Source organism: Gemmobacter caeruleus (assembly GCF_008271655.1).
GTDB lineage: Bacteria > Pseudomonadota > Alphaproteobacteria > Rhodobacterales > Rhodobacteraceae > Gemmobacter > Gemmobacter caeruleus.
The window spans coordinates 165,831-221,609 of the sequence record NZ_VKKX01000052.1; the positions used below are offsets into that span (position 1 = coordinate 165,831).

54 protein-coding genes and 1 riboswitch (2 of these 55 running past the window's edge) are annotated in these 55,779 nt (G+C 68.1%); of the genes, 30 read left to right on the plus strand and 24 right to left on the minus strand.

The annotated features are described in order from the left end of the window. Together FOA17_RS17655 and FOA17_RS17660 are read left to right on the plus strand one after the other, a co-directional pair. Positions 1-485, plus strand: partial view of a transglutaminase family protein gene (locus tag FOA17_RS17655; protein ID WP_149142824.1) — the 3' portion only. 349 nt of this gene lie to the left of the window's left edge; the window shows 485 of its 834 coding nt (coding positions 350-834); the start codon falls outside the window, past its left edge; it ends in the stop codon at positions 483-485. Between the two features lie 69 nt (positions 486-554). Continuing rightward, entirely contained in the window at positions 555-1,280 is a 726-nt protein-coding gene (locus tag FOA17_RS17660; protein ID WP_149142825.1) for a proteasome-type protease, read from the plus strand. Between the two features lie 64 nt (positions 1,281-1,344). On the opposite strand, the gene FOA17_RS17665 is transcribed toward FOA17_RS17660, so the two are convergent. Together FOA17_RS17665 and FOA17_RS17670 are read right to left on the minus strand one after the other, a co-directional pair. Continuing rightward, positions 1,345-2,286, minus strand: coding sequence for an alpha/beta hydrolase (locus FOA17_RS17665; protein WP_149142826.1), 942 nt, complete (start codon positions 2,284-2,286; stop codon positions 1,345-1,347). After that, positions 2,286-2,570: an SCP2 sterol-binding domain-containing protein gene (locus FOA17_RS17670; RefSeq protein WP_149142827.1), complete on the minus strand. Its 285-nt coding sequence runs from the start codon at positions 2,568-2,570 to the stop codon at positions 2,286-2,288. The genes FOA17_RS17665 and FOA17_RS17670 overlap by 1 nt, the downstream gene beginning before the upstream one ends. A 132-nt stretch (positions 2,571-2,702) precedes the next feature. Between FOA17_RS17670 and FOA17_RS17675 the strand changes: the two genes are divergently transcribed. From FOA17_RS17675 to FOA17_RS17695, 5 genes are all read left to right on the plus strand, one after another. After that, positions 2,703-3,227, plus strand: a complete 525-nt coding sequence (locus FOA17_RS17675; protein WP_238991883.1) for a tetratricopeptide repeat protein — start codon at positions 2,703-2,705, stop codon at positions 3,225-3,227. A gap of 7 nt (positions 3,228-3,234) precedes the next feature. Continuing rightward, complete coding sequence (locus FOA17_RS17680) at positions 3,235-6,156, plus strand: helicase-related protein (protein ID WP_149142829.1); 2,922 nt, start codon at positions 3,235-3,237, stop codon at positions 6,154-6,156. Next, the gene (locus FOA17_RS17685) at positions 6,157-6,522 is read left to right on the plus strand and encodes an RNA-binding S4 domain-containing protein (protein WP_238991873.1); all 366 of its coding nucleotides are present in this window, start codon (positions 6,157-6,159) and stop codon (positions 6,520-6,522) included. Between the two features lie 76 nt (positions 6,523-6,598). After that, positions 6,599-6,937 carry a ferredoxin FdxA gene (gene fdxA, locus FOA17_RS17690; RefSeq protein WP_149142830.1) on the plus strand — a complete coding sequence of 113 codons (339 nt, stop codon included), beginning with the start codon at positions 6,599-6,601 and terminating at the stop codon, positions 6,935-6,937. Positions 6,938-7,225: 288 nt separating this feature from the next. Further along, on the plus strand, positions 7,226-7,735 hold the full coding sequence (locus tag FOA17_RS17695) for a CarD family transcriptional regulator (RefSeq protein WP_149142831.1): 510 nt from the start codon (positions 7,226-7,228) through the stop codon (positions 7,733-7,735). Positions 7,736-7,790: 55 nt separating this feature from the next. On the opposite strand, the gene cobS is transcribed toward FOA17_RS17695, so the two are convergent. After that, positions 7,791-8,534 (minus strand): adenosylcobinamide-GDP ribazoletransferase, encoded by a 744-nt coding sequence (cobS, locus tag FOA17_RS17700; RefSeq protein ID WP_149142832.1) that lies wholly within the window; start codon positions 8,532-8,534, stop codon positions 7,791-7,793. Between the two features lie 79 nt (positions 8,535-8,613). Between cobS and cobT the strand changes: the two genes are divergently transcribed. Beyond that, positions 8,614-9,624 (plus strand): nicotinate-nucleotide--dimethylbenzimidazole phosphoribosyltransferase, encoded by a 1,011-nt coding sequence (cobT, locus tag FOA17_RS17705; RefSeq protein WP_149142833.1) that lies wholly within the window; start codon positions 8,614-8,616, stop codon positions 9,622-9,624. 27 nt (positions 9,625-9,651) lie between these two features. On the opposite strand, the gene FOA17_RS17710 is transcribed toward cobT, so the two are convergent. Then, positions 9,652-11,502 (minus strand): monovalent cation:proton antiporter-2 (CPA2) family protein, encoded by a 1,851-nt coding sequence (locus tag FOA17_RS17710; protein ID WP_149142834.1) that lies wholly within the window; start codon positions 11,500-11,502, stop codon positions 9,652-9,654. Positions 11,503-11,633: 131 nt separating this feature from the next. Beyond that, entirely contained in the window at positions 11,634-14,885 is a 3,252-nt protein-coding gene (locus tag FOA17_RS17715) for a hypothetical protein (RefSeq protein WP_149142835.1), read from the minus strand. 175 nt (positions 14,886-15,060) lie between these two features. Between FOA17_RS17715 and FOA17_RS17720 the strand changes: the two genes are divergently transcribed. The 5 genes from FOA17_RS17720 to speD all read left to right on the plus strand — a co-directional run bounded on the left by FOA17_RS17720 (position 15,061) and on the right by speD (position 19,805). After that, entirely contained in the window at positions 15,061-15,813 is a 753-nt protein-coding gene (locus FOA17_RS17720) for an SIMPL domain-containing protein (protein WP_238991874.1), read from the plus strand. Positions 15,814-15,899: 86 nt separating this feature from the next. Continuing rightward, complete coding sequence (locus FOA17_RS17725; RefSeq protein WP_149142836.1) at positions 15,900-17,639, plus strand: DUF4153 domain-containing protein; 1,740 nt, start codon at positions 15,900-15,902, stop codon at positions 17,637-17,639. Between the two features lie 64 nt (positions 17,640-17,703). Then, on the plus strand, positions 17,704-18,306 hold the full coding sequence (locus FOA17_RS17730; RefSeq protein ID WP_149142837.1) for a heme NO-binding domain-containing protein: 603 nt from the start codon (positions 17,704-17,706) through the stop codon (positions 18,304-18,306). After that, positions 18,306-19,337, plus strand: a complete 1,032-nt coding sequence (locus FOA17_RS17735) for a GGDEF domain-containing protein (protein ID WP_149142838.1) — start codon at positions 18,306-18,308, stop codon at positions 19,335-19,337. The genes FOA17_RS17730 and FOA17_RS17735 overlap by 1 nt, the downstream gene beginning before the upstream one ends. Positions 19,338-19,457: 120 nt before the next feature. Beyond that, positions 19,458-19,805, plus strand: a complete 348-nt coding sequence (speD, locus tag FOA17_RS17740; RefSeq protein WP_149142839.1) for an adenosylmethionine decarboxylase — start codon at positions 19,458-19,460, stop codon at positions 19,803-19,805. Here speD and FOA17_RS17745 read toward each other — a convergent pair. From FOA17_RS17745 to FOA17_RS17760, 5 genes are read right to left on the minus strand one after another with little or no spacing between them, the layout of a single operon-like run. Further along, positions 19,802-21,343, minus strand: coding sequence for a polyamine aminopropyltransferase (locus FOA17_RS17745; protein WP_149142840.1), 1,542 nt, complete (start codon positions 21,341-21,343; stop codon positions 19,802-19,804). The two genes, speD and FOA17_RS17745, sit on opposite strands and share 4 nt — an antisense overlap. Beyond that, entirely contained in the window at positions 21,340-21,567 is a 228-nt protein-coding gene (locus FOA17_RS17750; RefSeq protein ID WP_149142841.1) for a DUF350 domain-containing protein, read from the minus strand. Before FOA17_RS17750 ends, FOA17_RS17745 begins: the two co-directional genes overlap by 4 nt. 10 nt (positions 21,568-21,577) lie before the next feature. Continuing rightward, positions 21,578-21,748 carry a hypothetical protein gene (locus tag FOA17_RS19805; protein WP_162528309.1) on the minus strand — a complete coding sequence of 57 codons (171 nt, stop codon included), beginning with the start codon at positions 21,746-21,748 and terminating at the stop codon, positions 21,578-21,580. Beyond that, positions 21,749-23,044, minus strand: coding sequence for a DUF4178 domain-containing protein (locus FOA17_RS17755; RefSeq protein ID WP_149142842.1), 1,296 nt, complete (start codon positions 23,042-23,044; stop codon positions 21,749-21,751). Beyond that, positions 23,041-23,661, minus strand: a complete 621-nt coding sequence (locus tag FOA17_RS17760) for a DUF4178 domain-containing protein (protein WP_162528310.1) — start codon at positions 23,659-23,661, stop codon at positions 23,041-23,043. Before FOA17_RS17760 ends, FOA17_RS17755 begins: the two co-directional genes overlap by 4 nt. 108 nt (positions 23,662-23,769) lie before the next feature. Beyond that, a riboswitch (FMN riboswitch) is annotated at positions 23,770-23,903 on the plus strand. 73 nt (positions 23,904-23,976) lie between these two features. On the opposite strand from FOA17_RS17760, the gene FOA17_RS17765 reads away from it, so the two are divergent. Continuing rightward, the gene (locus tag FOA17_RS17765) at positions 23,977-24,450 is read left to right on the plus strand and encodes a 6,7-dimethyl-8-ribityllumazine synthase (protein WP_149142844.1); all 474 of its coding nucleotides are present in this window, start codon (positions 23,977-23,979) and stop codon (positions 24,448-24,450) included. Between the two features lie 3 nt (positions 24,451-24,453). Here FOA17_RS17765 and FOA17_RS17770 read toward each other — a convergent pair whose 3' ends face one another. From FOA17_RS17770 to FOA17_RS17805, 8 genes are all read right to left on the minus strand, one after another. Next, on the minus strand, positions 24,454-26,094 hold the full coding sequence (locus tag FOA17_RS17770; RefSeq protein ID WP_149142845.1) for a glycerol-3-phosphate dehydrogenase/oxidase: 1,641 nt from the start codon (positions 26,092-26,094) through the stop codon (positions 24,454-24,456). Further along, complete coding sequence (locus tag FOA17_RS17775) at positions 26,084-26,854, minus strand: DeoR/GlpR family DNA-binding transcription regulator (protein WP_149142846.1); 771 nt, start codon at positions 26,852-26,854, stop codon at positions 26,084-26,086. The genes FOA17_RS17770 and FOA17_RS17775 overlap by 11 nt, the downstream gene beginning before the upstream one ends. Further along, positions 26,851-28,374 carry an FGGY-family carbohydrate kinase gene (locus FOA17_RS17780; protein ID WP_149142847.1) on the minus strand — a complete coding sequence of 508 codons (1,524 nt, stop codon included), beginning with the start codon at positions 28,372-28,374 and terminating at the stop codon, positions 26,851-26,853. Before FOA17_RS17780 ends, FOA17_RS17775 begins: the two co-directional genes overlap by 4 nt. 78 nt (positions 28,375-28,452) lie before the next feature. Then, a complete protein-coding gene (locus FOA17_RS17785; protein ID WP_203232351.1) occupies positions 28,453-29,304 on the minus strand; it encodes a DeoR/GlpR family DNA-binding transcription regulator in 852 nt (283 codons plus the stop codon). Positions 29,305-29,435: 131 nt separating this feature from the next. Then, positions 29,436-30,383, minus strand: a complete 948-nt coding sequence (locus FOA17_RS17790) for a D-ribose ABC transporter substrate-binding protein (protein WP_162528311.1) — start codon at positions 30,381-30,383, stop codon at positions 29,436-29,438. A gap of 109 nt (positions 30,384-30,492) precedes the next feature. Beyond that, entirely contained in the window at positions 30,493-31,533 is a 1,041-nt protein-coding gene (locus FOA17_RS17795; RefSeq protein WP_149142848.1) for an ABC transporter permease, read from the minus strand. Positions 31,534-31,570: 37 nt separating this feature from the next. Continuing rightward, the gene (locus FOA17_RS17800) at positions 31,571-33,130 is read right to left on the minus strand and encodes a sugar ABC transporter ATP-binding protein (protein ID WP_149142849.1); all 1,560 of its coding nucleotides are present in this window, start codon (positions 33,128-33,130) and stop codon (positions 31,571-31,573) included. Further along, the gene (locus tag FOA17_RS17805) at positions 33,127-33,792 is read right to left on the minus strand and encodes a DUF2291 domain-containing protein (protein ID WP_149142850.1); all 666 of its coding nucleotides are present in this window, start codon (positions 33,790-33,792) and stop codon (positions 33,127-33,129) included. Before FOA17_RS17805 ends, FOA17_RS17800 begins: the two co-directional genes overlap by 4 nt. Positions 33,793-34,365: 573 nt before the next feature. On the opposite strand from FOA17_RS17805, the gene FOA17_RS17810 reads away from it, so the two are divergent. The 14 genes from FOA17_RS17810 to FOA17_RS17870 all read left to right on the plus strand — a co-directional run bounded on the left by FOA17_RS17810 (position 34,366) and on the right by FOA17_RS17870 (position 49,906). Then, on the plus strand, positions 34,366-35,949 hold the full coding sequence (locus FOA17_RS17810) for an FGGY-family carbohydrate kinase (RefSeq protein WP_149142851.1): 1,584 nt from the start codon (positions 34,366-34,368) through the stop codon (positions 35,947-35,949). Position 35,950: 1 nt separating this feature from the next. Further along, positions 35,951-37,462: a glycerol-3-phosphate dehydrogenase gene (locus tag FOA17_RS17815; protein ID WP_149142852.1), complete on the plus strand. Its 1,512-nt coding sequence runs from the start codon at positions 35,951-35,953 to the stop codon at positions 37,460-37,462. A 7-nt stretch (positions 37,463-37,469) separates the two neighbouring features. Next, complete coding sequence (locus FOA17_RS17820; RefSeq protein ID WP_149142853.1) at positions 37,470-38,402, plus strand: sugar phosphate isomerase/epimerase family protein; 933 nt, start codon at positions 37,470-37,472, stop codon at positions 38,400-38,402. A 35-nt stretch (positions 38,403-38,437) separates the two neighbouring features. Continuing rightward, positions 38,438-39,580 (plus strand): iron-containing alcohol dehydrogenase, encoded by a 1,143-nt coding sequence (locus FOA17_RS17825; protein ID WP_149142854.1) that lies wholly within the window; start codon positions 38,438-38,440, stop codon positions 39,578-39,580. 1 nt (position 39,581) lies between these two features. Then, positions 39,582-40,538 (plus strand): sugar-binding transcriptional regulator, encoded by a 957-nt coding sequence (locus FOA17_RS17830; protein ID WP_149142855.1) that lies wholly within the window; start codon positions 39,582-39,584, stop codon positions 40,536-40,538. A 122-nt stretch (positions 40,539-40,660) separates the two neighbouring features. Then, a complete protein-coding gene (locus tag FOA17_RS17835) occupies positions 40,661-41,425 on the plus strand; it encodes a DeoR/GlpR family DNA-binding transcription regulator (protein ID WP_149142856.1) in 765 nt (254 codons plus the stop codon). A 1-nt stretch (position 41,426) separates the two neighbouring features. Beyond that, positions 41,427-42,191 carry a triose-phosphate isomerase gene (locus tag FOA17_RS17840; protein WP_149142857.1) on the plus strand — a complete coding sequence of 255 codons (765 nt, stop codon included), beginning with the start codon at positions 41,427-41,429 and terminating at the stop codon, positions 42,189-42,191. An 11-nt stretch (positions 42,192-42,202) separates the two neighbouring features. After that, the gene (gene derI / locus FOA17_RS17845) at positions 42,203-42,664 is read left to right on the plus strand and encodes a D-erythrulose-4-phosphate isomerase (protein WP_149142858.1); all 462 of its coding nucleotides are present in this window, start codon (positions 42,203-42,205) and stop codon (positions 42,662-42,664) included. Between the two features lie 65 nt (positions 42,665-42,729). Continuing rightward, positions 42,730-43,731, plus strand: a complete 1,002-nt coding sequence (locus FOA17_RS17850) for a class 1 fructose-bisphosphatase (protein WP_149142859.1) — start codon at positions 42,730-42,732, stop codon at positions 43,729-43,731. 4 nt (positions 43,732-43,735) lie between these two features. Further along, positions 43,736-44,770: a class II fructose-bisphosphate aldolase gene (gene fba / locus FOA17_RS17855; RefSeq protein ID WP_149142860.1), complete on the plus strand. Its 1,035-nt coding sequence runs from the start codon at positions 43,736-43,738 to the stop codon at positions 44,768-44,770. A 622-nt stretch (positions 44,771-45,392) separates the two neighbouring features. Continuing rightward, entirely contained in the window at positions 45,393-47,237 is a 1,845-nt protein-coding gene (locus FOA17_RS17860; RefSeq protein ID WP_149142861.1) for a hypothetical protein, read from the plus strand. After that, positions 47,234-47,791 carry an RNA polymerase sigma factor gene (locus tag FOA17_RS17865; protein WP_149142862.1) on the plus strand — a complete coding sequence of 186 codons (558 nt, stop codon included), beginning with the start codon at positions 47,234-47,236 and terminating at the stop codon, positions 47,789-47,791. The genes FOA17_RS17860 and FOA17_RS17865 overlap by 4 nt, the downstream gene beginning before the upstream one ends. Further along, positions 47,788-48,402, plus strand: a complete 615-nt coding sequence (locus FOA17_RS19810; RefSeq protein ID WP_162528312.1) for a hypothetical protein — start codon at positions 47,788-47,790, stop codon at positions 48,400-48,402. Before FOA17_RS17865 ends, FOA17_RS19810 begins: the two co-directional genes overlap by 4 nt. Position 48,403: 1 nt before the next feature. After that, positions 48,404-49,906 carry a S8 family serine peptidase gene (locus FOA17_RS17870; RefSeq protein WP_162528313.1) on the plus strand — a complete coding sequence of 501 codons (1,503 nt, stop codon included), beginning with the start codon at positions 48,404-48,406 and terminating at the stop codon, positions 49,904-49,906. A 22-nt stretch (positions 49,907-49,928) separates the two neighbouring features. Here FOA17_RS17870 and FOA17_RS17875 read toward each other — a convergent pair whose 3' ends face one another. From FOA17_RS17875 to FOA17_RS17895, 5 genes are all read right to left on the minus strand, one after another. Then, positions 49,929-50,579 carry a sulfotransferase family 2 domain-containing protein gene (locus FOA17_RS17875; protein ID WP_149142864.1) on the minus strand — a complete coding sequence of 217 codons (651 nt, stop codon included), beginning with the start codon at positions 50,577-50,579 and terminating at the stop codon, positions 49,929-49,931. 167 nt (positions 50,580-50,746) lie between these two features. Next, complete coding sequence (locus tag FOA17_RS17880) at positions 50,747-51,691, minus strand: 2-hydroxyacid dehydrogenase (RefSeq protein WP_149142865.1); 945 nt, start codon at positions 51,689-51,691, stop codon at positions 50,747-50,749. Further along, the gene (locus FOA17_RS17885; protein ID WP_149142866.1) at positions 51,691-52,026 is read right to left on the minus strand and encodes a tRNA-binding protein; all 336 of its coding nucleotides are present in this window, start codon (positions 52,024-52,026) and stop codon (positions 51,691-51,693) included. The genes FOA17_RS17880 and FOA17_RS17885 overlap by 1 nt, the downstream gene beginning before the upstream one ends. Further along, positions 52,023-52,832, minus strand: a complete 810-nt coding sequence (gene proC / locus FOA17_RS17890) for a pyrroline-5-carboxylate reductase (protein ID WP_149142867.1) — start codon at positions 52,830-52,832, stop codon at positions 52,023-52,025. The genes FOA17_RS17885 and proC overlap by 4 nt, the downstream gene beginning before the upstream one ends. A gap of 68 nt (positions 52,833-52,900) precedes the next feature. Continuing rightward, complete coding sequence (locus FOA17_RS17895) at positions 52,901-53,632, minus strand: Crp/Fnr family transcriptional regulator (protein WP_149142868.1); 732 nt, start codon at positions 53,630-53,632, stop codon at positions 52,901-52,903. A gap of 94 nt (positions 53,633-53,726) precedes the next feature. Here FOA17_RS17895 and FOA17_RS17900 point away from each other — a divergent pair, with 94 nt between their 5' ends. Beyond that, positions 53,727-54,095 carry a hypothetical protein gene (locus tag FOA17_RS17900; protein WP_149142869.1) on the plus strand — a complete coding sequence of 123 codons (369 nt, stop codon included), beginning with the start codon at positions 53,727-53,729 and terminating at the stop codon, positions 54,093-54,095. 22 nt (positions 54,096-54,117) lie between these two features. Here FOA17_RS17900 and FOA17_RS17905 read toward each other — a convergent pair whose 3' ends face one another. Further along, positions 54,118-54,621, minus strand: a complete 504-nt coding sequence (locus FOA17_RS17905) for a type III secretion system chaperone family protein (RefSeq protein ID WP_149142870.1) — start codon at positions 54,619-54,621, stop codon at positions 54,118-54,120. A 226-nt stretch (positions 54,622-54,847) separates the two neighbouring features. Here FOA17_RS17905 and purD point away from each other — a divergent pair, with 226 nt between their 5' ends. Further along, positions 54,848-55,779, plus strand: partial view of a phosphoribosylamine--glycine ligase gene (gene purD / locus FOA17_RS17910; protein ID WP_149142871.1) — the 5' portion only. The gene runs 331 nt beyond the window's last position; 932 of the gene's 1,263 nt are visible here — the first part of the coding sequence; it begins with the start codon at positions 54,848-54,850; its stop codon lies beyond the right edge, outside the window.

The window sequence follows — 55,779 nt, forward strand, 5'->3', positions numbered from 1 at the left end:
TGTCTGCCGCCGCCGAGGGGGCGGAGGGGCCGCTGGACGCCGCGCATCGCCTGTCCGAGGCGGTGGCCGAGGCGATCGCCTATGAACCCGGCGCGACCGAGGCCCATACCACCGCCGCCGAGGCGCTGGCCAAGGGCGCCGGTGTCTGCCAGGACCACGCCCATGCCCTGATCGCGGTGGCGCGGGCGCGCGAGATCCCGGCACGCTATGTCTCGGGCTATCTCTGCGCCGATGCGGAGGGCGCGCCGCATGAGGCCGCCCATGCCTGGGCAGAGCTGTTCATCGCCGGGCTGGGCTGGATCGGCTTTGACCCGGCGAATCGATGCTGCCCGGATGCGCGCTATATCCGGCTGGGATCGGGTCTTGACGCGCAGGATGCCGCGCCCATCCGTGGTGTGGCGCGCGGGCCCGGCTCCGAGACGATGGATGTGCGCGTCTCTGTCGCGCCCGGCGGCGGACAAAGCCAGTCGCAGGGCCAGCAATGATCCGGCACCCGGTTGCGCCCGCGCGGGCGCGGCCCTAGTCTTGCCCGCAATCAGACTACGGAACCGATCATGACCTATTGCGTGGGCCTTCTCCTGAATGAAGGCATGGTGCTTCTGTCCGATACGCGGACCAATGCGGGGCTCGACAATATCTCGACCTATCGCAAGATGTTCACCTTTGAAGATCCGGGCGAAAGGGTGATCGCCATCATGACGGCGGGCAGCCTGAGCGTGACCCAGACCACCATCGCGCGGCTGCGCGAGGCGATGGAGGATGACGACGCCACCGGCGAGACCTCGATCATGCAGGCCCCCACCATGCTCAAGGTCGCGGAGATCGTGGGCAACATGCTGTCGCAGGTGCGCGCCGAGATCGGCGAGAAGATGGCCACCATGAAGCAGAGCGCAAGCGCCAGCATGATCGTGGCGGGGCAGCGCAAGGGCGGCGCGATGCGGCTGTTCCTGATCTATCCCGAGGGGAATTTCATCGAGGCGACCGAGGACACGCCCTTTCTGCAAATCGGCGAGCATAAATATGGCAAGCCGATCCTTGACCGCGTGGTGCGGCCGGAAACCAGCCTGGCCGACGCGCAGAAGGCGGTTCTGCTGAGCATGGATTCGACGCTGCGGTCCAACCTGTCGGTCGGCATGCCGCTGGATTTGGCGGTGATCGCGGCCGAGGAATGCCGGATCAGCCAACGCCGCCGGATCGAGGCCGGCGATCCGCAATTCCGTGCCATGTCAGAGGCCTGGTCGGCGGCGCTGCGCGACGGCTTTACACAGATCGTGATCTGAACCGGCCCGCCGCCGCAGGGCTGCCCCCGCGGGGTGATCGGCAAAAGAAGAAGGGGCGGGGGCGTCAGCCGGTCCTGTCGAACAGCCGCAACATGGCGTCGTGAAAGCGGTCGCGATGCAGCGGGCGCTCCATCAGCAATTCGTGTTCGGCCTTGCGATACAGGTCGAGATGCCCGCCCGGCCAGGCCGCCATGCGCTGTCGCACCGGCGGCACGGCGATGATGCGTTCGGAACTGCCCAGGGCCACATAGGCGGGGCAGGCGGGGCTGGCCATGCGCGCCAGCGCCTGCATCTCGCGAAAGGCGGCGTCGAGCCAGGTGATCGAGGGGCCGCCCAGGGCCAGATCGGGGTGATGGGTCACATGCTGGCGCATCCACTGCCACATCGCGGGATCGCGGGTCAGCATGTTCCAGCGAAAGCGCGCTTGCAGCACATAGGCGGCATGGGTCGTGGTCGGGGTCAGGCGGTGGCCTTGCCCCCGGTCATGCAGCAGCGCGGCCAGATGCCGCGCCATGGGTTGCGGCACCGGAAAGGCGCGGATGCCCCACATCGGCGCCGAAAAGGCGGCGCTGGCCACCGGCAGCCCGTCGATCAGCGCGCGCAGGGCGATGCAGCCGCCCATCGAATGACTGACCACCTGCCAGGGTTCCGGCAGGCCAAGGCGGCGCATCCAGCCGGTCAGCACCCCGACATCGGTCTGGTATTCCGCGAAATCCGCGACATGGCCCAGCATCGGGTCCGGGTGGTGGCGGCTGGAAAGCCCTTGACCGCGCCAGTCCAGCGTCACCACATGCCAGCCCGCCCGCGCCAGGAACGCGGCGGTCGGGCCGTATTTCTCGGCATATTCGGAGCGGCCGGTGAAAATCATCACCGTGCCGCGCGCGTGGGCGGTGGCGGCGGGCCAATGCACCAGCCGCAGCCGCGCGCCATCGGCCGTCTCGGCCCAGACGGCCGCGCCGCCAGCGGGGCCTTGCGCCGCCTGTTCGTAAAGCGGCGCCGCCCGCATCAGCCCAGCACCGCGCCCAGTTGCATCGCCATGCCCATATTGCCATCGACCGACAGCTTGCCGGTCATGAAGGCGGCGGTCGGGTTCATCTCGCCCTCCAGAATGGCGCGGAACACCTCGGCCTCGGCGGTCAGGGTCACGTCCGCTTCCTCATCCGCGGCGCGCACGCCGTTCTGGTCGATCATGATCGCCCCCTCGCCGGGGATCACGAATTTCGCCACGCCGTCAAAGCTGGAAACCTTGGCCGACAGGCCCTCGACCGCCTTGGTGATCACATCGCTCATGTCTCTCTCCGTCTCTTCCCCTGAAAGTGAGCAGGGGGTTCTGGCTTTTCCGCCCCTCTGCGCTACACTGCAAGCATGAAAGCCAGGTTACCCTTCGACAAGCGGATCGTTGCGGCATTTGCCGTGCTTGTGATGCTTGCCGTGGCGGCAGGGGACGGGCAGGCCGGGCCGAAGGAAGACGCGGCCAGGCTGGAGGAGCTGTTCACCGCCCTGAAGACCGCCGATACCGGCGCCGCGCGCGCGATCGAGGCCGATATCTGGCGGCTTTGGTCACGCTCGGGGTCGGCGGCGATGGATCTGCTGCTGGAACGGGCCGAAAAGGCGCTGCAACAGGGCGATTACGAGGTGGCGCTGGATCATCTGACCGCGCTGACCGACCACGCCCCCGATTTCGCCGAAGGCTGGAACCAGCGGGCGGTCGCCTATTTCCAGATGGGGCGTTTCGGCCAGTCGGTTGCCGATATCCGGCGCACGCTGGCGCTCAACCCCCGGCATTTCGGCGCGCTGGCCGGCTTTGGCGCGATTCTCGAGGCGATGGAACGCCCCGATCAGGCGCTGGAGGTCTATCGCGCCGCGCTTGCTATACATCCCCATCTGGAGGGGGTAGAGGAGGCGGTGAAGCGTCTGGAGGCCAAGGTCGCCGGGCAGGGGATCTGAGGCGGCCATGGCTTTTCAATCGCGCGTGACGGCGGTCCTCGGGCCGACGAACACCGGCAAGACGCATTACGCGATCGAACGGATGCTGGGCCATCGGACCGGGGTGATCGGCCTGCCGCTGCGTCTGCTCGCGCGCGAGGTCTATGACCGGATCGTCAAGGCGCGCGGGCCGTCGGTGGTGGCGCTGGTCACGGGCGAGGAACGCATCGTGCCCGACCGCACCCAGTATTGGGTCTGCACGGTCGAGGCGATGCCCACCGATATCGGCGCCGATTTTCTGGCGGTGGACGAGATCCAGCTATGCGGCGACCCCGAGCGCGGCCATGTCTTCACCGACCGGTTGCTGCATGCGCGCGGGCTGGTGGAGACGATGTTCCTCGGATCCGATTCCATGCGCCCCGCCATTGCCGCGCTGATCCCGCAGGCGCAGTTCGTGCGGCGGGAACGGTTCTCGACCCTGAGCTATACCGGCCAGAAAAAGATCAGCCGGATGCCGGCGCGCTCGGCCATCGTGGGGTTTTCGGTCGATGATGTCTATGCCATCGCCGAACTGATCCGCCGGCAAAAGGGCGGCTGCGCCGTGGTGATGGGGGCGCTGAGCCCGCGCACCCGCAATGCGCAGGTCGCGCTCTATCAGAATGGCGAGGTGGATTATCTGGTGGCGACCGATGCCATCGGCATGGGGCTGAACCTGGATATCAAGCATGTGGCCTTTTCGCAGATCCACAAGTTTGACGGGCGGCGGATGCGGCCGCTGTTCCCGCATGAACTGGGCCAGATCGCCGGGCGGGCCGGCCGCCATACCGAACCCGGCACTTTTGGCGTGACCGGCGAGGCCGGGCCGCTGGACGAGGATCTGGTCGAGGCGATCGAGGAAAACCGCTTTGCCCCGGTGCGCAAGCTGATGTGGCGCAATCCGGTGCTGGAATTTGGCAGCGTGGATCGGCTGATTGCCGCGCTGGAGGCGCCGACCGCGAATGAATGGCTGGTCCGCACCCGCGAGGCGGATGACCTGCAATCGCTCAAGGCGCTGGCGCAGATGGAGGGCGTGCGCGCCCGCCTGACCAGCCCGCAGGCGGTGCGGCTGATCTGGGATGTCTGCCGCATCCCGGATTTCCGCTCCACCACCGGGGCGGATCATGTGCAATTGTTGCAACGCCTGTTCGGATTCCTGCAAGACGGGCGGATTCCGTCCGATTGGCTGGCAAAAGCCGTTTCCCGCATCGACCGGAGCGACGGGGATATTGACGCCATCTCGAAACGGCTGGCCTATATCCGCACCTGGACCTATGTTGCGCAACGCAAGGGCTGGGTCGAGGATGAATCCCATTGGCGCGACGAGACGCGCGCTGTAGAAGACCGCCTGTCGGACGCGCTGCATGCGCGGCTGACCCAACGATTTGTCGATCGGCGCACATCGGTCCTGATGCGCCGGTTGAAACAGAAGGAGAGCCTTGTGGCTGAGGTGAATGACAAGGGTGAAGTGATGGTCGAGGGCGAATTCGTCGGCCGTCTGGAAGGGTTCCGCTTCCGTCAGGATGCCTCCGCCTCGGGCGAGGAGGCGCGGGTGATGCGTCAGGCCGCCGTGCAGGCGCTGCGGCCCGAATTCCACCTGCGGGCGGACAAGTTCTATAACGCCCCCGATACCGAGATGGATTTCACCGAACAGGGTGGCCTGATGTGGGGCGGCTCTGCGGTCGGCAAGCTGGTGGCGGGGGCCGATGCGCTCAAGCCCCAGGTCGAGGCTTTCGTGGATGAGGAAGCCGGGCCGGATGTCATCGAAAAGGTGAAGCGCCGCTTGCAGCATTTCATCGACCGCAAGGTCGCGGCCCTGTTCGAGCCGCTGCTGGCGCTTGGCCGGGACGAGAATCTGCAAGGTCTGGCCCGTGGCTTCGCCTTCCGTCTGGTCGAGGGGCTGGGCGTCGTTACCCGCGAAAGCGTGGCCGATGACGTGAAGGCCCTGGATCAGGAGGCGCGCGCCAGCCTGCGCAAGCATGGCGTGCGTTTCGGCCAGTATACGATCTTCCTGCCGCTGCTGCTCAAGCCCGCGCCGACCCGGCTGCGGCTGGTGCTGTGGTCGCTGGCCAAGGGTTTGCAGGAATTTCCCGAAAGCCCGCCGCCCGGTCTTGTGACGATCCCCAACATCCCCGATGTGCCGAAAGAGCATTACACCCTGGCCGGCTATCGCCCGGCAGGTGCCCGTGCGATCCGCATCGACATGCTGGAACGTCTGGCCGATCTGCTGCGCGCCAAGGACAGCCGCGCCGGATTCGAGGCGACGGCCGACATGCTGTCGATCACCGGCATGACGCTGGACCAGTTCGCCGATCTGATGGGCGGTCTGGGCTACAAGGGCGAAAAGGCGGAGCGGGTGAAACAGCGCGCGCCGCAACCGCCCGCTGCGCCCGAGACCAGCACCGCGCCGATCCCCGAAGAAGTGTCGGTTCTGGCGCCGCCCCCGGCCGAGGAACCCGCGCCGGTTGAAGGCGAGGCCGCCGCCGAGACGCCCGCGCCCGAGATGGAGGCCTATTTCACCTTCACCTGGGCGCCGCGTCCGCGCAACGACCAGCGCGGCCCGCGCCGCGAAGGCCAGGGGCAGGGCCGTGGCCCGCGTCGCGACGGGGCCGAAGGCCAGCCGCGCGGCGACCGCCCGGCCCGCGCCCCGCGCCCCGAGGGCGAAGGCGCCAAGCCGCGCGAGGATCGCCCGCGCCGCGAGGCCGGCGAGGGCGGCAAGCGCGACGATCACCGCAAGGGTGGCAAGCCTGAGGGCGGCCATGGCAAGGGCCCGCGCCGCGACGACCGCAAGGGCGGCAAGCCCGAGGGCGGCCACAAGCCGCGCAACTTCGAGGCGCGCCCGCCCCGGGCCGACAAGCCGATCGACCCCGACAACCCCTTCGCGGCGTTGCTGGCTTTGAAAGGCAAGGTCTGATTGGCGAAATATCGGGCTGAGGACCGGGTCAAGCCCGCGGCGTCCGCGCCGCGCGTGACCATCCGGCTGGACAAATGGCTGTGGCAGGCGCGGTTCTTCCGGTCGCGCCCCATGGCCTGCGACATGATCGCCGACGGCCATCTGCGGCTGAACGGGCAGCGCTGTCTCAAGCCCGGCCATCAGGTCGGGGCAGGGGATACGCTGACCTTTCCGCAGGGCGACCGCATCCGCCTGATCCGCGTGCTGGCCCCCGGCACGCGGCGCGGCCCCGCCACCGAGGCGCAGCGCCTCTATGCCGATCTCGACCCGCGCCCCGATCTCGGCCCCGATGCGGCAGATGGCAGCGACACTTCTGCGCTTGAATGACCGCGCCGCTTCGACTAGCTAGACGCCCAGACCGCGCGCTCGCGCAACGCCCAGACGACCCAAGCGGGGACCAGCCATGACCTATGTGGTGACCGACAACTGCATCGCCTGCAAATACACCGACTGCGTCGAGGTATGCCCGGTGGACTGCTTCTACGAGGGTGAGAACACGCTGGTGATCCATCCCGACGAATGCATTGACTGCGGCGTCTGCGAACCGGAATGCCCCGCCGATGCCATCCGCCCGGATACCGAGCCGGACATGGACAAATGGGTGGAATTCAACCGCAAATATGCGGAACAATGGCCTGTCATCACGCAAAAGCGCGACCCGCTGCCCGAGGCGAAGGAACGCGACGGCGAAAAGGACAAGCTGACCAAGTATTTCTCGCCCAATCCCGGCGAGGGGAGCTGATCCGGCGCCTGATTTTCAGGCAAGCCATGCAGCATCTGACGCGGAAACATTCGGTTTCCGCATGGCTCCGCGCCGTTTCGCTGCGTTGCCGCAGTTGGAATCGCGCTGATTCTGTGTTATATATGCGTCACAAACAAAGCATGGACGCCTGACCCCCGCCTCAGGACTGCTCGCCTGGGACGGATTTTCTTGTGACAGATACATCATTCGTTGCCGGAAGCTTGCGCATCCGGTGGCGGATTTCTGTCGCAATGGGCCAGGGCAAGCCACCAAGAGGAAGCCGCTGGAATGACCAAGACCAAGAAGCCCGATTTCCGTCCTGACGAGTTCGTTGTCTACCCGGCCCATGGTGTCGGCAAGATCCTCTCCATCGAGGAGCAGGAAATCGCCGGGTTCAGCCTGGAACTGTTCGTGATCCATTTCGAAAAGGACAAGATGACCCTGCGGGTGCCCACCCACAAGGCCACCGAAATCGGCATGCGTCAGCTTTCGACCCCCGATGTGGTGAGCAAGGCGCTCGACACGCTCAAGGGCAAGGCGCGGGTCAAGCGTGCGATGTGGTCGCGCCGCGCGCAGGAATACGAGCAAAAGATCAATTCCGGCGACCTGCTCTCGATCGCCGAAGTGGTGCGCGACCTGCACCGCTCGGACGATCAGCGCGAGCAGAGCTATTCCGAGCGTCAGCTTTACGAAGCCGCGCTGGAGCGTCTGACCCGCGAAGTCGCTGCCGTTTCGGGCGCCGACGAGGCGCAGGCGCAAAAGACGGTGGATACCGCGCTGACCTCGCGCGCGGCCTGATCGCGCCGGTCATGTGATGCGAAAGGCCGCCCCCGGGGCGGCCTTTTTCATGAAATCACAGCGCCAGCAGCGCCGCGCTCAGCGCGGCGAGTTCCGACAATTGCTGGCTGGCGCCCAGCACATCGCCGGTCTGCCCGCCGATCCGCGCCTGCGCCAGCCGTGCCAGCGCGAGGCTGGCCAGCCCCGCCGCCAGCAGCATCGCCGCCGTGGCAAAGCCCGTCAGCGCCAGCGCGATCAGCGTCGCGACCAGCGTCGCCATCAGTGCCTGACTGCGCGCCGGCTGGCCCACGCTGGCGCTCAGCCCGCTGCCGCGCGCATTGGGCATCAACGCCATGAGCGCGGCCATCGGCGCCCGGCTCAGCGTGGCGCCGGCGATCAGCGCGGGCCAGTGCCCCGCCGCCAGCAGCGCCGCCATCGCCGCCCAGCGGCCCAGCGTCACCAGCAAGAGCGCCATCACGCCATAGCTGCCGATATGGCTGTCCTTCATGATCTCCAGCCGCCGCTCGCGCGTCCAGCCGCCCCAGAACCCGTCGGCGCAATCGGCAAGGCCATCTTCGTGCAGCGCCCCGGTGGCCAGCGTCAGCACCATCAGCGCCGCGACCGCCGCCACCCCGGCCGGAAGCCCGACCCAGACCGCCCCCTGCGCCAGCGTGGCGGCCAGCCCGCCGACCGCCAGCCCGGCCAGCGGCCAGGCCCAGCAGGCAGGGGGGACGGGAAATTCCAGCGGCGGCGGCAGCGGCAGCCGCGTCAGCAGGCTGAGCGCCGCGCGCAGATCGCGCACAAGGTCGTTCTGTCGCATCGGGATGCCCTTTCCGGGATGGTCAAGCGCCGGAATCCTCGGTAGCCAGTTGGCGATCAAGGTTCAACCGGAGTTCCCCATGTCCGCCCCCTTCGCCTCGATTTCGGCGTTCCGCGCGCTGCTCAACACCCTGCCGCAGGCCGATGCGACGGCCCGGGCGGCGGCAGAGGCGCGCAATGGCCAGTTGACCAAGCCGCCGGGCGCGCTTGGCCGGCTGGAGGATCTGGCGATCTGGTATGCCGGCTGGCGCGGCACCGGTCGGCCTGCGCTGGAACACCCGCAGGTCATTGTCTTTGCCGGCAATCACGGCGTTACCGGGCGTGGCGTCTCGGCCTTTCCGGCCGAGGTGACGGTGCAGATGGTGGCGAATTTCCGGGCCGGCGGCGCGGCGATCAACCAGCTGAGCCGCGCCTTCGGGGCGGAAATGGCGGTGCATGAGCTGGATCTGGATCGCCCGACCGCCGATTTCACCCAAGGCCCGGCGATGACCGAGGCCGAGGTGGTGGCGGCGCTGGCGACCGGCTGGCTGGCGGTCAATCCGGCGGCGGATCTGCTGGTGGTGGGCGAGATGGGCATCGGCAATACCACCGCCGCCGCCGCCATCGCCTGCGCGCTGTTCGGCGGCCTGCCGGGGGAATGGACGGGCCGGGGCACCGGCGTCGATGACCGGGGCCTTGCGCTCAAGACGCAGGTTGTGACCGAGGGGCTGGCGGCCAACCCGTCGCGCGACCCGCTGGAGGTGTTGCGCTGTCTGGGCGGGCGCGAGATCGCCGCCATGGCCGGCGCCATCGCGCGTGCCCATGCCGAACGCATTCCGGTCATTCTGGACGGGTTCATCTGCACCGCCGCCGCCGCGGTTCTGGCGCAGGCCGCCGCCGGCGCGCTGGATCATTGCGTGGCGGGCCATGCCAGTGCCGAGGCCGCGCATCGCGCGCTTTTGTCGAAACTGGGTCTGGCGCCGATTCTGGAACTGGGGCTGCGGCTGGGCGAGGGGTCGGGCGCGGCACTGGCGATCGGCGTCCTGAAGGGTGCGGTCGCCTGTCATTCGGGCATGGCCACCTTTGCCGAGGCCGGCGTCTCGGACGGCTGACCGGGCGCGGGGCGCCGGGCAGGGCGGCTATTCGGCCGCCTTGCGCTCCGGCAGGTCATCCTGATCGTCCAGCAGCGCGGTGCGCAAATCCTCGTCGAGCTGGCGGGCGCGGGCGATATAGGCCTCGTTCTCATGCACGGGCTTGCCGGGCTGCCAAAGCGCCGCAAGGTCGCGCATCGCGGCACGATCCACCCGGAAATAGGTCTGGCTCAGCTTGGCGGCCTCATATTCCGTGAGCCCCATGTTTTCCAGCACATAGCGCCCGGCACGGATCGAGGAATCGAAGCTTTCGCGCACGATGTCATCGGCGCCCGCGCGATAGAGGTCAAAGACATGGATCCGGTCATAGGCCCGGGCGACGATATGCAGGTCGGGCCGCTGGCGGCGGGCGAATTCCACGATCCGCGTGGCGTTGACCGGGTCATCCACCGCCACGACCAGCACCTGTGCCGCGTCCAGCCCCGCCGACATCAGCAGATCGGGGCGCGAGGGGTCGCCGAAATAGCCCTTGACGCCAAAGCGCCGCATCCGGTCGATCGCGGCGGCATCGGCATCCAGCACCACCGTCGTCAGCCCGGCTGACCGCGCCATGCGGTTCACCACCTGACCGAAACGCCCGATCCCGGCAATGATCACCGGCCCCTTTTCATCCACGGCATCGGCCGGCCCTTCCTTGGCGGTAGCCGCCGCCCGTCGCGCCAGATGGCCTTGCAGCAGGAACAGCAGCGGCGTCAGCAGCATGGAGAGGCTGATCACCAGCAGCGCCCGCTGCGCCAGCGCATCGGGCAGGATGCCCTGCGCGACCGAGAAGCTGACGATCAGAAAGCCGAACTCGCCCCCCTGCGCCAGTGCCAGGGTGAACAGCATCCGCTCATGCCCGCGCAGGCGGAACACGCTGCCCAGCACGAACAGCACCCCCGCCTTGGCCGCGATCAGCAAAAGCGTCAGCGCCAGGATGCGCAGCGGCTGATCGGCCAGCAGGCCGGTGTCGATGCTGACGCCGACCGTGATGAAGAACAGCCCCATCAGGATGCCCTTGAAGGGCTTGAGATCGGCGTCGATCTGATGGCGGAATTCGGAATTGGCCAGCACGACCCCGGCGATAAAGGTGCCAAGCGCGGGCGAAAGCCCCACGACCATCATCAGAAAGGCGATGCCGATCACGATCAGCAGCGAAATGAAGCTGCCCATTTCCGGCAGCCGCGCGGCATGGACGAACCGAAAGATCGGCCGCGTCAGGAAATGTCCGACCAGGATGATCGCCGCCACGATGCCCAGCGTCAGCCCCGTCACCGCCCAGCCGGGCAACGATTGCACCAGCGACAGGATCGGCTCTGCCGCGCCCTCGGCCTCGGGCTTCGGGGCGGCGCGGCTGGCCATCAGCGGGATCAGCGCCAGCATCGGCACCACCGCGATATCCTGCGCCAGCAGCACCGCAAAGGTGCTGCGCCCGCCCGGGCTGCGCAGCAGGCCCTTTTCGGTCAGCGTCTGCAACACGATCGCGGTCGATGACAGCGCCAGCGTCAGGCCCAGCGTCAGCGCGACCTGCCAGCGTTCGTTCATTCCCACCAGCAGCATCGCGATCAGCGCGGCGGTCAGGGCGACCTGAAGTCCGCCCAGCCCCAGCAGCTTGTGCCGCATCTCCCACAGGCTGCGGGGGTGCAGCTCCAGCCCGATCAGGAACAGCATGACCACCACGCCGAATTCCGCGAAATGCTGAAGATCGTGATCCTGCCCCACCAGCCCGAGCGCGGGGCCCAGCAGCAGACCAGAGGCGAGATAGCCCAGAACCGAGCCCAGCCCCAGCCTTACCGTGACCGGCACGATCAGCACGGCGGCGCCGAGATAATAGCTCGCAAGAAGCAGCGCGTTTTCCATGGGGTTACTATGGGCAAGCGGTGCCTGCGCGCAACCGGGCAAAGGCGGTCGCGCCGTCACGCTTTGCCGCAGACTGTTACAGTTGCGCGATCCGGGGCAGGAAAGGCGCCCTTCTGCCCGCAAGGCGGGCATCAGCTGCGCGGCATGCTCAGCGCCAGAATCCGGCCGCCCTTCTTGTAGCGGACCTCGCTGTCGGTGATCGCGGCCACGGTGCCGCCGTCGATCCGGTCGCCGACCTTGACCTTCTTGTATTGCCCCGATCCGGTGCGGATCAGCGCATAGCGCCGCGAGGGGGTGCCATAGACCCCGATCAGGTTGGTCTTGGACAGGTTGATCGCATTCACAAAGGTCGCGTTCTTGGAGACCGAGGCCTTGGTCGGCACCTTGGGTGCGGCGGCGGCCGGCGCGATATCCTCGTCCTCGCCGGGTTCGGCGGTGCGCGGCTGGCTGCGCGCGGCGCTGCGTTCGACGGGCTTTTCCGGCTCGGGTTCGGCGGCGCGGGGTTGGGTGCGCGGGCTGGCGGCGGCGGCGACGGCGGCCTGCACCCGGGCGTCGAAATTGCGCGGCTTGACCGGCGGGCGGCGCGAGATCGGCACCGCCAGCGGGCTGACCGGGCCAAGCCGCTGCGGCGCGGCGGCTGCGGCTGCGGCGGCAATCGCCTCGGCGGTGCTGTCCTCGGCTTGCGTCTCGGCCGCCGAAGCGGTGGCCGAGGCGGAAAGCGAGGCGGCGGCGGCAGCCTGGCGGGCCTCGTCGTCCAGGCGGCGCTGTTCGACCTGCCGGGCAATGCTGGCGGGGCGCAGGCGCGGGCGCAGGCTGGCCATGCGGCTTTCGGGCGGTATGGCCAGCGCGGCATCATCGGCGGCCGGGGTCTCCGGGCCTTTCAGGTCGGCGGGGCGCGGGCGGGGGCGAAAGCCCTGAAGCGCGGGGTCGGCATAGGGCTGCGCCGGGGCTGTGACCGGATCTGTCGCGGGATCTGTCGCCGGATCGGCGGCGGGGGCCGTGGCGGGCGGCGCCAGGGCCGCGATACTGTCGGGGCGCGGCGGCGGCACCCGGGCCGGGCGGCCCGCGACCAGGCGATAGCCGTCGGGGGTGACGATCCCGGCCTCGGTCGGGCGGATCAGGCCGTTTCCGTCGAATTCATATTGCGTGCCAAAGGGCGGTGGCGGCAGCGGCGCGACCGGGCCGGCATCGCCGCCGGTCGAGGGCAGCGGCGCCAGCGCCAACGCATCGCTGGCCGCCGGCGGCGCATCCATGGTGGACAGGATGATTTCGTCCTGATCGCCGCCGACCGGGGCGGGGGTGTCCACGGCCGCGGTCAGGCCGGTATCCTGCGGCGCCGCTTCGGGGGCAGCCTCGGGTGCCGCTTCCGCAGTGGTCTCGGCGGGCGCATCGGCGGGCAGCACCTCGCCATCGGCGGCGGCCTCATCCTCGGCCGAGGGGGCGGCGCCCGCCGGGGCGTCGGCCAGATTGGCGTCGGCCAGATCGGGATCGGGGGCGGTGGCCTCAGGGGCCGTGCCATCTTGCGCCAGCGTTACCGGGTCTTCGCCGGTCGCGTCGTTGCGCGACAGCGAAATAGTGGACCAGGCCCCGATCGCCGCCAGCGCGAGCAGCAGGATCCCGGTCAGGATCAGCCCGAGGAAACGCGGCTTGCCGCGCATAGTCGCCGGCCGGCCCCGCAGCGGTGCCGACCGCGCCTGGCCCGGCGCGGGCGTGTCTTGCGGTGGCGGGGCGACCAGCGTGTCGGCGGCCTCGGCGCGGCTGGATTTCGCGGGCTTGCTGCGCCCGGCCAGCCCGGCGATGCCGGGGGCGGTCACCATGCCGGCGCCGGCCTTGGGCGCGGCCTTGGCCGGGGTCTTGCCCGGGCGCGGCGGTGCGGCACCCAATGCGCCGGGGGCGGCGCCTTCGGTGCGGGCCTTGGCCAGCGCGGCCTGAAGCGCGGGCGCCATGGCGGGCGCCAGATCGGGCTCGGTCGCGTCGGCCGGATCATAGGCGCGTGCCTCAGGGGCCGAGGCGGCGGTGGCCGGCGGGGTAAGCGGCGCCGCCGGGGCACGGCGATGCGAGGTGACCGAGGTCACCGACAGGCGGGGTGCGTCGCGCGGCTCCGCGGGCGCTGACGCGGCTTCGGTCGCGCGGTCGCGGCGCGTGCTGAAGGCGGGCGGTTCCTCGAAATCATCCTCGATCGGGTCGAGCGGCAGCAGCTCTGCCTCCAGCTCGGCCCCGGCCAGATCATCGAGATCGGGCGCAAACTCCGCCGTGCCCCGCTGCGCTGACGCAAAGACCGGCGGGCGCTCGATCTCGGGTTCTGGTTCGGGCTGCGCGGCAGGCGATGACCTCGGGGTCACGGGCGGAATGACGACGGGCGGGGCCGGCGCAGCGTCGGCCAGCGGCGGCGTCAGATCGAACACCGCCTGAAACGGCGGTTCCTCGACCGGCGCCATGGGGGCAGGTTCCGGCGCGGCGGACTCGGCGATCACCGTTTCGGGCAGATCGGCTGCCGTGGCAAGCTCGGCCGGCGGATCCTCGGGAAGATCGGGCCAGATTTCGACCGGCATTTCCTCGTCCGGCACTTCCTCGGGCGCCTGCCAGGGGGCCTCGGCGGGAATTTCGACCGGAATTTCGGCGGGGGCTTCGCCGGGAAGCTCCTCGGGCAGTTCCTCGGGCCACTCCTCCGGCGCGGGGTCGGGCAGGAATTCCGGCTCGGGCTGGATTTCGGGCTGCGGGATGATTTCGGGTTCGGGCTGCGGTTCCGGCTCCGGCTCGGGTTGAACCTCCGGCTCCGGCTGCACCTCGGGCGCGGCGGCGGCCGGCTCGGCCCGATGGACGCGCGCGGCCTCGCCCCGGGTGATCGCGCTGACCGGCTCGGCGTCGCGTTCGACCACCTCGCCGGCGCCCAGCAGGCTGGCCGCCATCTGCGACGGACCAAACCACGGCTCGCCCGTGAACAGCGCCGGATCGGGGCGCGCGACAAAGGAAACCGGGTTGAAACGGTGATCGGCGGCAAAGGCCTCGGCCTCGTGCAGCGTGTCGCGGGCGACGACGGCGACCTGAACCTCATGCCCGTCGCCGGCCCAGTCAAAGACCAGATCGGCCACATCATAGGGCGTCCGCCCCTCCAGCCCGCGGCGGATCTGCGCCTCGCGCGCGGCATCGGTCGGGCCCGGCGCCTCCAGCGTCAGGTAAAGCACCTGATCCTCGGGCAGGATCAACTTGGTTGCCACGCCATGCGGCGCCAGCCCCAAGGCAGAGCGCCGCAGATAGGACAGCGCCTCGGCCAGATCGGGGGCCTCGATGCCGGTGCTGCCGATTTCCAGCCAGCCGCGCGCGGTGCGATGCAGCAGGCCGATACTGTCGGACGTGAAGGAAAGGGCGAAGTTCGGTTTCATTTCTTAGGGTCTAGCACAGCTCGGGACAGGGGAGGGAGTCGCATGCGGCCTGTGCGGCGACACCTATAGCAGCTTTCCGCCGAAAGAAAGAAAAACACCCGTGAACGCGCCAAGGAAACACTTATCTGCTGCGTCAGACGGTGTGATTGTCGCAAAAGGTCAAGGAGGACTGTAAATGCGCAACCGGATGAAACAAGAGGCGCGCGCGGTGGCGGTGCTGGCCCTGGCGGGTCTGATGGCGCTGCCCATGGTGGCGACCCCGGCCGGCGCCCAGACCGCAACAGAGGGGCAGATCCGCATGGAACAGGGCCAGATCACGGTGCAGGGCGAGGGCCGGGTGGAAAACGCGCCCGACATGGCGGTGATCACGCTGGGCGTCACCACGCCCGGCGACAGCGCGGCGGTGGCGCTGGCCGCCAATTCCGCGGCGATCGCGCAGGTTCTGGCCAATCTCAAGGCCGCGGGGGTCGCGGATCGCGACATCCAGACCACCGGTCTTTCGATCAGCCCCGACTGGCAGAGCGACAGCTTCAAGAGCAGCTCGCGCATCGCGGGCTATATCGCCTCGAACATGGTCACCGTGCGGGTGCGCGCGCTGGACACGCTGGGCGCCACGCTGGATGCGGCGGTGAAGGATGGGGCCAACACGCTGAACGGGGTGGAATTCGCGCTGCTCGACCCCGCGCCGGCCCTGGCCGAGGCGCGCCGTCGCGCGGTGGCCGATGCGCTGGCCAAGGCCGGCTTGCTGGCCGAGGCGGCAGGGGTGAAGCTCGGCTCGATCCGCGCCATTCACGAGGGCGGCGGCGCGCAGCCGCCGATGCCGATGATGCGCATGTCCGCCGATCAGGCCATGGGCGCGGTGCCGGTGGCGGCCGGGGAGCTGACCACCTCGGCCATGGTGACGATCGTCTGGGATCTGGCCGGCTGAGACCGGGGCCGAACGCGCTTTCCCTTTCGGGCAAAGCGGATTAGCCTCCGCGCCGCAATCGGAACGGCGGCGCGGAAGGCGGAACCATGATCGACAGCCAGACAGGAAAACGCCTTGCCATGACCGCGACCGGCGCGGCGGCGGGCCTGTCCTTCTTTCTGCTGGGGCAGGTGCTGGAGCGCGAGATGCTGGGCGAACGCGCGGCCATGGCGCTCATGGTGCTGGCGGTCGTGTTCTTCACCGCCCTTCTGGGCATGGCGGGGCCGCTGCGACTGGGTCGGGCGGCGGCGCTGGCGGCGGGGCAGGCGGTGGCGGTCGCTGCGCTGCTGTTCTGGGGCAGCTTCCGCTACGGGGCGCTGTCGGATTTCTTCAATACGCCGGTGCCGTTTCTGGCGGCTTTCGTGCTGGTCTTCGTGCCCATGCCCTTTCTGGTCGCCGCCGCGACAAGGGGCTGGCGCGATTACCCGACCCTGTTCAACGAAGCCTGGACCATCGTGATCCGCTATGCCGCGGCCTGGCTCTTTGTCGGGCTGGTCTGGGCGGTGCTGTTCGTGTCGGACCTGCTGTTGCGCATGGTGGGCGTGCCGGTGATCGCGCATCTGATGGAACAGCCGCTGTTCGGCTTTGTCCTCAGCGGGGCGATGCTGGGCCTTGGCATCGCGGTGGTGGACGAGATGGCGGATGTCGTCTCGCCCTATCTGGTGCTGCGGCTGCTGCGGCTGTTGCTGGTGCCGGTGGTGCTGGTGGTGGCGGTCTTTCTGCTGGTGCTGCCGCTGCGCGGTCTGGACCGGCTGTTTGGCCAGCTTTCGGCGGCGGCCACGCTTTTGAGCATCGCGGCGCTTGGCGCCACGCTGGTCACCGCCGCGCTGGACCAGTCGGAGGAGGAGGCGACGCGCTCCGTTCCGGTGCGGGCGGCGGCGCGGCTCATGGCGGCGCTGATCCTGGCGCCGGCGGGGCTGGGGGCCTGGGCGGTCTGGCTGCGCGTGCAACAATATGGCTGGACGCCCGACCGCGTCTTTGCCGGCTGCGTGGCGGCACTCGGGCTGGGCTATGGCGTGCTGTATCTGGCGGCGGTGCTGCGCGGGCGCGGCTGGGAGGCGCGGCTGCGGCGCGCCAATATCCATATGGCGCTGGCGTTGCTGGCGCTGGCGGTGCTGATCTTCACGCCGCTTCTCAGCCCCGAAGGGATCGCCGCGCGCAGCCAACTCGCGCGCTATGAGGCGGGCCGGGTGACGGCGGCGCGGCTCGATCTGGCGGGGCTGGAGGATTGGGGCAGGCCGGGTGCCGCTGCGCTGGCGCGGCTGGCCACGCTGGCCGAGGCCCCGGGCCAGGAGGCGTTGCGCGCCCGTCTCGCCGATCGCAGCCAGCAGGCCGAGGTCGCCGGCCGCGATGCCGAAAGCCTGCGTGCGGAACTGGCGGCGCTGATGCCGCTGCGCCCCGCGACCGAAACCGCGCTGCGCGACACCATCCTGGCCAGCCGGCAGGATTACGAATTGCAGGACTGGCTGTCGGCCTGCCGGCGCAGCCTGCCCGGCGGCCAGCCCGCCTGCGTGATGCTGGTCGCGGATTTCTGGGCCGATCTGCAGGGGTCAGAGGTCGCGGTGCTGACCCTGTCGGAGGATCAATGGCTTGCCGGTGCCGGCTTTGTGCTGCGTGATGCCTTGTGGGAATGGCGCGAATTGCGCCCGTCGGGCGAGGCGATGCCGCGCGGCGCGGCGGCCGAGATCCTGTTGCAGGAACTGCTCGCGGCCCCGGCGCCGCAGTTGGTGCCGCTGCCGGGGCAGATGATCCCGGCGCAGGGCGGCGGGCTGATCCTGATGCGCTGAGCGCGCGCGATAAGCGATTGTTAAACCTTGGGGCCTAGGCTCATCGGGAATCAGGGGGTTTCCGATGCACGGACTCATCAACCGTTCGATCCAGTGCTTTCTGCGCGATACCTATGGCGCGGGATGCTGGGCCGATGTCGCCCGGCAGGCCCGGTTGGGATTCGACAGTTTCGAACCCATGCTGAGCTATGATGACGCGCTGACCGATGCGGTGCTGGATGTGGCCTCGGCCCGGCTGGGGCGGCCCCGCGATACGGTGCTGGAGGATCTGGGGATCTACCTCGTCTCGCATCCCAATGTGCAAAGGCTGCGCCGGCTCTTGCGGTTCGGCGGTGTGGGCTATGCCGATTTCCTGCATTCGCTGGAGGATCTGCCCGGTCGCGCCCGGCTGGCACTGCCCGATGTCGATCTGCCGCAACTGGAACTGACCGACCATTCCGCAACCGAATTCACGCTGGTCTGCCGCTCGGGCCTGCGTGGGGCGGGGCATGTCGTGGCGGGTATCCTGCGGGCCATGGCCGATGATTACGGCGCGCTGTCGCTGGTGGAACATCGCGGCGTGGCACCCGGCAGCACCGGGGGCGAGGTGATCGGCATCACGCTGGCCGAAACCGCCTTTACCCCGGGCCGCCGTTTCGATCTCGCATTGGAAAGCGGGGCATCGTGATGCTGCATATGACCCCGCCTGCGGGCATGATCGGGGCCTTCGGCCTGCCGCAGGCCGCGCTTGATACGCTGATGCCCATGCATCTGGTGCTGGACATGCAGGGAACCGTCCTCGGATGCGGACCCACATTGGCCAAGCTTTTTGACGATGGGGCGGTCACCGGGCAGCAGTTTTTCGACCTGTTCGAACTGCGCCGCCCCTCGGGGGTGACTGATCTGCCCGGGTTGCTGGCGCGGGCGGGTGCGCGGCTCTACCTCGTGCCGCGCGGCCAGCCGGGCCGGGTGCTGCGCGGGGTCTCCATGCCGCTGGCGGGCGGGCAGGGGCTGGTGCTGAACCTGTCCTTCGGCATCGGCCTGGTGGAGGCCGTGCGCGATCACGGTCTGACAGATGCCGATTTCGCCGCCACCGATCTGGCGATCGAGCTGCTTTATGTGGTCGAGGCCAAATCCGCGGTGATGGAGGAATTGCGCGGTCTGAACCTGCGGCTGCAAGGCGCGAAATCCGCGGCCGAGGAACAGGCGATGACCGACACGCTGACCGGCCTGCGCAACCGCCGTGCGCTGGATCTGATGTTGGGGCAGGTGATGGCGGGGCCGGGCAGTCTGGGGCTGATGCATCTCGATCTCGATTATTTCAAGGCCGTGAACGACACGCTGGGCCATGCCGCCGGGGATGAGGTGCTGCGCGTCGTCGCCCGGGTGCTGACCGAGGAGACCCGCGCCGGGGATACCGTGGCGCGGGTGGGCGGCGATGAATTCGTGTTGCTGCTGCCCGGCGTGGGCGATCCCGCCCGGATGCGCCAGATCGCGCAGCGCATCATCGCGCGTCTGACCGAACCGATTCCGTTTGAGGGTACCTTTTGCCGCATCGCGGCCTCGGCAGGGTTCACCCTGTCGATCACCCATCCGCGCCCGGCGGCCGCGACCTTGCTCAACCATGCCGATCAGGCGCTCTATCGGGCCAAGCGCGCCGGGCGCGGGCGCGTCATGCAGTTCGAGCCAGGGGCGGACGATCCCGACGGCGTGGCATGATCATCGGCTTCGACCGCGTGGCGGGCAGCATGATATACGGCGTTGCCGGCTTGATGCTCGCCGCGATGACAAAGCTGTTTTCGCTTTACCTGCGGACCGATTCGGGCGCAGGTCGCAGGCATGACCGCATCTGGACGGCTTCCGGGCCATCATCTCCTGCTGGATTTCGAGGGCGCGCGCAGCCTGGAGGGCGCGGCGGTCGATGCCGCCTTGCGCGCCGCGGCGACGGCGGCAGGGGCGACGGCACTTCAGCTCATGCTCCACCCCTTTCCCGGTGGCGGGATGACCGGGGTTCTGTTGCTCGCGGAATCGCATATCTCTGTGCATACTTGGCCCGAACGTGGCTTCGTGGCGCTGGATGTCTTTCTCTGTGGCGGGGCCGATATCGCAGCGGCGCGGGCGGCGTTGGAGGCGGCCTTTCGGCCGACAACTGTGACCGCGACCCTCGTGACGCGCGGACAGGCCTAGCGGAACCAGCGATCCCAGCCGTCATTGTAATAGCTGACAAGCGCATGGCTGCGCAGGCTGTTCGGCGCGGCAGCGGTTTCGTTTTCATCCGGGCCAAAGGCCTGCGCGGCGGCCCAGGTGGCGGGGGTGAGGTAGCGCAAGCCCCCGGGCAACACGGGCTGCGCCCCGTCGAGCGGGGCTTGTGTGACCAGCGCAAATCCCCAATCGCCGAAACTGGGCAGGAAAACGTGATAGGGCAGCACCGCCAACGCGCCGCCCGGCACCTGCGGATTGCGCGTCAGCCGCAGCGTGCGGATCACCGACCAGTAAGCGTCCCGCGCAAAGAGCGGCGAGCCCGATTGCACGACCATCGCCCCGCGCGGCGCAAGATGACCCAGGGTCATGGCATAGAATTCGCGCGTATAAAGCTTGGACAGCGCAATGGATTTCGGGTCCGGCAGATCGGCGATGATCACATCCCATGTGCCGCGGTCCGTTTCGACGAATTTCCACGCATCCATGTTCAGGATCGTCACCCGAGGATCGCGCAGCGCGCCACTGCTGAGCGCGGAAAGTTCTGGCTGATTGCGAAACAGGTCGGTCACCATCGGGTCGAGATCGACCAGTGTCACGCTTTCCACCTCCGGGTGGCGCAGCACCTCACGCGTGGCCAGCCCGTCGCCGCCGCCCAGGATCAGCACCCGGCGCGGCGCCGCGACCAGCCCCATGGCGGGATGGACCAGCGCCTCGTGGTAGCGGTATTCGTCCTGGCTGTCGAACTGGATCGACCCGTCGAGAAACAGCCGCACCCGGTCGCGGAACCGCGTGACGGTAATGCGCTGCCAGGGGCTTTGCGCGGTCAGGATGATGTCGTCTTCGTAAAGTCGGGCCTCGGCGGCGCCGACCATGCGTTCGGCCTGCCACAGCGCCCCCAGCGTGCAGGCCAGCGCCAGCGCCCAGACCGGCCAGGCCGCGCGCGGCGCTTCCCTGCGAAAGATCCAGAGCGACAGGCCCGCCACGGCCAGGTTCATCGCACCGAAGGCAAGGCTTGCCGACATCAGCCCCAGATGCGGCAGGATCAGCAAGGGAAACAGGATGGAGGCGACCAGTGCGCCGATGTAATCCACGCTCAGCACGTTTTCAAAGCGGAACTCGGCGGCGCCGATCTCTTTCAGGATGCGGGCGATCAGCGGGATTTCCATGCCCGACAGCGCGCCGATCAGGATCAACAGGCCGAAAAGCGGGGTCTCGACCACGCCGATCATTGCATACGAAAAATAGAGCAGCGGCGCCATGAACCCGCCCAGCAGGCCAAGCGCGATCTGCGCCCAGACAAACCCGCTCAGCGCCCGCCCGACAAAGCGCGACAACCAGGCCCCCAGACCCATGGCGGCCAGAAACACGCCGATCACCAGCGAGAATTGCCGCACGCTGTCGCCCAGCAGGTAGCTCGACAGGGTGGCCGCGATCAGTTCGTAGATCAGCCCCGCGACCGCGACCAGAAAGGTCGCCGCCAGAAGCCAGATTTCCCGCATCCGGGCGGGCGCGGCCGGGATCATGATGACAGGATCACCGCCGAGATGATGAGGGCGAGAGCAATGAAGATCGACCCGATCAGGATGGCCAGCGCGGTGTTCTGGTCATGTTCGATTTCCTTGACCACCGAAAAGGGTGCGACCCGGGTGATCAGGAACCAGCACAGCCCGAACAGGCCCAGCCCGATCAGCGTATAGATCACGGTGCCGAGGATTTCGGCGAAATGGACGGATGCCATGGCGTTCATGCGGCGCTCCTTACTTGACGCTTGCGTTTCCGATGGAATTTCCCGCGCTGCCGGCGCGGATCGAGGCGATGCCGGCGCGCACGTCGGTATCTTCACCCCAGACCCCGGCATAGGCCAGATAGCCCGCCGCCAGAAGGGTGACGGTGCTGCCGGCCAGGATGATGACGCGAAACAGATTCATTCAATCCTCCGACCAGTCGCCCAGCCGCAGCCGCATCTTGCGGGCGAGGTAGCGGCGCGCGGGGCCGAAGGCTGCCGCCCCGCCAAAGATCAGCGCGGCCCCCAGCAGCCAGAGCCAGTTCGGCTGGCCCTGGCTGACCGACACCCCGATGGTGGAGGCGACGCTGCCGTAATAGCCCGGCTCCACCTCGCCGCCCTCGCTGGTCAGGGTCAGCCGATAGGTGCCAGCCATGTCGGGGCGCAGGGTCAGGGTCGCGTTGCGGCTGCCCTCGGACCAGCTCTCGCCGCCTTCGGAGCCGTGGTAATAGCCGACCTCGCGCTCCATCTCGAAGACCGGCTCGCCCTCGGGGTCATCCAGTTCGACGCCGATCCCCGCCCAGGCATTGTCCACATCGGCGCTGAGGCTGATGCGCATCAGTCGCCCCGGCGTGCTGACCGGGATGTCAAAAACCTTCGGCAGGTCGGCCATCGCGGCGCTGCGATAGGGCAGGGCCGTGCTGGCCATCGCGGTCAGCACCAGCGACAGGACCAGCGTCGCCAGCAGGAAGCCGAGGCCGGTTTTCGCCATGAAAGCGTCATTGCCCTTTCCTGGCAATGGCGCCAGCGCATGCCGCTGGGGGAAGGGCGGCAGCGCGTCTTCCGACAGGCCAAAGGCCGCGATCACCTCGGCCCGGGGCAGCATCACGCTCAGCACCTGTTCGCGTTCGCGGCCGGTCGCCTCGACCGTCAGCATCTCGTTTTCGGACAGATAGCTGATCTCGGTCACCGCGTCGTTCAGCTTGGGGTGCCAGGTGAAGGCGCCCTCGATATAGGTCGTGGCATAGGTCGAGGTTTCGAAATAGGCCCAATGCCGCCCCTCGGCGTTGAAGCCGGGGCGGTTTTCCGCGCCCTCGACATGGGTCGTGGTGAACATCTGCATTGGCAGCGTCCAGCGCACGCGGCGCGACCACAGCACATTGCCACCCTCGACCGTCAGCCAGGAATAGCCATGGGTTTCGGAATAAAGCAGGTGGTCCACCCAGGTCCAGCTCCGCCCGCCATGCCGCTCCAACTGGCCCAGCGTGCCGATGACCTGCTGGCGGATGCCCTGGATCGTCCCCTCCATCCCCAGCCGAAACGGCGTATCGGGGCGGCGCAGCCCGTCGAACCGGCGCAGCGCCGCGAAATTGGCGGTCGCGTCCAGTTCCGTCGCGCAATAGGGGCAGATCTGCACCACAACGCGCCCGCCGCCCAGCACATCGACACCCGCGCCGCAACTGGGGCAACGGATCTCGCGCAGGTCGCCCGACCGGCTCATGCGCGGGCCTCGGTCTTGCCGGGCCGCAGGTCATAGGGGTCGATCCACTGGCCGAGGAACCAGGCGCTGCCCCCCTTCCAGAATTCGCCCGACAGAAGGTAGTCGCCATGGGCGCAGTTCACGAAGCGATGCGCCTCGCCCATCTCCACCTGTTCGGGCAATTCGCCGCGCCAGCCGATCAGGCGGGCGCTGTCCTGTTCCTGCACATCCCAGTCGCGGCCGTCGAAGCGAATGGTCTGGCCCAAGCCGGGCGGCGCGGTCAGTTTGGGCGCGCGGCTGGCGGGCAGGGCGGATTGCACCACCAGATCGCCCTCATCGACCGAGATCCAGAACCCGTCACGATGACTGTCGAGGCACCAGTATTCATCCCAGGTGCCGCGCCCGTAATCATAGCGCAAGAGACCCACCGGCAGCAGGCGGCGGCCTGTCACCAGAAATTCCTGGCCCAGCTGGATCGGTGCCGGCAATTCGTGCAGCACGCCTTGTTGCCCGGCCAGGCGCACGGCGTCGTCCTCCAGAAACAGCGTCGTGCCGCAGGAGGCGCAGGTGATCATCTTCGCCGCCGCGAAACGCGGGGCCAGCACGTCACCGCAACTGGGGCAGGATCGGGCCGTCATCAGGCAAAGTCCTTTTCGGGGGCGCCCCCGGAACATTATTTTCCCAAGCCTAACCCCTGTCGCGCCGCAGGGAAAGCCTTGCTTGCAAGGGGGCAGGATGCTAGTCAGGGCCGTTCTCAGGGCGGGGTGCAATTCCCCACCGGCGGTCACAGCCCGCGAGCGCCTTTGCCGCAAGGGAAAGGGTCAGCAGATCCGGTGAAACTCCGGGGCCGACGGTATAGTCCGGATGAAAGAGAACCGTGGACGGGCCGCAGATCGCGGGCCGGGCCATGGGCTTGCCTTGGGACCTGACGCAACGTAACGGAAGGTTCCGACATGACGACCCAATCCCCCAAGATCGCCTTCATCAAGGCCCGCTGGCACGCCGAGATCGTGGACCGCGCGCATGAGGGTTTCCTGGCCGAGGCCGGGCGCATCCTGCCCGGCGCGACGGTCGAGGCATTCGATGTGCCCGGCGCGTTCGAGATGCCGCTCCTGGCCAAGAAACTGGCCCAGACCGGGCGCTATGACGCCATTGTCGCCGCAGCGCTGGTGGTCGATGGCGGTATCTACCGCCACGATTTCGTCGCCGCCGCCGTGGTGAACGGGCTGATGCAGGCCGGGCTGGAAACCGGCGTGCCCTGTTTCTCGGTTTCGCTCACGCCGCATAATTTCCAGCCGGCGCAGCCGATCGTCGATTTCTACACCGCGCATTTCGTCAAGAAGGGCGCCGAGGCGGCCGAGGCGGTGCGGCAGGTGCTGGCACTGGATGCGGTGCTGGTGACGCAGGCGCGCAGCAGCGCCGCCTGATCTCTAGGCGAGACGCGCGCGGTGCCGGCCCTCCAGCAGGGCCTGCGTCGCGCGCCATTCGCTGTCGCGGCGCGCGGCATCCCAGTTCAGGGCCGCCGCCGCCACATCCGCCGCCTGCGCCAGACCTGCCGCCGACAATTGCCCGGTGACGGCCAGCGCACTGCGCCGCATCACCAGATCGGGCAGATGCACCACCGCTTCGTGCCGGCAGAGCCAGTTCAGTTCCTGCGCGCTGTAATCCGGCGCATCGGCCAGCGGCAGGGGTGCTGTGCCCTCGGCCGCCAGAATGGCGCGGGCTGTGCTGCCATAACGCCCGAGCATCAGCGCCGCACGGCCGGGTGTGGCCCCGGTTTCTGTCGCCACCTGCCGCGCCCATTGTGCCGGATCGGCGGGATAATCGCGCCCGCCCCCGATCGGCAATTCGCGCGTGAGGATCCGGCGCGCCCTGCCCAACCGTGCCAGCACCGTATCGGCGACCTCCTCGGCAAAGCCGCGAAAGGTGGTCCATTTGCCGCCGACCAGCGCGATGACCGGGTAGGCGCGCGCGGCATCGGGTTCAAAGGCGGGGGCGGAATGGTCGCGGCTGATCAGCCCCGCCACCGTCCCGTCCGAGGCGGGCAAGGGGCGGATGCCGGAATAGGCATAGACGATCTGGCTTTCATCAAAGGTCAGGCCCGGCAACAGGCTGCGCAGACTTTGCAGGAAATAGGCGACCTCGCTTTCCTCGCAGCGCACGCTGTCGGGGTCGTCGGCGCGGGTATCGGTCGAGCCGACCAGCGCGCGGCCCAGATAGTCGAAAACCAGACAGATCCGCCCGTCATCGGCCTCGAAATAGATCATCCGCCCTTTCAGCGCGGCCAGCAGATCGGGGTGATCCAGCAGGATATGCGATCCCTTGGTGCCGCCGATCAGCCGGGTTTCCAGGCCCAGGGCGGCATTCACCCGGTCGATCCAGGGGCCGGCGGCGTTGATGACGATCCGCGGGCGGAGGCGCCGCGCGCCTTGCGGACCGGTCAGCGTGATCGTTCCGCCATCGCCGCTGAAGGTGCAATGGTTCAGCGCGGCCGAGCCGGGGCTGGCGCGCAGCCCGTCTTGCAGCAATTCCCAGACCAGCCGTTCGGGGTGGCTGACCTTGGCGTCGTAATACTGCCCCGCCGCCACGATCCGCGGTGTCAGCGGCGGGATCTCGCGCAGCGCGTGCGCCCGTGACCACAGCGCATGGCGCGGCATGACCCGCGCCCGCGCGCCGTAGAAATCATAGAGCGCGAGGCCGATCTTCATCAGCACCGCCCCCCGGCTGCGCGGCGCGGTGGTCGATCCGAACAGGGTGCGCAGCGCCGCCGGAATGCCCTTGAACCAGGAAAAGATCGGGATCACCGTCGGCAGCGCCGTCACCGCATGGGGGGCATTGCGGAGTAGCAGGTTCCGCTCCAGCGTGGATTGGGCGACCAGGCGAAATTCGCCGGTTTCCAGATATTTGATGCCGCCATGGATCAGCCGCGACGGCGCGGCCGAAGTGCCGGAGCCGAAATCGCCCTTGTCCGCGATCACGCAATTCAGCCCCTGTTCGCACAGGTCGCGGAACAGCCCCGCGCCGTTGATCCCCGCGCCCAGGATCAGCACGTCGATTTCGTCACTCTGCATCGTCGATATCCACCAGATGAAGCGGCACCCCCGCCGCGCGCAGCGTCTCGGCCGTGGCGCCGGGCAGGGCGCTGTCGGTGAAAACCGCGTGAAAATCGGTCAGTTCGGCCAGTTTGTGCAGCGCGACCCGGCCGAATTTGGAACTGTCCACCAAGAGCACCCGCCGGGCGGCGGCGGCCAGCATCGCCTGTTTGGCCCGCGTCACCTGCCCATCCTGGATCAGCGCCGCCATGCCGTCGATGGCCGAGGCCGATACCAGCGCGACATTGGCGCGCAGCCCCGCCAGCGCGGTTTCGCACAAGGGGCCGATAAAGGCGTGATAGGTCGGGTGATATGCGCCGCCGGGCGTGATCAGCGCGATATCCTCGGCCCCGGCCAGCGCCTGCATCACCCCCAGGCTGTTGGTCACCACCGTCAGCGGCCCCCGCCCGGGCAAGAGCGGCGCGAGCGCGGCAAGGGTGGTCGAATCGTCCAGCATCAGCGCGTCGCCGGCGGTGATCTCGGCCAGGGCGGCGCGGGCCAGTGCGGCCTTGGCCGCAGCATGGCGGCCGGCGCGATAGCCATGCAGGCTTTCATAGACGCCGCTTGGCTGCGCGCTGACCGCGCCATGCAGCTTGCGCAGCACGCCCAGCCGGGCCAGTTCCTCGACATGGCGGTGGATGGTCATGCGCGACACGCCAAAGGCCGCGACCAGATCGTCGATCCGCACCTCGCCCCGCGCGGCCACATGGGCGGCGATCTCGTCGCGACGCTGGCTCATGCACCGTCCTCCGCGCCCAGAGCCTCGATCCGGGGCCAGAGCGGGGCAAGCGCCGCGCTCAGGTCGCAATGCAGGCCAAAGCGGGTTTCCATCGCGGCGGCCCGGGCCGGATCAGGGTCATAGGTCTGGCTCAGGGCGGCCAGATCGCGGGGATCGGCCTCGGGCGCGGCGAACAGCCCGACCCCCGCCCCGGCGCAAAGTGCGGCGCCCCAGGCGGCGGCCTCTTCGGTCGCAGTGACGGTGACGGGCAGCGCCAGCGCATCGGCAAAGATCCGGGCAAAGACCGGACTGCGCGAGATGCCGCCGGTCAGCAGCACCCGGCTTGCGCCAAAGCCCGCGCGCAGGGCATCGACATGGATGCGGTGATTGAAGGCGATGCCCTCGATCACCGCGCGCAGCAGGTCGCCCCGGTCCTGCCAGCCGCGCAGGCCCAGAAAGCCCGCGCTGGCCTGCGGCCCGTGGGGCGAACCATAGAGATAGGGGTGGAACAGCGCGGTCGAGGGGCGGGCGCGCGCCGCCGCCACCTCGGCCGCCATGCGGTCATGGATCGCGGCGCCGGCCTCGGCCCGTTCGGCGGCGCAGAACCTGTCCAGAAACCAGTCGTAATTGGTGGCCGAAGCCGGCGAGATCGCCATGTTGTTCCATTCGCCCCGCCGCAGCCCGTTGCGGCAGAACCAGCGCGGGTCGGTGCTGGGGCGATGCGACACGGTTTCGTTGATCGAATAGGTGCCGGCCACGACCGCGATCCGCCCCGGCCCATGCCCGCCGATCCCAAGCGCCGAGGCGGTCACGTCATGCAGCCCCGCCACGACCGGCGTGCCGGGGCGCAGGCCGGTCTGCGCCGCGGCCCGCGCGGTCACCCGCCCCACGACCGCATCGGGCAGCGCGACTTGCGGCAGGCAGGGCGCCAGCGCGCCCAGACCGAAAAGATCAAGGATTTCGGGCGCATATCCTTGTGTCTTCACATCGGCAAAGGCGGTGCTGGCCTCGGTCAGGTCGGTGCCGATCGTGTCGGTCAGGCAATAGCGCAGCCAATCCTTGCAGGCAAGAATATGGCCGATCCGGGCAAAGCGCGCCGGGTCATGTCGCGCGATCCAGGCCAGCAGTGCCGACGGGGCCGAGGCATGCGGCCGCTGCCCGCTGCGCGTCAGGGCTGTCTCGGCAATGCCCGCGCGCTCCCATTCCGCGACGATGGCGCCGGAGCGGCTGTCGAGCGACAGGATCCCCGGCCCCAGCGGCACGCCGTCGCGATCCAGCAGATAAAGCCCGTCGCCATGCGCGGTGGCGGCGATGGCCGCGATGTCGGGGTGGCCCGCAAGGGTCAGCGCCTCGGCGATGGCTTCGGCGGTGGCCTGCCACAGCCCGGCCATGTCCCGCTCCACATGGCGGGGGCGGGGCAGCGATTGCGGCACCCGCCGCCGCGCCACGGCGCGGATGGTGCCGTCAGGGGCAAAGATCACCGCCTTGGTGACGGTCAGGCCATTGTCGATGCCCAGAAGGCAAGGCGATGCGGTCGGCATGTCAGGATCCCCCCTGCGGGGGAATCGCGTCCCCGGCAAAGTGATCGTCGCATGATGTGAACTTCACATCAATATGTGTTACGTTTGGTCTTCCAGCCGCGCGACCTGCACCGCGATGCCGCGCGTCTTCATCCGCTCGATCACCCGGGGCGGCGTCAGGTCATCGACGATCACCAGGTCGAATTCCTCCAGCGCGGCCATGGCATGCAGGGCGCGGCGTTCGAATTTCGTGTGATCGGCCAACAGGATGCGCCGCGCGGCGCTGTCGAACATGGCGCGTTTGGTATCGGCCATTTCGGGGCTTTGGTGAAACACCATGTCATCGGTGATCGCCGCCATGGACAGAAACACCAGATCGGCGCGCAGGCGGCGAATCTCGGCGGTGGTGACCGGGCCCATGAAGGCATTGCACCAGTGATGGAACTGTCCGCCCAACCCCAGCAACGTCACATCGCGGATCGCGCGCAGCTCGGTCATCAGGGTCAGCGAATTGGTGATCGCGGTCAGCGGCACCCGCGCCGCCAGATGCGGCACCATCTGCAAGACCGTGGTGCTGTCGTCAAAGAACACCGCCTGGCCGGGTTCGATACAGGCGGCGGCCGCGGCGGCAATGGCGCGTTTTTCGACCGACTGGCGCGAGGAGCGGTAAAGGTCGCTGGCCTCCACCAGCGAGGTGGGCGCGGCCGAAACGATGCCACGCGTCTTGCGGATCAGCCCGCGCCCGACCAGTTCGTCCAGGTCGCGATGCGCGGTCATCAGGCTGATGCCAAAGCGTTCGGTCAGATCCTCGATCCGCATCGTGCCCTCGGCCATCACCGCCTCGGCCATCAATTGCCGCCGGGCGATCTGGCGGGCCTGACGGCTGTCGCTGGGCATCTGATCGGGGATCAGGCCGGGGGCGGGGTCATTGGGGCCGTGGAATTCAGTCATGCGGGGTGCCTCCTGGCTGCGGGATAGCGGAAATCCCCTGAAAAGCAAGGAATGCAGAACGGCGGCGCCGGGTGGAACGGCGCCGCCGGGGAGAGACGGGGGCAGGCCAGGCCCACCCCCGGCGGGAGCGCTTATTCCGACAGCGTGAAGGCAGCGGTATACTTGTCCACGTTGTCCTTGGTGATCAGCAGGCAGTCGAACAGCTGCTTTTCGGTCGCGGCGCCGGTGGCGCCGGTCTTGATGAAGCTGTCAGCCTGTTTCACCGCCTCGGCCGAGAAGACGGCGACGGGTTGCAGGACGGTATACTGCATCTCGCCGGCCTTCACCGCCTCGACCGCGTCGGGCGAGCCGTCAAAGCCGCCGACCTTGACCTGATCCAGCTTGCCCGCCTCTTTCAGCGCGGCAATCGCGCCAAGCGCCATCTCGTCATTGCCCGAGATCACGCCGACGATGTCGGGGTTGGCTTGCAGCAGCGACTGCATCTTCTGATAGCCTTGGGTGCGGTCCCAGTTGGCCACTTCCTTGCCGGCCTTCACCAGATCCGGGTATTGGGTGATGACGGTCTCATAGCCGTTGGAGCGGGTCGCGGCGTTGTTGTCGGCGGGGTTGCCGAACAGCTCGACATAATTGCCCTTGTCGCCCACCATCGAGACCCATTGTTCGGCGCCAAGTGCGGCACCCTGGGCGTTGTTCGACACGAGCTGCGCCTTGGCCAGACCTTCCTGGTTGATCTCGGCATTGACGAGGAAGACCGGGATGCCGGCATCGACCGCCTTCTTGACCGCCCCGATGGAGCCGTCGGCATTGGCCGGGTCCAGGATGATCGCGACCGACTTGTTGGTGATCGCGGTGTCGATCAGGGTGCTTTCGGCATTGGTGTCGCCCTTGTGGGCCGCGACATTGGCGGTATAGCCCAAGCTTTCGGCGGTGGCCTTGGCCACTTCGCCCTCGGTGAACCAGTAGGGGTTGGCCGGGTCGGTCACGATGATCGAGATCAGCCCTTCGGCCGAGGCGGCAAAGGTCATCAGCGGGGTGACGGCGACGGCAGCCATCAGCGCGCGGCGGGTCAGTTTCAGCATGGTCTCACTCCCTTGGGTTGGTCTTCGGGTTCTGGATCGCCAGGATTGGCAGTCTTTCCGCGCGGGGCCGGTCCTCCCCGGTTCTCCCGCGCGGAGAAGGGCGGGGGCATCAGGATTTGCGGGTTCCCTTGCCGTATTGGATGGAGTTCATCAGCACGGCCAGCACGATGACGGCGCCGGTGAAGACGGTCTGCCAGTAGGAAGACACGCCGATGATCACGAGCCCGTCCGACAGAAAGCCGATGACAAAGGCGCCCAGCATCGTGCCGCGCACCGTGCCGCGCCCGCCGGTCAGCGCCGCGCCCCCGATGACCACCGCCGCGATGGCGGTCAGTTCATAGGTGGTGCCGGCGGTCGGCCCGGCCGAGGTCAGCTGCGACGACAGCACCAGCCCCGCGACGGCCGACAGGATGCCCGACAGCGTATAGACGGTGATCTTGACCCGCTTGACCGGCACGCCCGACAGATCGGCGGCGCGTTCATTGCCACCCGAGGCATAGAGCCAGCGCCCGAAGGCCGACCGGCTGAGCATCAACCCCGCCAGGATCGCGATTCCGGAGAGCACCAGGACGGAGATCGGGATCCCGGCAAGGCGGTTGAAGCCCAGCCAGTCGAAGCCGGTATTCCCCAGTTCGGGGCGACCGGAAAGGTTGTTGTAGGTCAAGCCGTTGGTCATCAGCAGCGCAACGCCGCGCGCCACATACATCACGCCCAGCGTGGCGACGAAGGCGGGCACCTTGAACCAGGCGATCAGCACCCCGTTCACCGCGCCGACCAGCGCACCCAGCGTGCAGGTCAGCACCACCACCGCCCAGACCGGCGGATAGAGGATGACGCCAAGCGCGGGCAGTTCCACCCCCTGCATCAGCGCCCCCGCCACCACCCCCGACAGCGCGAGGATGGAGCCGACCGACAGGTCGATCCCGCCATTCAGGATCACCAGCAGCATGCCCACGGCCAGAATGCCGTAGATCGCCACATGGCTGGCCATGATGAGAAAGTTCGACACCGTGAAATAGTTGGGCGACAGGAAGGAAAACACCGCGACAATCGCGATGAGCGCAAAGAAGGCGCGGCCTTCCAGCAGCAACCGGCCCAGGCTGAAGGCGGGCTTCGCGGCGGCCGAGCGGGCAAGGGTGGTATCCGACATGGGATGGCTCCGTATCTGGTCGCTTTAGGATCGGCCCTCAGGCCGCCACGGACTCGCCCGAGGCGGCCATGATCTTTTCCTTGGAGACGGTTGAATCGAATTCGGCCGAGATGCGGCCCTTGTGCATGACGATGATCCGATGCGCGATCGACAGGCATTCGCCCACCTCTGAGGTGGAATAGACCACCGCCAGACCGCGTTTCGCTTCTTCGGCCAGCAGCTTGAACACCTCGGCCTTGGCGCCGATGTCGATCCCGCGCGAGGGTTCGTCCAGCATGATGACGCGGGGTTTGGTGGCCAGCATCTTGCCGATGACCACCTTTTGCTGGTTGCCCCCCGACAGCGATCCGATCGCCGCCGCAGGGCCAGAGGTCTTGACCGTCACCTCGCGGATCGAGGCGTCGATCAGCGCGCGTTCGGCCTTCCTGCGGGTGAACAGCCCCCGGGTAAAGCTGGCGATGGAGGCAAGCGACAGGTTTTCCCCCACGCTCATGGTCTGCACAAGCCCGTCGCGCTGCCGGTCCTCGGGCACCAGCGCCAGGCCCCGCGCGATGCGCTCGGCAATGGAGAGATGCGAGATCTCGCGCCCCTCCAGCACCACCTCGCCACCGCTGGCGCGCAGCCTGCCGGCCACGGTTTCCAGCAATTCGGTGCGCCCCGCGCCCATCAGCCCATAGATGCACACGACCTCGCCCGCGCGGATATCCAGCGACAGCCGGTCCACCACGTTGTAATCGGCGCCCTTGGGGTCGGGCACGGTCAGGTCGCGCACCGACAGCGCCACCGCGCCCAGGGCGTGACCTTCGGGCGGGCTGCCCAGGTCGTAATTTTCGCCCACCATGTTGCGCACGATCCATTCCAGGTCGATTTCCGCCCGCGGTGCATAGGCGGTCATCGTGCCGTCGCGCAGCACCACCGCATGATCGGTGATCTGGAGCGCTTCTTCCAGGTGATGCGAAATATAGACGATGCTCACGCCCTTGGAGGTCAGGTCGCGGATCACCTTGAACAGCACCTCCACCTCGGTCGCGGACAGCGCGCTGGTCGGCTCGTCCATGATCAGGATGCGGCTGTCGACCGACAGGGCGCGCGCGATTTCCACGATCTGCTGCTGGCCCAGCCGCAGATCCTCCACCGGGGTCAGCGGGTCGATCTCCTCCTCCAGCTCCGCCATCAGCTTGCGGCACTGGCGTTCCTCTTCGGCGAAATCGACGCCCGAGGCGCCCATGATCTCGCGCCCCATGAAGATGTTGTCGCGCACGCTCAGGTTCGGGGCGAGGCTCAGTTCCTGATGGATGATCGAGATGCCGCGATCGCGCGCCTCGGTCGAATTGCCAAAGCTGACGGGCAGGCCATCCAGCACGATCTCGCCCGATGTGGGCTGGATCACGCCCGACAGAATCTTCATCAGCGTCGATTTGCCGGCGCCGTTTTCGCCGAACAGGGTGGTGACCTGGCCGCGATGGATGTCGAAATTCACGCCCTTGAGCGCGTGGACATTGCCGTAGGATTTCGCGACATTGCGCGCAGCCAGCACGACCTCGCCAAGGCGCGGGTCGGTCTGGGGGCGGGCGCCGCTTTGGAACTGCGCGCTCATTTCACCACCACCTGAACCGGGGTGATCATCCAGTTCTTCGGATTGACCAGACGGAAGGCGCCGACCACCTCGATGGTCTTGCCGTGCAGGGCGGCGGCGTCGATCCCGTCCAGCACCGCGGCCTTCATGGCGCGGTTCAGGCCGGATCCGGCATCCTGATATTCGATCTGGTTCTTGAACTGGCCAAAGGCGATGTCACCGGGCGCGTCGCGCAGGTCGGTGCCGTTGATCGCGGGGCCGGTCTGGACGCGGACCTTGATCTCGGCCGGCAGGCCCTCGACCGTCAGGGCATAGACCCCGGCCTTGCCTTCACCCACAACGCCCGTCACCCGCACCGGCAGGATCGCGCCCGTGGTCGAGGCGGTGCCATAGGTCTTGGCGGCGGCGGCCTTGTCGGCCAGCACGGCGGGGGCCAGCGTCTGCGCCTCCACGGCCTTTTCCAGGATGAAGGCCTGCACGCGGGGGAATTCGCTGGTGCCAAAGCTGTCGGGCGAAAACGCCTGCTGGCGCACATCCGCCTCGGATCCGATGGGCACGATGGTCGTGTCGAGGGCAATGGCGGCCAGCACGGCCAGGCCGATGGCGCCGGCGATCACGCTGCCGCGCCGCGAGGCGGCCGGGGCGCGGGGGGCAGGGCTGGGCTGGGTGGTTTGCGCGGTCATGTCACGGCCTCGAACAGATGGTGGCGGGGATGGTGCGACCGCGATGGCGGCGCACGGCGCTTGGCATGGGGCGCAATCGTGGCATGGCAGTCCTCCCCCTCCAGTCGGTCCCGGCTCCTCTCCGGGGAATCGGCTGGTTTTCATGCTTATGTGATATCTCTAAGTTATAATGCCCGTCAAGTAAGATAAATCGTGCTGGGTGAGATTGAGGTGTCGGCGGGGGCTGCGGTGTGATTCCCGGGCGAAGGAATCGTCTTGGCTCTGGGGGTCTGCACGGCGCCGGGCCATGCTGCATTGCGGCAAATATTTTGCGGCAACATGCAGAAAATATTGCAGATATTTGCATATTTTGCCCGCATGTATCGCTGCGATGCCGCATCGCGCCCGGGTCGAGAATCTTGCCGTATGGAGATGGGCTTCCAAGTCTTTTGCTTGGCCTGTCCTCAGTGTAGCTGAAATAAATTGCTATGTCCGTAAAAAAATACATTACATATGGTATGACTGTGTTATAAGGAATCGCGCAGAGATCGCGGGCGGTGAGGGGCTGTCCGTGCGATCGGAGGGAGAGATTTCATGACAGGCGGTGCGGGGGTGTCAGGGGATGTGCTGATCGGCATTGATGCCGGCACTTCGGTCATCAAGGCGGTGGCCTTTGATCTGGCGGGGCGCCAGATCGCGGCGGCGGCGGTGCCCAATCGTTATGTCACCGGCCCCGGCGGCGCGGTCACCCAATCGCTTGCGCAGACCTGGGCGGATTGCGCGGCGGCGCTGCGCGGGCTGGGCGAAAAGGTCGCGGGTCTTGCGGCGCGCACGGCGGCGGTGGCCGTCACCGCGCAGGGCGATGGCACCTGGCTGGTGGGGCAGGGCGACCGTCCCGTCGGCGATGCCTGGCTCTGGCTTGATGCGCGGGCCGCGCCCACCGTCGCGCGGCTGGCCGCGCAACCCGAAAACCGCGCCCGGTTCGAGGCGACGGGCACCGGCCTCAATACCTGTCAGCAAGGCAGCCAGCTGGCCCATATGGCGCGGCACCTGCCCGATTGTCTGACGGGCGCCGAGGTGGCGCTGCATTGCAAGGACTGGCTCTATCTCAACCTCACCGGCATCCGGGCCACCGATCCGTCGGAAGCGAGCTTTACCTTCGGCAATTTCCGCAATCGCGCCTATGACGCGGCGGTGATCGACGCGCTGGGCCTGACCGCGCAGCGCCATCTGCTGCCCGAGATCGTCGAGGGCACCGAGATCACCCACCCGTTAAGCGCCGCCGCCGCGGCCCAGACCGGGCTGCGCGCCGGCACGCCGGTCAGCCTGGGCTATGTCGATATGGTGATGACGGCACTGGGCGCGGGGGTCTGGGGCGGGGCGGGCGATGTGGCCTGTTCCACCGTCGGCTCCACCGGTGTTCACATGCGCGCGGTGCCCGCCGAGGCGGTGCATCTGAATGCCGAGGGCACGGGCTATGTGATCTGCCTGCCGGTGCCGGGCGTGGTCACGCAGGTCCAGACCAACATGGCGGCCACGCTGAACCTCGACTGGGTGCTGGCGGTCGGGGCCGATCTCTTGCGCGATTTCGGGCAGGAGGTCAGCCCGCGCGACCTGATGCAGCGGCTGGAAGGCTGGCTGGCGCAAAGCGCGCCGGGGCAGATGCTCTATCACCCCTATATCTCCGAGGCGGGCGAGCGTGGCCCCTTTGTCAAGGCCGAGGCGCGCGCCGGTTTCGCCGGGCTGACCGCGACGCATCGCTTCCCCGATCTGGTGCGCGCCGTGGTCGAGGGGCTGGGCCATGCGATGCGCGATTGCTACGCCGCCATGGGCGCCTTGCCCGGCGAATTGCGGCTGACCGGCGGGGCCGCGCGGTCAGCCGGGCTGCGCGGCATTCTGTCCGCCAGCGTGCAGGCGCCGGTGCGGGTGTCGGCGCGCGAAGAGGCCGGGGCGGCGGGTGCCGCCATGATGGCCGCCGTGGCGATCGGCGCCTATCCCGACATGCAATCCTGCGTGGCCGATTGGGTCACGCCGCTGCTGGGCACGGCCGAGCCGCCGGACCCCGATCTTGTCGCGGCCTATGACCGCGTCTTTCCCGCTTTTGTCGCCGCAAGGCACGGCCTCGTTCCCGCATGGGATGCGCTGGCCGCCGCGCGGCGCTTTGCTCAAGGAGCCTGACATGACCCAGACATCCGACATGGTCGATCTTTTCGTGATCGGCGGCGGTATCAACGGCGCCGGCGTCGCGCGCGATGCGGCGGGGCGCGGCCTGTCGGTCGTGCTGTGCGAAAAGGACGATCTGGCCGAGGGCACCTCGTCGCGCTCGGGCAAGCTGGTGCATGGCGGGTTGCGCTATCTTGAATATTACGAATTCCGCCTGGTGCGCGAGGCGCTGATCGAACGCGAGGTGCTGCTGAAGGCCGCGCCGCATATCATCTGGCCGATGCGCTTTGTGCTGCCGCACAGCCCGCAGGACCGGCCCGCCTGGCTGGTGCGGCTGGGGCTGTTTCTCTATGATCATCTGGGCGGTCGCAAGAAACTGCCGGGCACCCGCACGCTCGATCTGCGCCGCGACCCGGAGGGCGCGCCGATCCTCGATCAGTTCACCCGGGGCTTCGAATATTCCGATTGCTGGGTGGATGACGCGCGGCTGGTGGTGCTGAACGCGCTTGGCGCGGCGGAAAAGGGGGCCGAGGTGCTGACCCGTTCCCCCGCCATTGCCGCCCGCCGGGAAAATGGCGGCTGGACGGTGACGGTGCGCGACAATGCCACCGGCCAGACCCGCGACATCCGCGCCCGCTGCATCGTGAATTGCGCCGGCCCCTGGGTCAGCGACGTGATCGGCAATGTGGCCGGATCGAAGTCCACCCGCAATGTGCGGCTGGTCAAGGGCAGCCATATCATCGTGCCGAAATGGTGGGCCGGGTCCAACGCCTATCTGGTGCAGAACCACGACAAGCGGGTGATCTTCATCAACCCCTATGAGGGCGACAAGGCGCTGATCGGCACGACCGATATCGGCTATGAGGGCCGGGCCGAGGATGTGGCGGCGGAGGAATCCGAGATCGACTATCTGCTGGCCGCCGTGAACCGCTATTTCAAGGAAAAGCTGCGCCGCTCGGACGTGCTGCACAGCTTTTCCGGCGTGCGGCCGCTGTTTGACGATGGCAAGGGCAACCCTTCGGCGGTGACGCGGGATTATGTCTTCGATCTGGATGAAACCGGGGGGGCGCCGCTTCTGAACGTGTTTGGCGGCAAGATCACCACCTATCGCGAACTGGCCGAACGCGGGCTGCACCGTCTGCGCCACATCTTTCCGCAGATGGGCGGCGACTGGACGCAGGACGCGCCCCTGCCGGGCGGCGAGATCGACAATGCCGATTACGAGAGCTTCGCCAACAGCCTGCGCGACAGCTACCCCTGGATGCCGCGCAAGCTGGTGCAGCATTATGGCCGTCTGTATGGCGCGCGAACCGGCGAAGTGGTGGGCGGGGCCAGATCGCTGGCGGATCTGGGCCGGCATTTCGGCGGTCAGCTTTACGAGGCCGAGGTGCGCTATCTGATCGCCCGGGAATGGGCGCGGACGCCCGAAGACATCCTGTGGCGCCGCACCAAGCATTACCTGCACCTGACCGAGGCCGAGCGCGCGGCCTTTGCCGACTGGTTCACTGCCGCCCGCCTTGCCGCCTGAGGTTCACATGGCCCTGACGCTTTCGCTCAATACCAATCCGCTGGTGAACCGCTTTGCCGATCCGGATGACCTGATCGACACCGTGGCGCGCGACCTGCGCATCCGCGACCTGCAACTGACGCATGAATTCATCAATCCAGGCTGGCCCGCCCCGGTGATCCGCCGCCTGACCCGGCAGATGGGCGCGGCGCTGGCGCGGACCGGCGTGCGGGTGACCAGCGGCATGACCGGGCCTTACGGGCGGCTCAATCATTTCGGCCATCCCGACCGCGAGGTGCGGCGCTATTATGTGGACTGGTTCAAGACCTTTGCCGATATCACCGCCGATCTGGGCGGCACCTCGGTCGGCACGCAATTCGCGATCTTCACCTATCAGGATTACGACGATCCGGCCCGGCGCGAGGCGCTGATCCAGACCGCGATCGACTGCTGGGCCGAGGTGGCGGAACATGCAAGGGCGGCGGGGCTGAAATATGTGTTCTGGGAACCGATGAGCGTGGGCCGCGAATTCGGTGAAACCATCGCCGCCGCGCTGGCGCTGCAAGACCGGCTGACGGCGGCGAATATGGCCGTGCCGATGTGGATGATGGCCGATATCGACCATGGCGATGTGACCAGCCCCAACCCCGACGATACCGACCCCTATGCCTGGGCGCGCGCGGTGCCGAAGGTCAGCCCGATCATCCATATCAAGCAGTCGATGATGGACAAGTCGGGCCACCGGCCCTTCACGGCGGCCTTCAACGCCAAGGGCTCGATCCAGCCCGAACCGCTGCTGGCGGCATTTGCCCAAGGCGGGGCGGTCGATAACGAGATCTGCCTTGAACTCAGCTTCAAGGAACGCGAGCCGAATGACCGCCAGGTCATCGCCCAGATCGCCGAAAGCGTGGCCTTCTGGGCACCGCATATCGACAGCGGCGTGCAAAACCTGAATATCTGACCGCAGGATACGGACAACCCCAAAGGAAACCGCCCATGCCCGCCAGTTTCAGCTTTGCCACCGCGACCGAGATCCTGTTCGGCCGCGGCGAGGTGGCGCAGGCTGCCCCCCGTGTGGCGGCGCTCGGGGATACGGTCTTGCTGGTGCAGGGCGCCACGCCCGCGCGGTCTGATGCGCTGGCGGCGGCGCTGGCGGCGCGGGGCTGCCGGGTGACACGCTTTGCCGTGGCGCAAGAGCCGGACATGGCGCGGGTCGAGGCCGGCCTGGCCGTGGCGCGTGCGGCGGGCGCGACGGTTGTCGTGGCGCTTGGCGGCGGCGCGGTGATCGACGCGGGCAAGGCGATTGCCGCGCTGGTGCCCGCGACACGGCCCATGCTCGACCATCTGGAGGTGGTGGGGCAGGGCCTGCCGCTCGATCACGCGCCCTTGCCCTTTGTCGCGATCCCGACCACGGCCGGCACCGGGGCCGAGGTCACGCGCAATGCGGTGATCGGCGTGCCCGCGCAGGGGCGCAAGGTCAGCCTGCGCGACATCCGCATGTTGCCGCGCCTGGCCATCGTCGATCCGGCGCTGACCGATCAGTGCCCGCGCGGCGTGACGCTGGCCTCGGGGCTGGATGCGGTGACACAGGTGATCGAACCCTTCACCAGCCCGCGTGCTAACCGGTTCACCGATGCGCTGTGCCGCGATGCGATCCCGCGCGGGCTGGCGGCGCTGATCCGGCTGATGCAGGCCGAAGACTCGCAGGCGCGCGACGATCTGGCCTGGGTCAGCCTGTGCGGCGGTCTTGCGCTGGCCAATGCCGGGCTGGGGGCGGTGCATGGGCTGGCCGGACCGCTGGGCGGGCTGACCGGCGCCGCGCATGGCGCGATCTGCGGCACGCTTTTGCCGCATGTGCTGCGCGCCAATCGCCGCGCGGTGGCCGATCCGGCCCGGCTCGATCAGGTCGCGGCCTGGATCGGCGCCGCCCTGGGCGTGGCGCCCGGGATGGAGGTTGCTGCCCCCGCGCTGGCCGCCTGGGCGCGGGCGCAGGGCCTGCCGGGGCTGACCGGGCTGGGCATCGACGCCGCCGCGCAGGCCCGGGCCGCGCAGGCCGCCGCCGCCTCGTCTTCGATGAAGGCCAACCCGGTGGTGCTGTCGGAAACCGATCTGACCCGGATCATGCAGGAGGCTGGCTGACATGTTGCACCGCGCCGCGATCGACCCCGAGGAAAGCCTCGCCATCCGCGCGGCCTGGCTGCATTTTGCCGGCGGGCTGACCCAGGCGGCGGTGGCCAAACGGCTGGGCCTGCCCTCGGTCAAAGCGCATCGGCTGATCGCGCGGGCGGTGGATGCGGGCATGGTCAAGGTCAGCATCGACGGCGCCATCGTCGAATGCGCCGAACTGGAACACCGGCTTTGCGCGCGCTTCGGTCTGGATCATTGCGAGGTGGCGCCCGATCTGGGCGAGGAGGGCCAGCCGCTGCGCGCGCTCGGCCTGGCCGGGGCGGGCTTTCTGCGCCGCGAGATCGAACGCGGCGAGGTGCCGGTGATCGGCCTTGGCCATGGTCGCACCCTTGCCGCCGCCGTGCAACATCTGCCGCGGTTCGAGGCGGGCGGGGTGCGCTTTGTCTCGCTGCTGGGCGGGCTGACGCGGAATTACGCGGTCAATCCGCATGACGTGATGCACCGCCTGGCCGAAAAGACCGGGGCGCAGGCCTATGTCCTGCCGGTGCCGTTCTTTGCCAATTCCGAAGGCGACCGGGCCGTGGTTCTGGCCCAGCCCGGCGTGCGCGAGATCTTCGATCTGTCGAATGGTGCGCGGCTCAAGGTCGTGGGGATCGGCACCGCCGATGCCGGGGCGCAACTGGTCGCCTCGGGGATGATCGAGCCGCGCGAGATCGCCGAGATCAACGCCGCCGGCGCCGTGGGCGAGATGCTGGGCCATTTCTTTGACGCGCGGGGACGGGTGCTGGAAACCGGGCTGACGGCGCGCACCCTGTCTGTCGGGCTGGACGGCCCGCCCGACAGCCGCATCGTCGCCATTGCCGGCGGGGCGGCCAAGGCCGGCGCCATCCGCGCCGTGCTGGAAAGCGGCCGCCTGCGCGGCCTGATCACCGATGAACCCACGGCACGGATTCTGGCCGGGGAAATGTGATTTCACGCGGGTGCCGTGATTTTTCGCCGAAAAATCACAACGAGAAATCACAAAATCACATCGAAAATGTTGAGTTTTACCTGTGATCTGCTATCAATCCCATAGCAAAGGGGGAGGGAATCGTGCGCCGCGACGACCGCAGACAGGCGATCATGGATTTGCTGGTCGCGGCGCGTGCCGTCGATCTGGACGATCTGGCCGACCGCTTTGCCGTGTCGAAAATGACGATCCACCGCGATCTGGACGATCTTGAACAGGCGGGTCTGCTGCGCAAGGTGCGCGGCGGCGCCACGATCGAGGCCGGCACCCGGTTCGAAAGCGATTTCCGCATCCGCGCCTTGCAGGATGGCGAGGCCAAGGCCCGCATGGCGCGCGCCGCGATGGAACTGGTGGAACCCGGCATGACCGTCATGATCAATGACGGGTCCATGGCGGCGCTGCTGGCCGAAACGCTGGTTGAAAAGCGCCCGCTGACCATCATCACCAACAATGCCGCCGTGATCGACCGGATGCGGGCCGAGCCGGGCATCACCCTGATCGCGCTTGGCGGGGTGTTCAGCCCCAAGTTCAACGGCTTTTTCGGCATCGTGACCGAACAGGCCCTGTCGCGGCTGCGCGCCGATCTGGCCTTCATCTCGTCGCCCGCCGTCGCGGAGGGGCAGGCCTTTCACATGGATGATGCGGTCGTGCGCACCAAACGCGCCATGATGGCGGCGGCGGCGCGTGGCTGTCTGCTGGTCAATCACAGCCGCTTCGGGCGGTCGGCGCTGCATGTGCTGGCCGATCTGGCCGAGTTTCAAACCATCATCACCGATGCCGAGCCCGACCCCGACCAGCGCGCCGCGCTGGAACGGGCGGGGCTGCGGCTGACCATCGCAAGGGACTGACATGGAACCGCAAATCTGGATCGGCACAAGCTGGAAGATGAACAAGCTGCTGACCGAGGGGCTGGCCTTTGCCGAAGGGCTGCGCGCCGCCGATGCCGCGCGCGACCCGCGCATCCAGCGCTTTGTCATCCCACCCTTCACGCTTGTCCGCGAGGTCAAGGCCGCCCTGGCCGCGACCAGCGTCAAGGTCGGTGCGCAGAACATGCATTGGGAAGATGCCGGCGCCTGGACGGGCGAGGTCTCGCCGCTCATGCTGCGCGATTGCGGACTGGATATCGTGGAACTGGGCCATAGCGAGCGGCGCGAACATTTCGGCGAGACCGACGAGACCGTCGGGCGCAAGACCGAAGCGGCGGTGCGCCACGGCCTGACGCCCCTGATCTGCATCGGCGAGACGCTGGCCGAGCGCGAATCGGGCCGCGCGCAACAGGTGCTGGAGGCGCAGGTGCGCGGGGCGCTTGGGCGTCTGACGGGCGATCAGAGGGACGCGCCGGTGCTCTTGGCCTATGAACCCGTCTGGGCCATCGGCGTGAACGGCATCCCCGCCACCTCGGATTACGCCGATGCAAGGCAGGCCGAGATCATCGCCGTGGCCGAGGATATTCTGGGGCGTCGCATCCCCTGCCTCTATGGCGGTTCGGTCAATCCGGGCAATTGCGAGGAACTCATCACCTGCCCGCATATCGACGGGCTTTTCATCGGGCGTTCGGCCTGGGATGTCGCGGGCTATCTCGACATTCTGGCCCGTTGCGCCGCCAAAATGTGAAGGATCACGACATGAAACTGGCAATTGCGGGCGACAGCGCGGGCGAAGGTCTGGCCAAGATCCTGGCCGATCACCTGAAGGGCAAGCATGAGGTGGCCGAGATCAGCCGCACCGAGGCCGGGCCGGACGCGTTCTATGCCAACCTGTCGGATCGGGTGGCAAGCGCCGTCGCGGACGGCACCTATGACCGGGCGATTCTGGTCTGCGGCACCGGCATCGGCGTCTGCATCGCGGCCAACAAGGTGCCGGGCATCCGCGCCGCGCTGACCCATGACACCTATTCGGCCGAACGCGCCGCCCTGTCGAACAATGCCCAGATCATCACCATGGGCGCCCGGGTCATCGGGCCGGAACTGGCCAAGGCGATTGCCGATGCCTGGCTGGCCGAAACCCTGAATTTCGATGCGACCGGCAAGTCGGCCGGCAATGTCGATGCGATTGATGCGGTGGACGCGCGTTACAACAAGCGCTAAGCGCTGCATCAGAGCTTGCCGAGGGGGCGTTGGCCCGCCCCTTCGCCCAACCGGAAAGAGGCACCATGCTTCGCCTGCCCAATGACGGCGCCGCCACTGGCGCGCCGCTGGATGGTCATTTGCGCGCCGCGGGCGGCGCCGGACCGATCGTTGCCGCGCTGGCCGCGGCCTTGCCCCCCCTTGCCGCGCGTCTGGGCTCGGGCCGCCTGCATGGCGACCCCGAGGCCGTGGTCGGCGTCAATGACAGCGGCGACAAGCAAAAGGCGCTGGATGTCGCCGCGCATGATCACATGATGCGGGCGCTGGCCGGCAGCGGCGTGCGCCGCGTGCTGTCGGAGGAGGCCGAGGCGGTGATCGACCTCGACCCCTCCGGCGATTTCGATGTGGCGATCGACCCGATCGACGGCTCTGGCAGCATCGGCATCGGCGCGCCCCTGGGCATGCTGTTTTCCGTGCTGGAGGCCGCACCCCACGGCTTCCTGCGCCCGGCGCGGGGGGCGGTGGTCGCGGCGGGTTATGCGTCCTTCGGGCATTCGCTGGATTTCGGCTTTTCGCTGGGCGAGGGCGTGCATATCGCCACGCATGACCGCGATCTGGGCGATTTCCGTCTGGTGCGGCAGGGCGTGACGCTGGAACCGGCCACTAAAAGCATCGCCTATAACGCCTCGAACGAACGGCACTGGCCCGAGGGGCTGCAAGCCTGGGCGCGTGATCTGCGCGCCGGCAAGGATGGCCCGCGCGGCAAGGATTTCAACATGCGCTGGCTGGCCGCCGCCGTCGGCGAATTGCACCGCATCCTGTTGCAGGGCGGCGTGTTCCTCTATCCCGCCGACCGCCGCAAGGGCTATGAGAACGGCCGCCTGCGCCTGATCTACGAAGCCGCGCCCATTGCCTTTCTGATCGAACAGGCCGGCGGGCGGGCGACCGATGGCGCTACGGCGATCCTCGATCTTCACCCCGAACGGCATCATGAAAACGTGCCGCTCGTCTTTGGCGCGGCAGAGGAGGTCGAGGTGATCGGCCGTTATCTGCGCGACCTTTCGCATTCCCCCACCCAACAAGGATGATTCCATGGCCCGGATCACACTCCGCCAGCTTCTCGACCATGCCGCCGAACACGGCTACGGCGTGCCCGCCTTCAACATCTCCAACATGGAACAGGGCCTGGCCATCATGGCGGCGGCCAAGGCGACCAATGCGCCGGTGATCCTGCAAGCCAGCCGGGGCGCGCGCGCCTATGCCGGCGACCGGGTTCTGGCGCGGCTGATCGACGGGCTGACCGAAACCTACCCGGAAATCCCGGTCTGCATGCATCTGGACCATGGCAACAACCTGGCCACCTGCGCGACGGCGATCCAGAACGGCTTTACCAGCGTGATGATGGATGGCAGCCTCAAGGCCGATGGCAAGACCCCGGCCGATTACGTCTATAACCGCGACATCACCCGCGCGGTCGTCGATATGGCCCATGCCTGCGGCGTGTCGGTGGAGGGCGAGTTGGGCGTGCTGGGCAGCCTGGAAACCGGGATGGGCGATCAGGAAGACGGCCATGGCGCCACCGAAAAGCTGAGCCATGACCAGCTGTTGACCGACCCGGCCGAGGCCGAAAAGTTCGTGGCCGAAACCGGCGTGGATGCGCTGGCCATTGCCATGGGCACCTCGCATGGCGCCTACAAGTTCACCCGCAAGCCCGATGGCGACATTCTGGCGATGCATGTGATCGAGGAAATCCACCGCCGCCTGCCGAACACCCATCTGGTGATGCACGGCTCGTCCTCGGTGCCCGAGGATCTGCAACAGATCATCAATGCCTATGGCGGCGACATCAAGCCGACCTGGGGTGTCCCGGTCGAGGAGATCCAGCGCGGCATCAAGTCGGGCGTGCGCAAGATCAACATCGACACCGACAACCGTCTGGCCGCCACGGCCGCGATCCGCAAATCCTTTGCCGAGGATCCGGCGGAATTCGATCCGCGCAAATATCTCAAGGCCGCGATGGCCATGATGACCGAGGTTTGCAAGCAGCGCTTCGAGGCCTTCGGCACCGCCGGCCATGCCGACAAGATCCGCCCCGTTCCGGTCGAGGCGATGGCCCGGCGCTACTGAGGCGCGGCGGCCAGAAGCCGTCACGGAAAAAGAAACGGGGCGTTGCGGCTGTTGCCACATGCCCCGTTTCACTGGCCGGTCCGGGCTCTGCCGGGGCTGGCCTCACTTGCACGATCACCGGGCCGAACAGGCCGCACTCTTGTTCAACACCGTTGCACCGGCAAGGGCCGCATGCCTCATACTGCCTCCGACCCGCCTCTGGGGCGAACACCGCGGCAGCAACGCATTGCGGCATTCAGGCGGGCCGGAGAACAGCAGTGAGGCTGGATCAACCTTCCCGTCAGACGGGGCTCGACCCAGGCCGCGACATTCACTGAACACCACGACTGGACGCTGCGTTTTCCACATCGGTATTCGCGTCCTGCCAGACACACAAACCCGATACTCGTTACAAGGCAGGGCGTCCCCCCACACTCTCACACTCTTGACACAAGACTGTGTCGGGGCGGCGGGGCGGGGGGTTCAAACATTTCGGGGCTCGTTCAAACTTTTTTCAGATTTTGCGCATCAGCCTGTGCAGCGATGCCGCAGCGGCTGCGACGCGGCGGCGCGGTGCGGCCTTGCGTCTGGTGCCGGGGGCGCATTTTCCGTAAGGATGGGGCGTGACGATTGGAATAGGTCTATGGCGCGACTGAGGGGGAACTGGCTGCCCGTGCTGATGCTGGCCGGGCTATGCGCGACGCCGGGGGCGGCGCAAGACCGTCTGGGCCTTGTGGCGCCAGGCGCGGCGCTGCGCATTCCGCTGGACCAGATCGTGCCGCTGTCGCGTCTTCGGGTCGAAATCGACGGCGTTCCCGCCGATGCGGGGCTGGCGCTGTCGGGCGGCGATCTGCTGGTCACGCTGCCGCCGGGCCTGTCGGGGCCGCGCCATGATATCGTGGTCTACCGGGTCGAGCCGGGCCAGGACAGCGAATTGGGGGTCTGGAGCTTCGAGACCCCGACCGGCAGTGCCGAACTGGTGATGACCGGCCGGGTCGAGGCGGGGTTGCGCAGTGGCCCGGCGGGGGGCGAGGCCTATCTGACCGGCTCGGGCCGGTTGGGCTTTGATCGCGACAATGGGCGATGGCGCGGCAGTCTGGGCTTTTTGCAGACGCAAGACAGCACCAGCCGCAACCCGCGGACCGAGATCACCGATTATTTCCTGGAACATCGCGGCGCGCTTTGGGGCGATGACCTGATCGCGCGACTGGGCACGCAGGATCTGCCGGGCGAGACGCTGGCCATGGATGACGGCCAGCGTCGCGGCCTGTCGCTGCGCTTGCAGGATCCGGCGCGGCGGTCCGATATCGCGGTCTTTGCCCTGAAACCCGGCGAGGCCGAGGGCGGGCGCAACCTGACCGGGCTGGAGGCGCGGGATGACCGTGTGGCGGGCGTCGCGGCCAGCCTGCTGCCCTTTGCGCATCGCGGGTTCCAGATCGACGCGCTGGCCTATGACGGTCAGGCCGAGGCAGGCCCTGGCGCGGTGGCGGGGCAGGCGCTGCGCCTGTCGGGGCCGGTGGCGGGGCTGCGCGCGGGGTCGTTCGAACTGGGCTATGCGCAATCGCGGGTATCAAGCCCCGCCCCGGGCGGCGCGATCACCCGGCGCGACAGCGCGCTGTCGGGCGAGCTGGGCTTTGGCCTGCTGCCCGAGGACGACGCCCGCAGCCTGAGCGTGACCCTGGGCGCAAGCCGCATCGGCGGCGATTATTTCAGCCCGCTGAACCCCGATCTGATCCCCGATGAAAAGGCGGCTGAACTGGGCCTGCTCTGGCAGGGGGCGTTCTGGCAATGGCAGGTCGCGGCGCGGCAGGCGCGCAACAATGTCGATGCGCTGCCGGGCCTGCCCACCGATGAGTTTCGCGATTTGTCGTTCGATCTCTATTGGTTGCCCGATGATTTTACCGGCGGGCCGCTGAATGGCATGACCTTTTACGCCTCGGCCAGCCGTGAGGCGCAGCGCCGCATCGATACGCCCTCGCTGGCCGCCGCACCCGAGGATTTCGATCTGGATACACTCAGTTTCGGGATGGACAAGCTCCAGCCCGATTACGCCTGGGCGCTTGGCGTCACGCTGGAACGGCTGACCGATCTGTCGGGGCGCGGTCTGGATGAACGCCGCACGCGGCTTGAGGCGCTTTATGCCTGGACGCCGGATGACCGCACCACGCTCACGCTCAGCGGTGAGGCGGGGCAGACCGAACGCGGCGGCCAGACCTATCGCCGTCAGGGTATCGAGGCCGGCTTTGGCTGGGACCTGGCGCCCGAACTGTGGTCGGCCTTTGTCGAGGGCGGCATCGTGCGCGACACCGATCCGCTGTCCGAGGAGGGCCGCTATCTGGGGCTGGAACTGGCGCGCCAGTTGGGGGCGCAGACCGATCTGGTGCTGCGCGCCAATTACGGATCAGGCGCCGAAAGCCCCGATCTGGCGCCGGGGGGCGGCTGGGTCGTCGGGCTGGGGCTGCGGCACGATCTGGGGGCGCGGCAATGACCACCGCCCCGCCGGATGCCCTGCTGGCCCGCATCGCGGCCGGCGATCGCGACGCGCTGGCCGCGCTTTATCGCCAGCATGAGGCGGCCCTGTTCCGCTTTGTGCTGTCAAGATTGAACGATCCGACGCAAAGCGCCGACATAGTCCATGACGTGTTTCTGGAAATATGGCGCAGTGCCGGGCGGTTCGAGGGGCGTTCCTCGGTCAGAACCTGGATTTACGGCATTGCCTATCGCAAGGTGATCGACGTGTTCAGGGCGAGCGCAAGACTGCAAGTGACGGATGACATTCCCGAAACCGAGGATGACAGCCCCGGTGCGCTGGAATGTCTGGCCGCGGCTGAAACGCGCGATCAGGTGCGCCATTGCCTTGGCACGCTCAAGCCCGATCACCGGCAGGCGGTCGAACTCGCCTTCTTTCAGGACATGGGCTATCGCGAGATCGCCGAGGTGATGCAAGTGCCCGAAGGCACGGTCAAGACCCGGATTTTCCACGCGAAAAAGCTGTTGCAACATTGTCTGGGCCGGTTCGGCCTGCAAGGGGGGACGGCATGACCGCGCCAGCCATGACCCGCGAAGCCGCGCTGCAAGACCTGCCTTTTCTGGTCAATGGCACGCTGACCGGCGCTGAACGTGTGCCGCTGGAGGCGCTGTTGTCGGATGACGCCGATCTGGTGGCGGAGCGTGATTTTCTGGCGCGGCTGCGCGCCACGATGCAGGCCGATGGCTGCGGTCAGGCCGGGGTGAACCCTCCGGGCGAGCTGGGCCTGGCGCGGCTGATGCGCGCCCTGCCGCCGCAAGAGGCGCCGCGCCGCGCGGATCGCTGGCGCGCGCAGGGGCGGCTGGCATTGGTGGCGGGGCTGGCGGCGGTGGCATCGGCGCTGATCACCGCCTGGGCGCTGCGCGACCCGGCGGCGGCGCCGGTCTATGTGCAGGCTTCGGGCGATGCGGGCGATGCGCCGGTGCTGACCGTGACCTTCCAGCCCGAGGCGCGGCTGGCCGATATTGCCGCGCTCTTGCAGGACAAGGATCTGATCATCGTAGATGGGCCGGGGGCGCTTGGGCTTTACCGGCTGGAACTGCCGCCGGGGGCGGATGCCTTGGCCCTTGCAGAGACGCTGCGAGCGGCAGATGATCTGGTCCTGTCTGTGGATGAGCCGGAGTGAGATGGCACGGATCGGCCTGACCCCATTGCGCAAGGGCGCGCTGCGGCTGGTGCTGGCGGCGTTGCTGGCGGTGCCGGCGGGCGAGGTCATGGCGCGCGAATGTTATCGCCCGGGCGAGATCGTCGATGCGCCGATGCGCAATCTGCGCGGCACGGACCGCGCGGCGCTGCATCTTTCGGTCGATTTCGACGGGGTGATGATTCCGGTCCGGCCGCTTTCGGTGACGGCGAACCGGCTGCGGGTGCGGCTGCCTTCGCGCGGGGTGCCGGGTGATGCGCTGTTCTGGCTGCGCCATGTGCCGGCCGATGGCGGGCGCGATGTGCTGCTGGCCTCGGGGCGGACCTGCGCCGCGCCGCCCACGGCCCCGGCGGGGCAGGCGGCCCTGTCCCGGCGCAGCCGCCGCCCGCTGGAACGTGCGACGGCCTCGGATGTGGCGGCGCCCAGTGGCGCGCCGGAATATCTGCTGGCGGGCCGGGCCGGTGCCATGGGCCAGGCCGAGGCGCTGTTGACCGAAACCGGGGCCGAGGTTCTGCGCCGCACCGATCTGGGCGGGCTGGGCCTGCGGATGCTGGCGGTCGATCTGCGCGGGACCATGACTCTCAATCAATTGCGGGCGGCGCTGGCGCGGCGCGGGGTGGCGGCCAAGGCCGACCGGCATACGGTCTATCGGGCGGCTCAGGGGGGCGCGGCGCTGAACTGGGCGCCGGGGCTGGTCGGGCTGATGCCGGGCCAAAGCTGCCGGCTGCGGCGGCAGGTGCGTATCGGGCTGATCGACGGGCCGGTCGATACCGGCTTGCCGGCGCTGGCCGGGGTGCCGGTGCGCGCGACCTCGGTTCTGGGCAGCGCCGATCATCAGGGATCGCCCGACCACGCGACCGGGATCGCGGCGCTGATTGCGTCACCCGGCGGGGATGGGGCGCTGCCGGCGGGGATCGCGCCGGGGGCGCAGATCTATTCGGTGGTGGCCTTTGCCCGCAGCGGCGGGCGCGAGGTGGCGCGGCTGGAAAACATCGCGCAAGCGATGGACTGGCTCATTCAGGCGCGGGTCGAGCTGATCAACCTGTCGCTCTCGGGGCCGCCCAACGATACCCTGGCCGAGATCGTGCGGCTGGCCGATGCGCAGGGCATCGTCATGCTGGCGGCGGCGGGGAATGGCGGGCAACCGGGCGTGGCCTATCCGGCCTCGGACTCGCGGGTGATCGGGATCACGGCGGTCGATGCGGCGCGCCGGCTGTATCGGCGCGCGAATACCGGGGCGGATGTGGATTTCGCGGCGCCCGGCGTGGATGTGCCGGTGCCGACCCGGCGCGGGGCGGCGCATCGTTCGGGCACATCCTATGCCACCGGGATCGCGACGGCGGTGGTGGCACAGATGATGGCGCGCGGCGTGCAGGGGCGCGCGGCGATTGTCGCCGGGCTGCGCGACGCGGCCGAGGATCTAGGGCCGCCCGGGCGGGATGACCAGTTCGGCTGGGGCCTGTTGCGCCTGCCCGACGGGTGTTGAGCGGGGGGGGGGGGGAGCCGGGCTAGCCGAAGCTGTAGCCGAAACGCGCGATATCCTCGGCGCAAAGCCCCGCCAGCAGCGTGGCATCGGCCTCGGAGTAATAGGTCCGGTAATCGCGGTCGCGGTCCGAGGCATTGGCGGGGGCCAGCGGCCCCAGCCGAAAGCCCAGATGCGCCTCCAGCGGGGCGGCGTCGTCTTGCAGATGTTCCAGCCGCAGATAGGCGGTGGCGCGTTCCTGGCCCTGGCGGTCGGTCATGTAGGCGCGGGCGGGCCAGAGCGACAGCGCAGTGCGCGTTTGCGGATGGTTCAGGAAGCCGCTGAAATCATGCGATTTTGCCAGGCCCACGGCAGGGTGGGCAAAGCCCTGCATGCGCAGCCAGTGATAATAGCTGACCGCGCGATCCCAGGGGTTGCGGACCAGCGTGAAGGTGAAGAATTCCGCGATTTCGGTGTCGGAGGCGAGGCCGGCGATATCGGTCAGGGTGGAATGTTTCCACAGCCTTCCCTGTGCCTTGACCCCCTGCCAGCGGGCTTTGCGGGCGCGGGCCTTGGGCGTATCGCCGATCAGGATGTCATCCTTCATCGCGCGGCTTTCCAACGCCAGCGTCAGCGCGGTGCCGCCGGTTTTCGGGATATGGACAAAGATATAGCGGCGCCCGCGCGACAGGATCATGGCCGTTGCCCGCGACGGGGGGCCGGCCTCGGGGGCATCGAGCCCCCTCGGCCGGCATTGCCATGGCGGGCGGCGCCGGTGCCGCGTGCGCCGGGCCGGCGGGCCTGCGGTGCCGTGACGGTCGAGTATTTGGGCAAGGAGCAAGGGGGCATCGGTTTTGCCCTCTGTCAGACCGGGTTGGGGAGGGGGCGGCCCTCGGCAAAGGCGATGAGATTGTCGAGCGCCATCAGGCCCATGGCGGTGCGGACCTCGGCCGTGGCGGTGCCGAGATGGGGCAGGAGGGTCACGTTTTCCAGTTGGCGCAAGGTCTCGGGGATATGGGGTTCGTGTTCGTAGACATCGAGCCCGGCCCCGGCGATGCGGCCCGATTGCAGCGCCGCGATCAGCGCGGTTTCATCGAGGATATCGCCGCGCGCGATGTTGATCAGGATGCCTGTGGGGCGCATGGCGGCCAGTTCGGGGGCGCCGATCAGGTGGCGATTGGCAGCCCCGCCGGGCACGGCCAGCACGACGAAATCGGCCTTCATCGCCTCGGCCAGCGGCACGGCGCGGGCGGGCAGGCCGGGGTCGCGCGGGCTACGCGTATGGTAGAACACGTTCATGCCGAAGCCGTAATGGCAGCGCCGGGCGATGGCCTGGCCGATGCGGCCCATGCCGATGATGGCGACGGTCTTGCCGGTGACATGCTGGCCCAGCAACTGTGTCGGGTGCCAGCCCTGCCATTGCCCGGCGCGCAAGAGCCTTTCGCCCTCGCCGGCGCGGCGCGCGGTCATCAGGATCAGCGTCAGGGCGATGTCGGCGGTGGCGTCGGTCACCGCGCCGGGGGTATTGCTGACGGCGATGCCGGCGGCGCGGGCGGCGGTCACGTCGATATGGTTATAGCCCACTCCGAAATTCGCGAGAAGGCGCGCGCGAGGCGCGGGCACATCGGCAAAGACCGCGGCGGTGAACAGATCGCCCAGTGTCGGCAGGACGAGGTCATGGTCGGAGAGCGCGGCGCGCAGCTCATCGGGGGCAAGGGGCAGGGTGCTGTTGCGGGCGGTGACGGTAAAGCGCGCCCGGGCGGCCTGCATGACCGGATCGGGCAGGGGGCGGGTGATCAGCAGCCGCATCAGAACAGCCGCCCGCCCAGCGGCACCTCATGACCGGGGCCGATCAGCACCACCTCGCCATCGGCATCGGGCAGGCCCAGCACCAGCACCTCGGATTTCACCGGCCCGATCTGGCGCGGCGGAAAGTTCACCACCGCCAGCACCTGCCGCCCGATCAGGGTTTCGGGGGTGTAATGCGCGGTGATCTGGGCGGAGGAGCGTTTCTCGCCGATCTCGGCGCCGAAATCGAGCCACAGTTTGAAGGCGGGCTTGCGCGCCTCGGGGAAGGGTTCGACGCGGGTGATACGGCCCAGGCGGATATCGACCTTGGCGAAATCGTCATAGGTGATGGTCATTGGCCCAGCTCCCGCCCGCGATCGGCCGCGGCCTTGACCGCCCGGCGCAGCAGCGCGGGAAAGCCGGTTTCGGGCGCCATCAGCACCGCCAGCGCGGCGGCGGTGGTGCCGCCGGGCGAGGTGACGTTGACCCGCAGCTGCGTGGCGGTTTCGGGGGAACGATGCGCCAGTTCCCCGGCGCCGCAGACCGTGGCGCGGGCCAGTTGCATCGCGAGGGCAGCGGGCAGCCCCTCGGCCTCGCCGGCGGCGGCGAGCGCCTCGATCAGGTGAAAGACATAGGCCGGGCCAGAGCCGGAGACGGCGGTAACGGCATCCATCTGGCCTTCGTGTTCCAGCCGGACGACATCGCCCACGGCGGAAAGCAGCGCCTCGGCCAGGCGCAGGTCGGTCTCGTCGGTGCGGGCATTGCCGATGATCGCGGTGATGCCGCGCCCGACCGCCGCCGGGGTATTGGGCATGGCGCGGATGATCGGGGTGGCGGCGCCGAAGGCAGCCTCGAAGCTGGCAATGGTGGTGCCGGCGGCGATCGACAGGAACAGCGTGGTGCCATTGCCAAGTGCTGTGACCTGCGGCAGGGCGGCGCCCATCATCTGCGGCTTGACGGCGAGCAGGACGATGGCCGGGTCGGCCGGCAGATCGGTGTTGAGATGCACGCCCGTCGCGCGCAGCCAGTCAGAGGGGTGAGGTTCGATCACCCGGACCGCATCGGGCGGCACGCCTTGCGACAGCCACCCTTCCAGCAGCGCCGAGCCCATCTTGCCGCAGCCGAGCAGCACAAGGCCCCGCTCCCTGATCCGATCCAGCATGCATTCCTCCTGCGTTTCGGCGCAGATTAGGCAGGAGGCGCGGCGGGGGCAATGGGGCTGCGGCAGCGCTACATGAGCGGGCGTTGCGGCGGCTGTTCCGGGCTGACCATGGCAAGAGCGGCGAGCGCCGGCAGATCGGGCAGGGTCAGCCGGCCGTCGCCCCAGCGGGCCAGCCCGCGCGCGCGCAGCGCTTTCAGTGTCTTGTTGGTATGGACCAGCGACAGGCCAAGCGCATCGGCCAGATCCTGCTGGCGATAGGGCAGGGGCACGCTGCCTTCGCGCAGCAGGCCCACGGCGCGCAGCCGTTCATGAATGCGCAAAAGCGCCCAGGCGATGCGCTGCGCCGCGTCGCGCTGCCCCAGCGAGGCGATGGTTTCGCCCAGGAAATGTTCCTCGATCGCGGCGATCCAGGTCAAATCATAGGCGCGTCCGGGATGCTGGCGGAAAAGCGTCCACAGATCGCTGCGGCGAAAGACACAGAGCGTCATATGTGTCGTGGCCTCGACCGAATGCTTCATCTCGCCCATCAGGCCGGCCTGCAAGCCGGTAAAATCGCCGGGAAACAGGAAGTTGATCACCTGCCTCCGCCCGTTTTCCAGCGTGGTATAGCGCGTGCCCATCCCGCTCAGCACGGTGAAAAGCTGGGGGCTGTTCGATCCTTCCAGAAGGATCGTGGTCCCCGGATCGACATTCAGCTCTCCGGTCTTGAAGCCTTGCATGAAGGTCAGTTCATCCTCGGTGAAGGGGGTGAACAGGCTGCGTTTGCGCAGGGGGCAGTTCTTGCAGGCAGTTCCGGCCATGAGAGATCCTGTCACAAATCCGATGCGGGCTATGTCACAGTTTAATGCGCCGCGCGCTGATCGGTTCCATGGCTCTTGGCTCGGAGGTGCCGCCATGCAACATGATCAGCCTGCCCGCGGGGGGCTTTATGTCATCGCCGTGCGCGATTTCGTGCTGCGCGCGGATCTGACCGATACGGTGCGCGAATTCGACCCGCAGGCCCGGATCCTGCCGGCCGAGGGGCTGGTGGCGGCGCTGGCGCAGCTTTCCGGGGCGGACGTGCCGGGCGTGGCGCTGATCGAGGCCGGGCCGGCTGCGCTGGCGGCGGCGCTTGGCGGGGCGGCGGATCCGGGGGCGATCCTGCTTTTGGGCGATGCGGCGGAGGAGGAGCCGGCGGCGCGCTGGCCGGTGCTGATCCGGCCGTTTTCATCGGATCAGGTGCTGACGGCGCTGACCGCCGCCTGGCGGCAGACGCGCCCTTAGGCCGCGGGCGGCAAGCCGGGGATCAGGCGCGGCCCCAGGCCTCCGCCATGGCGACGCCAAGCGCCTCGGCCGGGTCGCGGTCCCCCCAGGCGACCAGCTGGAAGGCCGGGTAATAGCGTTCGCAGGCGCCCAGGGCGGCCGAGATCATGTGATCGAACTGTGCGCTGCTGGCAATGGCACCGCCGGCCAGCGACAGGCCATAGCGCCAGACCATCAGCTTTTGTTCGGGCCAATAGGCAAAGGCGCCGGCCCAGACCTGATCGTTGCACCGGTTGAGCAGATCGTAAAGCGCGGGTAGACGCGCCGTGGGCGGCTCCATCTCGAAGGTGCAGATCAGGCGCAGCGTCTCGTCCTGCGGCGACCAGGCCAGGGTCAGCGCGTAAGACCGCCACAGCCCTTCGACCGCCATGGCGATCTGGTTCTCGGTCACCCGGTCGAATTCCCATTGGTGATCGGCGGCCAGCGTCTCGACCATGTCGATGGGGTGCAGGTCGTCCCCGATGAAGAAATCTTCTGCAAGCGACATGGCACAGCCTCTTGATGCGGCCTGATGCGGAGGGTTATCCACAAGCGGCTGGGAGATGGGCTATGTGCAGCGGAAGCCCGGGTCACCCTTACTAGATATGGTGTGCCGAAAGGGGAAGCCTGTAAAGAACCTTTTGCGCAAATCTTCTGTTGATAACTCCGCGCCTTGCCTTGCCTGCCCGCGGGCGCGTATGACCGCCGCGAAGTGGATCAAGCGGGGCAGGCGGATGAATATCCTGATTCTGGGCAGCGGCGGGCGTGAACATGCTTTGGCCTGGGCGGTGAAGCAGAACCCGAAATGCGACCGGCTGATCGTGGCGCCGGGCAATGCGGGGATCGCGGCGATTGCCGAATGTGCCAGCCTCGATATCCTTTCCGGCGCGCAGGTCGTGCGCTTTTGCGAAGAAAACGCCATCGACTTTGTCATCGTCGGCCCCGAGGCGCCGCTGGCGGCCGGTGTGGCGGATGCGACCCGCGCCGCCGGCATCCTGACCTTCGGTCCGAGCGCCGAGGCCGCGCGGCTGGAGGCCTCCAAAGGCTTCACCAAGGAAATCTGCGATGCCTGCGCTGCGCCGACCGCCGGGTATGCGCGCTTTTCGGATGCCGAGGCGGCCCGGGACTATATCCGCCGTGTCGGCGCGCCGCTGGTGGTCAAGGCCGATGGGCTGGCCGCCGGCAAGGGCGTGATCATGGGCATGACCGAGGCCGAGGCGCTGGCCGGGATCGACGAGATTTTCGGGGGTGCCTTTGGCGCCGCGGGCGCCGAGGTGGTGATCGAGGAATTCATGGAAGGGGAGGAGGCGAGCTTCTTCATCCTGTCCGACGGCAAGACCGCGCTGCCCATCGGCACCGCGCAGGATCACAAGCGGGTGGGCGACGGCGATACCGGCCCCAATACCGGCGGGATGGGCGCCTATTCCCCGGCGCCGGTGCTGACCGATGCCATTGCGCAGGCCGCGCTGGACGAGATCGTTCTGCCCACCATCGCCGAAATGGCCCGGCGCGGCACGCCCTATCAGGGGGTGCTTTATGCGGGCCTGATGATCCAGAATGGCAAGGCGCGGCTGGTCGAATACAACTGCCGCTTCGGCGACCCGGAATGTCAGGTGCTGATGCTGCGGCTGGGCGCGCAGGCGCTTGATCTGCTGCAAGCCTGCGC

Coding starts and splice junctions, on each gene's coding strand:
- FOA17_RS17850 (WP_149142859.1), top strand. CDS start 42,730: ATGCTTCGCCTGCCCAATGACGGCGCCGCCACTGGCGCGCCGCTGGAT.
- FOA17_RS17830 (WP_149142855.1), top strand. CDS start 39,582: ATGTTGCACCGCGCCGCGATCGACCCCGAGGAAAGCCTCGCCATCCGC.
- FOA17_RS17680 (WP_149142829.1), top strand. CDS start 3,235: ATGGCTTTTCAATCGCGCGTGACGGCGGTCCTCGGGCCGACGAACACC.
- FOA17_RS17720 (WP_238991874.1), top strand. CDS start 15,061: ATGCGCAACCGGATGAAACAAGAGGCGCGCGCGGTGGCGGTGCTGGCC.
- FOA17_RS17775 (WP_149142846.1), bottom strand. CDS start 26,854: ATGAGCCAGCGTCGCGACGAGATCGCCGCCCATGTGGCCGCGCGGGGC.
- FOA17_RS17895 (WP_149142868.1), bottom strand. CDS start 53,632: ATGGCCGGAACTGCCTGCAAGAACTGCCCCCTGCGCAAACGCAGCCTG.
- FOA17_RS17825 (WP_149142854.1), top strand. CDS start 38,438: ATGCCCGCCAGTTTCAGCTTTGCCACCGCGACCGAGATCCTGTTCGGC.
- FOA17_RS17860 (WP_149142861.1), top strand. CDS start 45,393: ATGGCGCGACTGAGGGGGAACTGGCTGCCCGTGCTGATGCTGGCCGGG.
- FOA17_RS17750 (WP_149142841.1), bottom strand. CDS start 21,567: ATGAACGCCATGGCATCCGTCCATTTCGCCGAAATCCTCGGCACCGTG.
- FOA17_RS17810 (WP_149142851.1), top strand. CDS start 34,366: ATGACAGGCGGTGCGGGGGTGTCAGGGGATGTGCTGATCGGCATTGAT.
- derI (WP_149142858.1), top strand. CDS start 42,203: ATGAAACTGGCAATTGCGGGCGACAGCGCGGGCGAAGGTCTGGCCAAG.
- FOA17_RS17735 (WP_149142838.1), top strand. CDS start 18,306: ATGCTGCATATGACCCCGCCTGCGGGCATGATCGGGGCCTTCGGCCTG.
- FOA17_RS17675 (WP_238991883.1), top strand. CDS start 2,703: ATGCTTGCCGTGGCGGCAGGGGACGGGCAGGCCGGGCCGAAGGAAGAC.
- FOA17_RS17885 (WP_149142866.1), bottom strand. CDS start 52,026: ATGACCATCACCTATGACGATTTCGCCAAGGTCGATATCCGCCTGGGC.
- FOA17_RS17805 (WP_149142850.1), bottom strand. CDS start 33,792: ATGACCGCGCAAACCACCCAGCCCAGCCCTGCCCCCCGCGCCCCGGCC.
- FOA17_RS17780 (WP_149142847.1), bottom strand. CDS start 28,374: ATGCCGACCGCATCGCCTTGCCTTCTGGGCATCGACAATGGCCTGACC.
- FOA17_RS17795 (WP_149142848.1), bottom strand. CDS start 31,533: ATGTCGGATACCACCCTTGCCCGCTCGGCCGCCGCGAAGCCCGCCTTC.
- FOA17_RS17710 (WP_149142834.1), bottom strand. CDS start 11,502: ATGGAAAACGCGCTGCTTCTTGCGAGCTATTATCTCGGCGCCGCCGTG.
- FOA17_RS17665 (WP_149142826.1), bottom strand. CDS start 2,286: ATGCGGGCGGCGCCGCTTTACGAACAGGCGGCGCAAGGCCCCGCTGGC.
- FOA17_RS17730 (WP_149142837.1), top strand. CDS start 17,704: ATGCACGGACTCATCAACCGTTCGATCCAGTGCTTTCTGCGCGATACC.
- FOA17_RS17900 (WP_149142869.1), top strand. CDS start 53,727: ATGCAACATGATCAGCCTGCCCGCGGGGGGCTTTATGTCATCGCCGTG.
- FOA17_RS17760 (WP_162528310.1), bottom strand. CDS start 23,661: ATGACGGCCCGATCCTGCCCCAGTTGCGGTGACGTGCTGGCCCCGCGT.
- FOA17_RS17820 (WP_149142853.1), top strand. CDS start 37,470: ATGGCCCTGACGCTTTCGCTCAATACCAATCCGCTGGTGAACCGCTTT.
- FOA17_RS17785 (WP_203232351.1), bottom strand. CDS start 29,304: ATGACTGAATTCCACGGCCCCAATGACCCCGCCCCCGGCCTGATCCCC.
- FOA17_RS17725 (WP_149142836.1), top strand. CDS start 15,900: ATGATCGACAGCCAGACAGGAAAACGCCTTGCCATGACCGCGACCGGC.
- FOA17_RS17790 (WP_162528311.1), bottom strand. CDS start 30,383: ATGCTGAAACTGACCCGCCGCGCGCTGATGGCTGCCGTCGCCGTCACC.
- FOA17_RS17660 (WP_149142825.1), top strand. CDS start 555: ATGACCTATTGCGTGGGCCTTCTCCTGAATGAAGGCATGGTGCTTCTG.
- FOA17_RS17800 (WP_149142849.1), bottom strand. CDS start 33,130: ATGAGCGCGCAGTTCCAAAGCGGCGCCCGCCCCCAGACCGACCCGCGC.
- FOA17_RS17670 (WP_149142827.1), bottom strand. CDS start 2,570: ATGAGCGATGTGATCACCAAGGCGGTCGAGGGCCTGTCGGCCAAGGTT.
- FOA17_RS17770 (WP_149142845.1), bottom strand. CDS start 26,094: ATGCAGAGTGACGAAATCGACGTGCTGATCCTGGGCGCGGGGATCAAC.
- fba (WP_149142860.1), top strand. CDS start 43,736: ATGGCCCGGATCACACTCCGCCAGCTTCTCGACCATGCCGCCGAACAC.
- FOA17_RS17880 (WP_149142865.1), bottom strand. CDS start 51,691: ATGCGGCTGCTGATCACCCGCCCCCTGCCCGATCCGGTCATGCAGGCC.
- proC (WP_149142867.1), bottom strand. CDS start 52,832: ATGCTGGATCGGATCAGGGAGCGGGGCCTTGTGCTGCTCGGCTGCGGC.
- FOA17_RS17695 (WP_149142831.1), top strand. CDS start 7,226: ATGACCAAGACCAAGAAGCCCGATTTCCGTCCTGACGAGTTCGTTGTC.
- FOA17_RS17840 (WP_149142857.1), top strand. CDS start 41,427: ATGGAACCGCAAATCTGGATCGGCACAAGCTGGAAGATGAACAAGCTG.
- cobT (WP_149142833.1), top strand. CDS start 8,614: ATGTCCGCCCCCTTCGCCTCGATTTCGGCGTTCCGCGCGCTGCTCAAC.
- FOA17_RS17715 (WP_149142835.1), bottom strand. CDS start 14,885: ATGAAACCGAACTTCGCCCTTTCCTTCACGTCCGACAGTATCGGCCTG.
- fdxA (WP_149142830.1), top strand. CDS start 6,599: ATGACCTATGTGGTGACCGACAACTGCATCGCCTGCAAATACACCGAC.
- FOA17_RS17745 (WP_149142840.1), bottom strand. CDS start 21,343: ATGATCCCGGCCGCGCCCGCCCGGATGCGGGAAATCTGGCTTCTGGCG.
- FOA17_RS17765 (WP_149142844.1), top strand. CDS start 23,977: ATGACGACCCAATCCCCCAAGATCGCCTTCATCAAGGCCCGCTGGCAC.
- FOA17_RS17905 (WP_149142870.1), bottom strand. CDS start 54,621: ATGTCGCTTGCAGAAGATTTCTTCATCGGGGACGACCTGCACCCCATC.
- cobS (WP_149142832.1), bottom strand. CDS start 8,534: ATGCGACAGAACGACCTTGTGCGCGATCTGCGCGCGGCGCTCAGCCTG.
- speD (WP_149142839.1), top strand. CDS start 19,458: ATGACCGCATCTGGACGGCTTCCGGGCCATCATCTCCTGCTGGATTTC.
- FOA17_RS17870 (WP_162528313.1), top strand. CDS start 48,404: ATGGCACGGATCGGCCTGACCCCATTGCGCAAGGGCGCGCTGCGGCTG.
- FOA17_RS17815 (WP_149142852.1), top strand. CDS start 35,951: ATGACCCAGACATCCGACATGGTCGATCTTTTCGTGATCGGCGGCGGT.
- FOA17_RS17865 (WP_149142862.1), top strand. CDS start 47,234: ATGACCACCGCCCCGCCGGATGCCCTGCTGGCCCGCATCGCGGCCGGC.
- FOA17_RS17875 (WP_149142864.1), bottom strand. CDS start 50,579: ATGATCCTGTCGCGCGGGCGCCGCTATATCTTTGTCCATATCCCGAAA.
- FOA17_RS17755 (WP_149142842.1), bottom strand. CDS start 23,044: ATGAGCCGGTCGGGCGACCTGCGCGAGATCCGTTGCCCCAGTTGCGGC.
- FOA17_RS19810 (WP_162528312.1), top strand. CDS start 47,788: ATGACCGCGCCAGCCATGACCCGCGAAGCCGCGCTGCAAGACCTGCCT.
- FOA17_RS19805 (WP_162528309.1), bottom strand. CDS start 21,748: ATGAATCTGTTTCGCGTCATCATCCTGGCCGGCAGCACCGTCACCCTT.